The sequence below is a fragment of the Stenotrophomonas maltophilia genome, assembly GCF_900186865.1.
Taxonomy (GTDB): domain Bacteria; phylum Pseudomonadota; class Gammaproteobacteria; order Xanthomonadales; family Xanthomonadaceae; genus Stenotrophomonas; species Stenotrophomonas maltophilia.
In genome coordinates this window covers 334710-377500 of record NZ_LT906480.1, presented here as the reverse complement: position 1 = coordinate 377500, position 42791 = coordinate 334710, and the positions used below count along the sequence as shown (strand labels likewise).

Annotated in this window: 42 protein-coding genes (1 of these 42 only partly in view); 27 read left to right on the top strand and 15 right to left on the bottom strand. The window is 67.9% G+C overall.

What is annotated here, in order from left to right; translation table 11 throughout:
* Positions 1 to 911, top strand: the 3' portion of a protein-coding gene (locus CKW06_RS01825; protein WP_005407777.1) for a M23 family metallopeptidase. It extends 562 nt beyond the left edge of the window; only the last 911 of its 1473 coding nucleotides appear in the window; its start codon lies beyond the left edge, outside the window; the stop codon is at positions 909 to 911.
* 65 nt (positions 912 to 976) lie between these two features.
* Positions 977 to 2104, top strand: a complete 1128-nt coding sequence (locus CKW06_RS01820; protein WP_024956357.1) for an anhydro-N-acetylmuramic acid kinase — start codon at positions 977 to 979, stop codon at positions 2102 to 2104.
* Positions 2105 to 2183: 79 nt separating this feature from the next.
* Here CKW06_RS01820 and CKW06_RS01815 read toward each other — a convergent pair whose 3' ends face one another.
* The 3 genes from CKW06_RS01815 to CKW06_RS01805 form a co-directional block, all read right to left on the bottom strand.
* The gene (locus tag CKW06_RS01815) at positions 2184 to 2414 is read right to left on the bottom strand and encodes a hypothetical protein (protein ID WP_005407775.1); all 231 of its coding nucleotides are present in this window, start codon (positions 2412 to 2414) and stop codon (positions 2184 to 2186) included.
* A gap of 77 nt (positions 2415 to 2491) precedes the next feature.
* Positions 2492 to 3865 (bottom strand): AmpG family muropeptide MFS transporter, encoded by a 1374-nt coding sequence (locus CKW06_RS01810; RefSeq protein WP_005412009.1) that lies wholly within the window; start codon positions 3863 to 3865, stop codon positions 2492 to 2494.
* Positions 3862 to 4662 carry an exodeoxyribonuclease III gene (locus tag CKW06_RS01805; protein WP_024956358.1) on the bottom strand — a complete coding sequence of 267 codons (801 nt, stop codon included), beginning with the start codon at positions 4660 to 4662 and terminating at the stop codon, positions 3862 to 3864. The genes CKW06_RS01810 and CKW06_RS01805 overlap by 4 nt, the downstream gene beginning before the upstream one ends.
* Positions 4663 to 4824: 162 nt before the next feature.
* On the opposite strand from CKW06_RS01805, the gene pyrE reads away from it, so the two are divergent.
* The 8 genes from pyrE to CKW06_RS01765 all read left to right on the top strand — a co-directional run bounded on the left by pyrE (position 4825) and on the right by CKW06_RS01765 (position 14264).
* Positions 4825 to 5484 carry an orotate phosphoribosyltransferase gene (gene pyrE, locus CKW06_RS01800; protein WP_005407772.1) on the top strand — a complete coding sequence of 220 codons (660 nt, stop codon included), beginning with the start codon at positions 4825 to 4827 and terminating at the stop codon, positions 5482 to 5484.
* 19 nt (positions 5485 to 5503) lie between these two features.
* Positions 5504 to 6169 (top strand): hypothetical protein, encoded by a 666-nt coding sequence (locus CKW06_RS01795; RefSeq protein WP_005407771.1) that lies wholly within the window; start codon positions 5504 to 5506, stop codon positions 6167 to 6169.
* Between the two features lie 174 nt (positions 6170 to 6343).
* Positions 6344 to 6436 carry a potassium-transporting ATPase subunit F gene (locus tag CKW06_RS01790; protein ID WP_005407770.1) on the top strand — a complete coding sequence of 31 codons (93 nt, stop codon included), beginning with the start codon at positions 6344 to 6346 and terminating at the stop codon, positions 6434 to 6436.
* Between the two features lie 12 nt (positions 6437 to 6448).
* Positions 6449 to 8158, top strand: coding sequence for a potassium-transporting ATPase subunit KdpA (gene kdpA, locus CKW06_RS01785; RefSeq protein ID WP_024956360.1), 1710 nt, complete (start codon positions 6449 to 6451; stop codon positions 8156 to 8158).
* A 10-nt stretch (positions 8159 to 8168) separates the two neighbouring features.
* The gene (kdpB, locus tag CKW06_RS01780) at positions 8169 to 10226 is read left to right on the top strand and encodes a potassium-transporting ATPase subunit KdpB (protein WP_024956361.1); all 2058 of its coding nucleotides are present in this window, start codon (positions 8169 to 8171) and stop codon (positions 10224 to 10226) included.
* Positions 10223 to 10873, top strand: coding sequence for a potassium-transporting ATPase subunit KdpC (kdpC, locus tag CKW06_RS01775; RefSeq protein WP_024956362.1), 651 nt, complete (start codon positions 10223 to 10225; stop codon positions 10871 to 10873). The genes kdpB and kdpC overlap by 4 nt, the downstream gene beginning before the upstream one ends.
* A gap of 36 nt (positions 10874 to 10909) precedes the next feature.
* Positions 10910 to 13570, top strand: coding sequence for a sensor histidine kinase (locus tag CKW06_RS01770; protein WP_012478919.1), 2661 nt, complete (start codon positions 10910 to 10912; stop codon positions 13568 to 13570).
* A complete protein-coding gene (locus CKW06_RS01765) occupies positions 13551 to 14264 on the top strand; it encodes a response regulator transcription factor (protein ID WP_024956363.1) in 714 nt (237 codons plus the stop codon). The genes CKW06_RS01770 and CKW06_RS01765 overlap by 20 nt, the downstream gene beginning before the upstream one ends.
* Before the next feature lie 96 nt (positions 14265 to 14360).
* On the opposite strand, the gene CKW06_RS23885 is transcribed toward CKW06_RS01765, so the two are convergent.
* From CKW06_RS23885 to coaBC, 3 genes are read right to left on the bottom strand one after another with little or no spacing between them, the layout of a single operon-like run.
* Complete coding sequence (locus CKW06_RS23885; protein ID WP_005407764.1) at positions 14361 to 16703, bottom strand: phosphomannomutase/phosphoglucomutase; 2343 nt, start codon at positions 16701 to 16703, stop codon at positions 14361 to 14363.
* 12 nt (positions 16704 to 16715) lie between these two features.
* Positions 16716 to 17189, bottom strand: a complete 474-nt coding sequence (gene dut / locus CKW06_RS01755) for a dUTP diphosphatase (RefSeq protein ID WP_005407763.1) — start codon at positions 17187 to 17189, stop codon at positions 16716 to 16718.
* Entirely contained in the window at positions 17186 to 18448 is a 1263-nt protein-coding gene (gene coaBC / locus CKW06_RS01750) for a bifunctional phosphopantothenoylcysteine decarboxylase/phosphopantothenate--cysteine ligase CoaBC (protein ID WP_005407762.1), read from the bottom strand. Before coaBC ends, dut begins: the two co-directional genes overlap by 4 nt.
* 228 nt (positions 18449 to 18676) lie before the next feature.
* Here coaBC and CKW06_RS01745 point away from each other — a divergent pair, with 228 nt between their 5' ends.
* Complete coding sequence (locus CKW06_RS01745) at positions 18677 to 19303, top strand: response regulator (RefSeq protein WP_024956365.1); 627 nt, start codon at positions 18677 to 18679, stop codon at positions 19301 to 19303.
* An 11-nt stretch (positions 19304 to 19314) separates the two neighbouring features.
* On the opposite strand, the gene CKW06_RS01740 is transcribed toward CKW06_RS01745, so the two are convergent.
* Positions 19315 to 20370 carry a hypothetical protein gene (locus CKW06_RS01740; RefSeq protein WP_024956366.1) on the bottom strand — a complete coding sequence of 352 codons (1056 nt, stop codon included), beginning with the start codon at positions 20368 to 20370 and terminating at the stop codon, positions 19315 to 19317.
* Positions 20371 to 20521: 151 nt separating this feature from the next.
* Between CKW06_RS01740 and radC the strand changes: the two genes are divergently transcribed.
* The 3 genes from radC to CKW06_RS01725 all read left to right on the top strand — a co-directional run bounded on the left by radC (position 20522) and on the right by CKW06_RS01725 (position 23949).
* Positions 20522 to 21226, top strand: a complete 705-nt coding sequence (radC, locus tag CKW06_RS01735; RefSeq protein ID WP_005407759.1) for a RadC family protein — start codon at positions 20522 to 20524, stop codon at positions 21224 to 21226.
* Between the two features lie 113 nt (positions 21227 to 21339).
* A complete protein-coding gene (gene argS / locus CKW06_RS01730) occupies positions 21340 to 23028 on the top strand; it encodes an arginine--tRNA ligase (RefSeq protein WP_012478915.1) in 1689 nt (562 codons plus the stop codon).
* A 21-nt stretch (positions 23029 to 23049) separates the two neighbouring features.
* On the top strand, positions 23050 to 23949 hold the full coding sequence (locus CKW06_RS01725) for an SPOR domain-containing protein (protein ID WP_005407757.1): 900 nt from the start codon (positions 23050 to 23052) through the stop codon (positions 23947 to 23949).
* A gap of 89 nt (positions 23950 to 24038) precedes the next feature.
* Here the strand turns inward: CKW06_RS01725 and CKW06_RS01720 are convergent, their stop codons facing one another.
* Together CKW06_RS01720 and CKW06_RS01715 are read right to left on the bottom strand one after the other, a co-directional pair.
* A complete protein-coding gene (locus CKW06_RS01720) occupies positions 24039 to 24791 on the bottom strand; it encodes an SDR family NAD(P)-dependent oxidoreductase (RefSeq protein ID WP_005411994.1) in 753 nt (250 codons plus the stop codon).
* Between the two features lie 99 nt (positions 24792 to 24890).
* Positions 24891 to 25379: a hypothetical protein gene (locus tag CKW06_RS01715; RefSeq protein WP_024956367.1), complete on the bottom strand. Its 489-nt coding sequence runs from the start codon at positions 25377 to 25379 to the stop codon at positions 24891 to 24893.
* An 84-nt stretch (positions 25380 to 25463) separates the two neighbouring features.
* Here CKW06_RS01715 and CKW06_RS01710 point away from each other — a divergent pair, with 84 nt between their 5' ends.
* Complete coding sequence (locus tag CKW06_RS01710) at positions 25464 to 25931, top strand: YehS family protein (RefSeq protein WP_024956368.1); 468 nt, start codon at positions 25464 to 25466, stop codon at positions 25929 to 25931.
* Here the strand turns inward: CKW06_RS01710 and CKW06_RS01705 are convergent.
* The gene (locus CKW06_RS01705; RefSeq protein ID WP_024956369.1) at positions 25900 to 26787 is read right to left on the bottom strand and encodes a LysR family transcriptional regulator; all 888 of its coding nucleotides are present in this window, start codon (positions 26785 to 26787) and stop codon (positions 25900 to 25902) included. The genes CKW06_RS01710 and CKW06_RS01705 overlap by 32 nt on opposite strands.
* Positions 26788 to 26930: 143 nt before the next feature.
* Between CKW06_RS01705 and CKW06_RS01700 the strand changes: the two genes are divergently transcribed.
* Positions 26931 to 28079 carry an MFS transporter gene (locus CKW06_RS01700; protein WP_327083331.1) on the top strand — a complete coding sequence of 383 codons (1149 nt, stop codon included), beginning with the start codon at positions 26931 to 26933 and terminating at the stop codon, positions 28077 to 28079.
* On the opposite strand, the gene CKW06_RS01695 is transcribed toward CKW06_RS01700, so the two are convergent.
* Positions 28076 to 28774: a TorF family putative porin gene (locus CKW06_RS01695; protein WP_024956371.1), complete on the bottom strand. Its 699-nt coding sequence runs from the start codon at positions 28772 to 28774 to the stop codon at positions 28076 to 28078. The two genes, CKW06_RS01700 and CKW06_RS01695, sit on opposite strands and share 4 nt — an antisense overlap.
* 129 nt (positions 28775 to 28903) lie before the next feature.
* On the opposite strand from CKW06_RS01695, the gene CKW06_RS01690 reads away from it, so the two are divergent.
* On the top strand, positions 28904 to 29341 hold the full coding sequence (locus CKW06_RS01690) for a DUF6165 family protein (RefSeq protein WP_043035177.1): 438 nt from the start codon (positions 28904 to 28906) through the stop codon (positions 29339 to 29341).
* Positions 29342 to 29348: 7 nt separating this feature from the next.
* Here CKW06_RS01690 and CKW06_RS01685 read toward each other — a convergent pair whose 3' ends face one another.
* Together CKW06_RS01685 and CKW06_RS01680 are read right to left on the bottom strand one after the other, a co-directional pair.
* Positions 29349 to 30020 carry a response regulator transcription factor gene (locus tag CKW06_RS01685; protein WP_024956372.1) on the bottom strand — a complete coding sequence of 224 codons (672 nt, stop codon included), beginning with the start codon at positions 30018 to 30020 and terminating at the stop codon, positions 29349 to 29351.
* A gap of 190 nt (positions 30021 to 30210) precedes the next feature.
* Positions 30211 to 30783, bottom strand: a complete 573-nt coding sequence (locus CKW06_RS01680) for an OmpO family porin (RefSeq protein ID WP_005407747.1) — start codon at positions 30781 to 30783, stop codon at positions 30211 to 30213.
* A 210-nt stretch (positions 30784 to 30993) separates the two neighbouring features.
* On the opposite strand from CKW06_RS01680, the gene CKW06_RS01675 reads away from it, so the two are divergent.
* Positions 30994 to 33396 (top strand): S9 family peptidase, encoded by a 2403-nt coding sequence (locus tag CKW06_RS01675; RefSeq protein WP_024956373.1) that lies wholly within the window; start codon positions 30994 to 30996, stop codon positions 33394 to 33396.
* A 91-nt stretch (positions 33397 to 33487) separates the two neighbouring features.
* The gene (locus tag CKW06_RS01670) at positions 33488 to 33847 is read left to right on the top strand and encodes a DUF1428 domain-containing protein (RefSeq protein WP_005407745.1); all 360 of its coding nucleotides are present in this window, start codon (positions 33488 to 33490) and stop codon (positions 33845 to 33847) included.
* A 15-nt stretch (positions 33848 to 33862) separates the two neighbouring features.
* Here CKW06_RS01670 and CKW06_RS01665 read toward each other — a convergent pair whose 3' ends face one another.
* Positions 33863 to 34546 (bottom strand): hypothetical protein, encoded by a 684-nt coding sequence (locus tag CKW06_RS01665; RefSeq protein ID WP_005407744.1) that lies wholly within the window; start codon positions 34544 to 34546, stop codon positions 33863 to 33865.
* Positions 34547 to 34653: 107 nt separating this feature from the next.
* A complete protein-coding gene (locus CKW06_RS01660; protein ID WP_024956374.1) occupies positions 34654 to 35547 on the bottom strand; it encodes a hypothetical protein in 894 nt (297 codons plus the stop codon).
* Between the two features lie 491 nt (positions 35548 to 36038).
* On the opposite strand from CKW06_RS01660, the gene CKW06_RS01655 reads away from it, so the two are divergent.
* The 8 genes from CKW06_RS01655 to CKW06_RS01620 all read left to right on the top strand — a co-directional run bounded on the left by CKW06_RS01655 (position 36039) and on the right by CKW06_RS01620 (position 42777).
* A complete protein-coding gene (locus CKW06_RS01655; RefSeq protein WP_012478904.1) occupies positions 36039 to 37472 on the top strand; it encodes a Do family serine endopeptidase in 1434 nt (477 codons plus the stop codon).
* 101 nt (positions 37473 to 37573) lie between these two features.
* Positions 37574 to 37939 (top strand): hypothetical protein, encoded by a 366-nt coding sequence (locus CKW06_RS01650; protein WP_004153835.1) that lies wholly within the window; start codon positions 37574 to 37576, stop codon positions 37937 to 37939.
* An 8-nt stretch (positions 37940 to 37947) separates the two neighbouring features.
* Positions 37948 to 38418, top strand: a complete 471-nt coding sequence (locus CKW06_RS01645) for a phage holin family protein (protein WP_024956375.1) — start codon at positions 37948 to 37950, stop codon at positions 38416 to 38418.
* A complete protein-coding gene (locus CKW06_RS01640) occupies positions 38415 to 38876 on the top strand; it encodes a hypothetical protein (protein ID WP_005411983.1) in 462 nt (153 codons plus the stop codon). Before CKW06_RS01645 ends, CKW06_RS01640 begins: the two co-directional genes overlap by 4 nt.
* Before the next feature lie 67 nt (positions 38877 to 38943).
* Entirely contained in the window at positions 38944 to 40053 is a 1110-nt protein-coding gene (locus tag CKW06_RS01635) for an AI-2E family transporter (protein ID WP_038646216.1), read from the top strand.
* A gap of 91 nt (positions 40054 to 40144) precedes the next feature.
* Positions 40145 to 40612, top strand: coding sequence for a hypothetical protein (locus CKW06_RS01630; protein ID WP_005407738.1), 468 nt, complete (start codon positions 40145 to 40147; stop codon positions 40610 to 40612).
* Positions 40613 to 40686: 74 nt separating this feature from the next.
* Complete coding sequence (locus CKW06_RS01625; RefSeq protein ID WP_024956412.1) at positions 40687 to 41406, top strand: HAD family hydrolase; 720 nt, start codon at positions 40687 to 40689, stop codon at positions 41404 to 41406.
* 3 nt (positions 41407 to 41409) lie between these two features.
* Positions 41410 to 42777 carry a leucyl aminopeptidase family protein gene (locus tag CKW06_RS01620; protein ID WP_024956411.1) on the top strand — a complete coding sequence of 456 codons (1368 nt, stop codon included), beginning with the start codon at positions 41410 to 41412 and terminating at the stop codon, positions 42775 to 42777.
* Positions 42778 to 42791 lie beyond the last annotated feature (14 nt).

Here is a 42791-nt window from a genome sequence, read left to right as displayed (position 1 = left end):
GCGAGACCTCCACGCGCACGGTGGTCACCAGTGGCGAGATCACCAGCTCGCTGTATGCCGCGGCCCGCCGCGCCGGGCTGTCGCCGTCGGCGATCGCGACGATGACCGACGACATCTTCAAGTACGACATCGACTTCTCGAAGGACCTGCAGCCGGGCGACCGCTTCAGCGTGGTGATGGATGAAACCTGGCGCGAAGGCGAGAAGGTGGACACCAGCAAGATTCTGGCGGCGACTTTCACCACCGGTGGCAAGACCTATTCCGGCTTCCGCTTCGACCGCAACGGCAAGTCCGAGTACTACGACATCAACGGCCGTTCGCTGAAGAAGAGCTTCATCCGCATGCCGATCCCGTTCGCGCGGCTGAGCTCGACCTTCGGTGCGCGCAAGCACCCCGTGCTGGGCAAGATGCGCATGCACAAGGGCGTGGACTACGCCGCGCGCACCGGCACCCCGATCATGGCCGCCGGCGACGCCCGCGTGCAGTTCGCCGGCGTGCAGCGCGGTTACGGCAACGTGGTGATCCTCGACCACGGCCGTGGCCACACCACCCTGTATGGGCACATGTCGCGCTTTGCGAACATCAAGACCGGCCAGCGGGTGGCCCAGGGCACGGTGATCGGTTATGTCGGCTCGACCGGCCTGGCCACCGGCCCGCACCTGCACTACGAATTCCGCGTCAACGGCGAGCACCGCAACCCGCTGACCGTGACCATGCCGCCGCCGGAGCCGCTGAAGGGCGCCGAGCTGGTCGCCTTCCGCGCGCAGACCGCGCCGGCGATGGCCCGCATCCAGGGCATGGAGAAGCTGATCTACGCCGATGCCAGCCCGGCACCGACCAGCCGCGACGAGGCCGCCCCCGAGGTGGCCAGCGCCAAGGACAAGAGCAGCACCGGCCGCAAGCGCGGCTGAGCCCCTGCGTTGACGAAGAAGGACGCGGCAGCACAAGCTTGCCGCGTCCTTTTTTTATGCCCGCCATGAACACGACTGCCGACACTGACGCCCCCCTGTACCTTGGCCTGATGTCGGGCACCAGTGCCGACGGCATCGATGCCACGCTGGTGCAGTTTCCTGCCGGCGGAGGCTGCCGCTTCGTGCACGGCCTGACCGCCCGCTGGGAGCCGGTGCTGCGTGCACGGCTGGTGGCGCTGGGCGAAGGTGGTCCATTGGATTCGCTGGAGGAGCTGGGCGAGCTGGACGCCCGGATCGCGATCAGCTTCGCCGGGGCCGCCAACCAGCTGCTGGCCGAGGCTGGCGTGGACCGCAGCCAGGTGCGCGCGATCGGCTCGCATGGGCAGACCGTGCGTCACCGGCCGCTGGCCGACCCCGCCTTCACCGTGCAGCTGGGCGACGGCAACCGCATCGCCGAGTTGACCGGGATCACCACGGTCTCCGACTTCCGCCGCCGCGACGTGGCGGCCGGGGGCCATGGTGCGCCACTGATGCCGGCCTTCCACCTGACCATGCTGGGCACGGCCGACGAAGACCGCGCCGTGCTCAATCTGGGCGGTATCGCCAACCTGACCCTGATTCCGCGCGAAGGTGCGGTACGTGGCTTCGATACCGGCCCGGCCAATGCGCTGATGGATGCCTGGTGCCAGCGCCACACCGGCCGGACCTTTGATGCCGACGGCGCGTACGCCGCCAGCGGCGCGGTGGACGAGGGCCTGCTGGCGGGCTGGCGCTCGGACCCGTGGTTCGCGCTGCCGCCGCCGAAGAGCACCGGCCGTGAGCAGTTCCACCTGGCCTGGGCCGAGGCGCACATGGCCGAAGGCCAGTACGCGGCGGCCGACGTGCAGGCGACCCTGCTGGAGCTGACCGTGGCAACGGTGGCCGACGCGCTGCTGGCGCAGCAGCCGCAGACCCGCCGCCTGCTGGTCTGTGGCGGCGGGGTACGCAACCGGCAGCTGATGAAGCGCCTCGCGGCCCGGCTGCCGGACGTGCAGGTGGAATCCAGCGCCGTGCACGGGCTGGACCCGGAGTACGTGGAAGCGATGGGCTTTGCATGGCTGGCGCAGCGGACGATGGACGGGCTGGCCGGCAACCTGCCAAGCGTGACCGGAGCTAAGGGCCCGCGGATCCTGGGTGCGATCCACCTGGCGTGAGGTGGCGCCATCCACGCGTGGCGTGGATCTACCGGGCAGCCGGACGTGGGCTCGTCTCTACAGCATTGCGGCGCGGCCGCTAATCGAAGCCCTGCCCTGCGGGCAAGGCCTGCAGGGCGGCAATGGCATCGGACAGGGCATCCACTTCCGGATCGCCGAAGCCGGAGCGGACTTCCAGTTCACTGCTGAACAGGCCCTGCTCCAGCAAGGCGGCACAGGTCTGTTCGTGGGTCCAGCCGCGGGCGACCGCGACGCGTTTGATACGTTCCAGCAGCAGCGGGTCCAGGTCCCGCAGCACAACGTCGGCCATGCTCACTTCCCCGTTCGCAAGGCACCGCCCCCTCGGCGCGTCGGGGCGATGATCCCGCAGACCGGGCGGGCAGGCAATCAGGTCGAGCCGGCGGCCTGGCGACGGCGCTGCTGCAGGATCAGCAGGGCGCAGAGGATCACTACCGGGATCGCCACCAGCGCGGTACCGACGAAGAACAGCGCGTAGCCTTCCAGCAGCGTCCGGCCCTGTGCGAGCGTCTGTACCGACCACCCCGAGAGCCCCTTGAGCGCCTTGCCGGGCATCGCGTAGAACGAGCTCAGCAGTGCGTACTGGGTTGCGGTGTATCCAATGCTGGTCAGGCTCGACATGTAGGCGATCAGCGCCGTACCGGCGAAGCCGCTGGCGAAGTTGTCGATTGCCATGGCCACGGCGAAATGGGTTGTGTCCGGGCCGGAATAGGCCAGCCAGGCAAACGCCAGGTTGGAGGCCGGCCCCAGCACGGCGCCTACCATCAGCGCCGCCAGCACCCCCCAGCGGACCGAGACCAGGCCCGCTGCAGCAATGCCGACGAAGGTCGCGACCAGGCCCACCGAGCCTCGCACAGCGCCAACGGTGTCCTCGTCCAGGCCGAGATCGACGTAGAACGGGTTGGCCATCGGCCCCATGACGAAGTCGGCCATGCGATAGACGCTGATGGCCACCAGGATCAGGATCGCGCCGCTGCGATGCTCGCGGACAAAGGCGATGAACGGCCCCGCCACGGCGTCGAACAATCCGCGCGGCGTCCATAGGGAGGTCGCCTGTGCCTGCACGGCAGCCACTTCCCGCGCGGGTTCACGGGCCATGACCACGGCCACGACGCCAAGCGCCATCAGCACGGCCATGATCTCGTAGGAAACCTGCCAACCAACACGGGCTGCGATGATCAGGATCAGCGCATCGGTGACCAGCAATGCAGTGCGGTAGCCCAGTGCCGAGGATGAGGTCAGCAGTCCAAGCTGCTCGCTGTTGTCAGCACTTTCAATGCGCCAGGCATCGATGACGATGTCCTGGGTGGCCGAAGCAAACGCCACGATCACGGCCATCACGCCGAACACGACGATGTGCTGCCAGGCGATACCCAGGAACTGGATCTGGCCCCCCTTGGGCTGGACCAGCGCCATGCCGACCAGGCCCACCACCACAACCAGCTGCGACAGCAGCATCCAGCCACGGCGGCGGCCAAAGCGGCCGAACAGAGGCACGTCGGTCTTGTCGACGATCGGTGCCCACAGGAACTTCATGGTGTAGGCCAGCCCGACCCATGACAGGAAGCCGATCGTACTCAGCTCGATGCCTTCCTTGCGCATCCAGAAGCCGAGCGTGTTGCCCACCAGATAGATCGGCAGGCCGGAACTGAAGCCGAGCAGCAGCATCGCCAGCACCTTGCGCTGGCTCAGGTTGGACAACACCTGCTGCCACGGTCGGCGCGGCTTGGCAGCCTCGGTCACAGGTCGTAGTCCACGGTGAACGGGGCGTGGTCGGAGAAGCGCTCGTCGCGGTAGATCGAGCAGCTTCGCAGGCGGTCACGCAGGCCCGGGGTGATGAACTGGTAGTCGATGCGCCAACCGACATTGTTGGCACGGGCGGCGCCGCGGTTGCTCCACCAGGTGTAGTCCTCTCCGGTGGGGTTGAGCAGGCGGTAGGCATCGGCCCAGCCGCGACCGGCGGCGACATCGGTGGCCTGGCCGTGGTCGGCGCAGAGGGCGTTGAGCCAGTCGCGTTCCTCCGGCAGGCAGCCGGAATTCTTCTGGTTGGACTTCCAGTTCTTGATGTCCAGCGCCGAACGCACGATGTTCCAGTCGCCGCACAGCACGTAGTCGCGGCCGCTGCGCGCCCACTCCTCCAGGATCGGCCGCAGCCATTCCATCACTTCGAACTTGAAGCCCTGGCGCAGGTCGCCCGAGCTGCCGGACGGGATATAGAAGGAGACCACGCTGAGGTTGCCGTAGCGTGCCTCGATGTAGCGGCCTTCGTCGTCGAACGGGGCCCAGCCCAGCGACGTGATGACCTGGTCCGGCTCGCGCTTGCTGTAGATCGCCACGCCGCTGTAGCCCTTCTTGGTAATGGCGTCGCGGTAGAAGCAGTGGTGGCCGTCCGGGCGGAACATCGGGTCGCTCAGCTGGTCTTCCTGGGCCTTGGTTTCCTGGATGCACAGGACATCGGCATCCTGGGCACGGAACCAGTCGAGGAAGCCCTTGGTCGCGGCGGAACGGATGCCATTGGCGTTGAAACTGATGATGCGCATGCGGAAGACCTACGGCGGGAAACCGGGCAAGCATACCGGTTGACTGCAGGGCTGCGCAGTCCGCCGGGTGGGCCCGCCAGCGCCTTCACACGGGGCCGGACGAGCGCGAAACGCCCAGCTGGATTAGGATTTGTGCTCCAAATGAAGATGAATCGAGTTTTGATGAGCGACCACCGCCACCGTTTCCTGCAGCTGGCCCTGACCGCCGACGCCCTTCGCTTCGGCCAGTTCACCCTCAAGTCCGGCCGGCTGAGCCCCTATTTCTTCAACGCCGGGCGCTTCGACTCCGGCTCGCTGCTGTCCCAGCTCGGCGCGTGCTATGCCGATGCCATTGATGCCAGCGGGATCAAGTACGACGTGGTGTTCGGCCCAGCCTACAAGGGCATCCCGCTGGCCACCGCGATGGCCTGCGAGCTGGCCCAGCGCGGCCGCGACCTGCCGCTGTCGTTCAACCGCAAGGAAGCCAAGGACCATGGCGAGGGTGGCCAGCTGATCGGCGCCGACATGCAGGGCAAGCGCGTGCTGATCGTCGACGACGTGATCACCGCCGGTACGGCGATCCGCGAAGCGCTGGGCATCATCCGCGCCGCCGGTGGCACCCCGGCCGGCATCGTGGTGGCACTGGACCGCCAGGAGATCGCTTCGGAGACCGACCGCCGTTCTGCCGCGCAGTCGGTGGCCGAAGAAGCCGGTATCCCGGTGATCGCCGTGGCATCGCTGGCCGATCTGCTTGATTTCGCCTCCGGCAACCCGGAACTTGTGGGTTACCGGCAGCCGCTGGAAGCCTACCGGGCCCAGTACGGCGTTCGTTCGATCCGCTGACCGACCCAGGGGAAAGGTCATGTCCCGAGTTCCTGCTGTCCTCTTCGCCGGCCTGCTGCTGGTCGTGCCGTTCACCGTACCGGCGCAGTCGCGCGACAGCGGCAAGGCGGAAAAGAAGCTGTACTGCTGGAACGAGGGCAAGGAGCGGATCTGCAGTGATTCGCTGCCGGCCGACGCGGTCAACCATGCCCGCGAGGAATTCAATGCGAGCACGGGCCTGCGCAATGCGCAGGTCCAGCGCGCGTTGACCGACGAGGAGCGTGCCGCTGCCAGCACCGCTGCGCAGCAGCAACAGCTGGACCTGATGGCCGAGCAGACCCGCCAGCGCACCGAGCAGGCCATGTTGTCCACCTACGGCAGCGAGGCCGACCTGCGCCGGGTGTTTGCCGAGCGCCAGGAAGTGCTGGACAACAACCTGAAGACAGCCGAGTACAACGTCACCAGCCTGCGTGAGTCGCTGGTGGCGCTGCTGTCGGCGGCGGGAGACCGCGAGCTGGCCGGCGCCAAGGTGGCCGACAAGCAGGCCGAGGCGATCCGCAAGCGGCATGCGCAGCTGCAGGCGCAGCAGCGCCTGCAGGCCGGGCTGGTGCAGCAGCAACAGGCGTTGAAGGCCGAGATCGACAGCACCCTGCAGCGCTATCGCGAGCTGAAGGGGCTGGTGCCGGCGGACGCTCCGGCGGGCTGACGGCGCTGCCTCCGCCGGGCATGGCCCGGCGCTACCCCGGGCCTGGTTACGGGTTAGCCCACGGAATTTATGCACTCTTTACGCGTCGGCCCGGTCCGGCGCGTAGTGCGTTTATGGGGGGCAGGACGACGATGGCGGCCTGAGGTGGAGGGGTTCCACCAGGACGCTATTGCAATGTCCCCCTGGCTGTCGTTGTTGTGTGGCGTGCTGGTGCTGGTTGCCGCCGCCTATCTCCTTTATGTCGTGCTGCGGCCCGAGTCGTTCTGAGCGGAGCCGGCCATGACTGAGATGCTTGTGATTATTGCCGCCAGCCTGCTGCTGGCGTGGCCGCTGGGCCTGTACCTGGCGCGCGTGATGCGCGGCACGCCGATGAAGGTCGACGTGCTGTTCCACTGGATCGAGAAGCCGCTGTACAGGGTGTTCGGGGTCGATCCGTCGCGCGCCATGTCCTGGCGCGGCTACGTGCTGGCCTTCGTGCTGAGCAACGTGGTGGTCGCGGTGCTGACCCAGGCGGTGTTCATGACCCAGGCCTGGTTGCCGTTGAACCCGGACCAGATCCCGAACATGCGCTGGGACACCGCGCTGCACACGATGATCTCGTTCCTGACCAACACCAACCAGCAGCACTATTCGGGCCAGGCGCAGCTGTCCTACTTCTCGCAGATGGCCGGCATCACCGGCCTGCAGGTGGTGACGCCGATGATGGGCCTGGCGCTGGCGGTGGCGACGCTGCGCGCGTTGTTCTCGCGCGCGCCGCAGGCTGCGGCGACCACCGGGGCCGGCGATGACCGCCAGGTGGCGGTGGGCAACTACTACGTGGACGTGGTGCGCCTGTGCGTGCGCTTCCTGCTGCCGCTGTGCCTGGTGTGGACGCTGGTGCTGACCAGCCAGGGCGTGCCGTCTACGATGGCCGGTGGCCCACAGGCCACGCCGATCGATGCCAGCGCTGGCATGGCCGAACAGAAACTGCCGTTGGGACCGGTGGCGGCGATGGTCGCGGCCAAGCAGCTGGGCGCCAACGGCGGCGGCTGGTATGGCCCGAACAGCAGCTTCCCGCTGGAGAACCCGACCCCGCTGTCGAACGCGCTGGAGATCGTCGGCATCCTGCTGGTGCCGATGGCGGTGATCTTCATGATCGGCGCGTTCACCGGCCGGCGCCGCTTCGGCGCCCTGGTGTTCAGCTGCATGCTGGGCATGTCGCTGCTGTCCACCGGCGCGATGATGTGGAGCGAAGGGCATAGCGCCAGCGCCGCCACCCCGCTGCTGATGGAAGGCAAGGAAGTGCGCTTCGGCGCCGATGGCACTGCGCTGTGGGCGGCGGTGACCACCCAGGTCTCCAACGGCTCGGTCAACGGCATGCACGATTCGCTGGCGCCGCTGAGTGGCGGCATCGCGATGGTCAACATGCTGGTCAGCGCGATCTGGGGCGGCATCGGCTGCGGCCTGCAGCAGTTCATCGTGTACCTCCTGCTGGGCGTGTTCCTGGCCGGGTTGATGACCGGGCGTACGCCGGAACTGTTCGGCCGCAAGCTGGAGACGCCACAGGTACGCCTGCTGGCCCTGCTGGTGCTGCTGCAGCCGATCACCCTGCTGGTGTTCACCGCGATCACCCTGGCCGTGCCCGGCCTGGCCGGCACCTCCAATCCCGGCTTCCATGGCATCAGCCAGGTGTTCTACGAGTACGTCTCGGCCTATGCCAACAACGGTTCGGGCTTCGAGGGGCTGGGTGACGCCACGCTGTGGTGGAACCTGAGCTGCTCGCTGGTACTGCTGCTGGGCCGCTTCCCGCTGCTGATCATCCCGCTGGTGGTGGCCGCACAGCTGGCTGCCAAGCGCCAGGCGCCGGAGTCTGCCGGCAGCCTGCAGATCGAAACGCCGACCTTCGCCCTGACCCTGGTCTCGGTGATCGTCATCCTGACCGTGCTGCAGTTCATGCCGGCGCTGGTACTCGGCCCGATCGCCGACCACCTGAGCCTGGGACTGCACTGAGGACACCGCAATGAGTACCCATGCAAGTTCAACCCGTAGTTCCCTCGCACCGCGCCCTGCCCTGCTGGATGGCGCAGGCCTGCGCCGCGCACTGGTCGAGGCAGTGCGCAAGCTGTCGCCGATGCATCTGGTGCGCAGCCCGGTGATGGCGGTGGTGATGGCCGGCACGATCGTGGCCGCGATCGTCACCCTGACCGGCAATGCGCCGCTGGGCTTTGGCCTGGTGGTGACCGCGATCCTGCTGGTGACCGTGCTGTTCGGCAATTTCGCCGAAGCCGTGGCCGAGGCGCGTGGCCGTGGCCAGGCCGCGTCGCTGCGCCGTGCCCGCCAGGATCTGGTGGCACGCCGCCTGGCCGCACCGCAGCCGGGTGCCGCGGAAACCCAGCTGCCAGCCGCCGAGCTGCGCCCGGGCGACCATGTGATCGTCAGTGCCGGTGAACTGGTACCGGCCGATGGCGAGATCGTGCAGGGCCTGGCCACCATCAACGAAGCAGCGGTGACCGGCGAATCGGCACCGGTGCTGCGCGAGGCCGGTACCGACCGTTCCGGTGTGATCGGCGGAACCAAGGTGCTGTCCGACCAGATCATCGTGCGGGTGACCGCCGAGCCGGGCCACAGCTTCCTGGACCGGATGATCGCGCTGGTGGAAGGCGCCAACCGGCAGAAGACGCCGAACGAGATCGCACTGACCCTGCTGCTGGCGGCGATGACGCTGACCTTCCTGGTGGTGGTGGCGACGCTGCCGGCCATTGGCGCGGCGGTAGGCGTGCAGGTTGACCCGCTGCTGCTGATCGCGCTTCTGGTCTGCCTGATCCCGACCACCATCGGCGGCCTGCTGCCGGCCATCGGCATCGCCGGCATGAACCGCGCGCTGGCCGCCAACGTGCTGGCCAAGTCGGGCAAGGCGGTGGAAGTCGCGGGAGACGTGGACGTGCTGCTGCTGGACAAGACCGGCACCATCACCTACGGCGACCGCCAGGCCAGCCACTTCCATCCGTTGGCCGGTATCGATGCCAGCCAGCTGCGTGAAGCGGCGCTGTTGTCCTCGCTGGCCGACCCGACCCCGGAAGGCAAGTCGATCGTGCGTCTGGCGCGCGAACAGGGCTGCGCCACCGCTGAACCGGACCACGCCGAGTACCTGGCGTTCAGTGCGCAGACCCGCATGTCCGGCGTGGATCTTGAACATGGGCGGCAGATCCGCAAGGGTGCGGCCGATGCGATCCGTGCCCACGTGCAGGCACTGGGTGGCAGTGTGCCGGCTGAACTGGCCGGGCGTGTCGAGCAGGTCGCACGCAACGGTGCCACCCCCCTGGTGGTGGCCGAGGGCCGCCACGTGCTGGGCGTGATCGAGCTGTCGGACGTGGTCAAGCACGGCATGCGCGAGAAGTTCGCGCAGTTGCGGGCGATGGGCATCCGCACGGTGATGATCACCGGCGACAATCCGCTGACCGCCGCCGCGATCGCTGCCGAAGCCGGTGTCGACGACTACATCGCCGAGGCGCGACCGGAAGACAAGCTGGCGCGCATCCGCCAGGAGCAGGCCGGTGGCCGCCTGGTGGCGATGGTCGGTGACGGTACCAACGACGCCCCGGCACTGGCCCAGGCCGACATCGGCCTGGCGATGAACTCCGGTACGCAGGCGGCGAAAGAGGCCGGCAACATGGTCGACCTCGATTCGGACCCGGCCAAGCTGCTGGCAGTGGTGGAAGTAGGCAAGCAGCAACTGATCACCCGCGGCGCGCTGACCACCTTCTCGCTGGCAAACGACGTCTCCAAGTACTTCGCGATCCTGCCGGCGCTGTTCGCCGCGGCCGTTCCGACCATGGCCGCCTTGAACGTGATGCAGCTGTCGAGCCCGCGCAACGCGGTGCTGGCGGCGCTGATCTTCAACGCCCTGGTGATTCCCGCCCTGATCCCGCTCGCCCTGCGTGGCGTGCGCTTCCGCCCGGCCACCGCAACGGCGCTGCTGCGCCGGAACATGCTGGTGTACGGCCTCGGCGGCGTGCTGCTGCCGTTCGCAGCGATCAAGGCGATCGACCTCCTTCTTGTCCTGGTATTCGGCGCATGAACCGTTCTGCTCCCACCTCCACTTCCCTGTCCCGCGAACCGAAGGCCGAGGCCCGCGTGGCCAGCCTGCAGGACGGCGCCAGCTGGCGCCCGGCGATCGGCCTGGGCCTGGCCACCCTGCTGCTGGCCGGTGCGGTCTACGCCGGCATCGCCACCGGTTTCGCCGGCCTGGCCTACCCGACCCAGGCCGAGGGCAGCCTGCTGCGCGATGGCAATGGCCAGGTGCGCGGCTCGGCGTGGCTGTCGCAGCCGTTCACCGGTGATGGCTACTTCCAGGCACGGCCATCGGCGGCCAACTACGACCCGATGGCGGCAGCCGGTTCCAACATGGCGCGCAGCAACCCGGCGCTGGCCGAGCGTGTTGCCGCCAGCACCCCGGCGGTGGCCGCACGCGAAGGCGTTGCCCCGGCGCAGGTTCCTGCGGACCTGGTCACGCAGTCCGCCGGCGGCCTGGATCCGCAGCTGTCGCCGGCTGCAGCGCAGTTGCAGGTAGCCCGCGTGGCGCGTGCCCGTGGCCTGCCGGTGGAACGCGTGCAGGCACTGGTGCAGGCGCACACCGAAGGTCGCCAGTGGGGCCTGTTCGGCCAGCCGCGGGTGAACGTGGTGACGCTGAACTTCGCGCTGGACCACGCGGCCAAGGCACCGTGATGCCGGCCTGCACCGGCTGCGCGCACAATGGCACCCATGACTGATGCGCGTACCCGCCAGGCCGATGCCCTGGTCGAAGGCCTGCAACGCGAAGCCGGCGGCAAGCTGACCGTGTTCCTCGGCGCGGCGCCGGGCGTGGGCAAGACCTACGCCATGCTGACCCGCGCGCAGGAACAGCTGCGCCGCGGCGTCGACCTGGTGGTCGGGTTGGTGGAAACCCATGGCCGTGCCGATACCCAGGCGCTGCTGGAGGGGCTGCCACAGCTGCCGCTGAAGGACGTGGCCTACCACGGCCATGCCCTGCAGGAGATGGACCTGGATGCCGTGCTCGCACGGCATCCGGCGTTGGTGCTGGTGGACGAACTGGCCCATCGCAATGCACCCGGCAGCCGCCACGAGCGGCGCTGGCAGGATGTGATGGAGCTGCTGGACGCCGGCATCGACGTCTGGACCACGGTCAACATCCAGCATCTGGAAAGCCTCAATGACGTGGTGATGCGCATCACCGGCGTACGCGTGAGCGAGACCGTGCCGGATGGCGTGCTCGACCGCCTGCACGACATCGTGCTGGTCGACCTGCCGCCGCGCGAGCTGATCGCGCGCCTGCAGCAGGGCAAGGTCTATGTGCCCGAACAGGCCGCGCAGGCGCTGCAGGCGTTCTTCTCGCCGGCCAACCTCACCGCACTGCGCGAGCTGGCCATGCAGGAGGCCGCCGACCGCGTCGACAGCAGCCTGCGTGAAGCGCGCGCCGCGCGCGGCGAGAGCAACCTGCCACTGCGTCGTGGCGTGCTGGTGGCCATTGATGGCGGCGGTCAGAGCGAATACCTGGTGCGGGTGGCGCGGCGCATCGCCGAACGCCGCGATGCGCCGTGGACGGTGGTGACCGTGCAGGGCCGACGCCAGGACGAGGCGACCCGGCGCGAGATCGATGCGGCCTTCGCATTGGCACGGCGCCTCGGCGGCGACGCCGAACTGCTGCACGGATCAAGCATCGCCGATGCCCTGCTCGACCATGCCGCGCACAACGGCGTGTCGACCCTGGTGCTCGGCCGGACCCGCGAACGTCCACTGGCGCGGATGTTCAACCGCACCCTGACCCAGCAGCTGATCCAGCGCGGCGCGCATTACGAGATCACCATCATCAGCACCCCGCAGGCACGTGCGCGCTCGCGCCGCGAGGGCCTGCTGCCGCCGATGCGCGGCATCAGCTACGAACCGGTGCAGGCGCTGATCGCCACCGCGCTGGCCTGTGCGGTGGCATGGCTGGCCGAACGCTGGGTCGGCATGGCCGACCTGTCGATGGTGTTCATCGTGGCGGTGGTGCTGGTGGCCGCACGCACGCGCGCCAGCGTGGCGGTGATGGCGGCGATCCTGTGCTTCCTCGCCTACAACTTCCTGTTCATCGCACCGCGCTTCACCTTCGCCATCGGCGCGCGCCAGGGCGTGATCACCGTGTTCCTGTTCCTGGCCGCCGCGCTGGTGGCCGGACGCTTGGCCTCGCGCCTGCGCATGCAGGTGATCGCGCTGCGTGCGGCGAATCGACATGCGCGTGCGCGCCAGCAGCTGGGACGGCAGCTGGCCAGCGCGGCCGGCAACGGCGAGGTGGCGCAGGCGGGTCGGCATGCACTGGAACAGGCCATGGACGTTCCAGCGTGGCTACGGATCGGCGCCGATACCGCAACCGGTGGCCGCAGCCAGCCGGGCGATACCGACTTGGCCGCCGCCGATTGGGCACTGCGCCACGGCCAGCCCAGCGGGCGCTTCACCGACACCCTGGCCGGTGCGCAGTGGTGGTTCCTGCCGCTGCTGGATGGCGAAGACCGCGCCATCGGCGTGGCGGGCCTTTACCTGCCCGGCGCACAGGCGCGCCTGCTGCCCGAGCAGCGGCAGCTGGCCGAGGCGATGGTCGACGACATCGCCCAGGCCGCGCTGCGCACGCGGCTGGTGGCCGAACTGGAGCAGGCCCACGTCAGCAACGAGACCGAGCGGCTGCGCTCGGCGCTGCTCTCTTCGGTGTCGCACGACCTGCGCTCGCCGCTGGCGGCGATGATCGGTTCGGCCGACAGCCTGGCCAGCTACGGTGCGGCGATGGATACGGCTGATCGCCGTGCCCTGCTGGACACCATCCTGGTCGAAGGCGAGCGGCTGGACCGCTACATCCAGAACCTGCTGGACATGACCCGGCTCGGCCACGAAGGGTTGAAGATCAACCGCGACTGGATCGGCGTGGACGAGCTGATCGGCTCGGCGGCGCGGCGCCTGCAGCGCTACCAGCCCAAGGTGCGGCTGGAGCTGGATATTCCGGCCACGCTCGCGCCGATCTGGGTACACCCGGCGCTGGTTGAACAGGCGGTGTTCAACGTGATGGAAAACGCGGCCAAGTTCTCGCCACCCGATGCCGCCGTGCAGGTGCAGGCGCGCGAACTGGACGGACAGCTGCGCATCGATGTGATCGATGCCGGCCCCGGCATTCCCGATGACGAGCGCGCGCGCATCTTCGACATGTTCTACAGCGTCGAGCGCGGCGACCGTGGCCGCCACGGCACCGGCCTGGGCCTGACCATCTGCCAGGGCATGGTCGGTGCGCATGGCGGCAGCGTGCAGGCGCTGCCCGGACGCGACGGTCGCGGTACCCTGATCCGCATCACCCTGCCCCTGCTCAAGCCAGCCTCCCACGATGAGCCCGACTCCGATTGACGCCAGCGCGCCGGCCCCGCGCGTGCTGGTGATCGATGATGAAACCCAGATCCGCCGGTTCCTGGACATCAGCCTGCGCGCGCAGGGCTACCAGGTGCGGCAGGCGGCCACCGGCCAGGAAGGCCTGCAGCTGGCGGCCAGCGAGGACATGGACCTGGTGATCCTGGACATCGGCCTGCCGGACATGGAAGGCCATGAGGTGCTGGAGCAACTGCGGCAGTGGAGCCAGGTGCCGGTGATCATGCTGACCGTGCGTGCGGGTGAAGCCGAAAAGGTGCGCGCACTGGATACCGGCGCCAATGACTACGTGACCAAGCCGTTCGGCACCCAGGAGCTGATGGCGCGGGTGCGGGCGCTGCTGCGCACGCGCAGCGTGCCCAGCGACGGCACGCCACCGATGTTCGACGATGGCCATCTGCATGTGGATCTCGTACGCCGCGAAGTGGCGCTGGATGGCGAGCCGGTGGCGCTGACCCGCAAGGAGTACGCGCTGCTGTCGCTGCTGCTGCGCAATGCCGGGCGGGTGGTGACCCAGCCGCAGATCCTCCAGGAAATCTGGGGCCCGACCCACCAGCACGACACCCACTACCTGCGCATCCTGGTCGGCAAGCTACGGCACAAGCTGGGCGATTCAGCGCTGGATTCGCGCTACCTGTTCACCGAGCCGGGCGTGGGCTTGCGTTTCAAGGGGTAGTGCCGGCCGCTGGCCGGCAACTGCAGGGTGTGTGAGGTTCATGGGCTTGCCGGCCAGCGGCCGGCACTACCCATTCTGCTGCAGCTTCCAAAGGGGTCAGAACCCCAGCGGAGTGTCGCCCAGCACCGGCTGCAGCTGGCTGCGGAACAACGCCTGGATGCGTTCCAGTGCCGCCTCGTCGTTGCCCTCGAAGCGCAGCACCAGCACCGGCGTAGTATTGGAAGCACGCACCAGGCCCCAGCCATCGGGGAAGTCCACGCGCAGGCCGTCGATGGTCGACAGGCGGCCGCCCACATACGGGTTGTCCGGCGACTGTGCCGCCGCCACCAGCATCGCCACCAGCGCATGCGGCGTGCCTTCGGCCACCGGCACCTTCAGTTCCGGCGTGGCCACCATCTCCGGCAGCTCGGCCAGCACCTCGTCCGGGGTTTCCTCGCGCTGCGCCAGGATCTCCAGCAGTCGCGCGGCGGCATACAGGCCATCGTCGAAACCGAACCAGCGCTCCTTGAAGAAGAAGTGGCCGCTCATCTCGCCGGCCAGCTCGGCATCGGTCTCGCGCATCTTCGCCTTCATCAGCGAGTGCCCGGTCTTCCACATCAACGGGCTGCCACCATTGCGCAGCACGTGATCGGACAGCTTGCCGGTGCACTTCACGTCGTAGATCACCATCGCGCCGGGGTTGCGCATCAGCACGTCGGCGGCGAACAGCATCAGCAGGCGGTCGGCATAGATGATCCTGCCTTCGCCGGTGACCACGCCCAACCGGTCTCCGTCGCCATCGAAGGCGACGCCGAGGTCGGCGCCGAAGCGCTTGACCGTCTGCACCAGGTCTTCCAGGTTGGCCGGCTCGCTCGGGTCGGGATGATGGTTGGGGAAGGTACCGTCGACATCGCAGTACAGCGGGATGACTTCGGCGCCGATGGCTTCCAGCAGCTGTGGTGCAAGCGCACCGGCGACGCCGTTGCCGGCATCGGCCACGACCTTCAACGGGCGGTCCAGCTGCACGTCGTCGGCGATGCGCTGGATGTAGTCGGCACTGACATCGCGCTGCTGGTAATCGCCCGGCTCGGCCGCCTGCGCCAGGCGCCCCTCGACGATGCGCTGGTAGAGATCGGTGATGGCATCGCCTGACAGCGTCTCGCCGCCGATGACCACCTTGAAGCCGTTGTACTCGGGCGGGTTATGACTGCCGGTGACCGCCACGCAGGTGCCGGTGCGCAGGTGGAAGGCGGCGTAATAGACGACCGGGGTCGGTGCCAGGCCAATGTCGATCACCGCGCAACCGGTGCGACGCAAGCCTTCGGCCAATCCCGCAGCCAGTTCCGGGCCGGACAGGCGGCCATCACGGCCGATCACCACCTCGCGCAGACCCTGTTCCAGCGCCACGGTACCGATGGCCTGGCCGATCAGCGCGGCGGTCTTCGGCGTCAGTTCGCTGCCGACCACGCCACGGATGTCGTAGGCGCGGAAGATGCCGGCGGCCAGTTCCCCAGCAGGGACCGGTGGTGGCGGCGGCGCAGTGTCCGCGGCGCTGGCGGCGGCCACCGGTGGCGGCGCCATCTGCAGGCTCTCGCTCAGGGTCGGGCCATGATCCGCTTCCGCCACGGCCGCACGGCGCGGCAAAGGCAGCGACTTCGGCAGCCGGCCGCGACCCACCACCAGCAGCACGGCGATGAACGCCAGCAGCAGCGCGACGATGGCACTGGCCAGCGAACCCAGGCCCAGCGGACCCGCTTCGACATTCGGTACGGCGGCCACCAGCCGCAACGGCGTGCCCGGAACCGGGCGCGCCAGCGCTTCGGCGCTCTCGGCCAGGCCAGCGTCGCCCTGGGCAACGAGGTCATGCGTGCCTTGGCGCAGGCCCAGGAAACCGGTGGACGGGGCGCTCACCTGGTCCAGCGGCGAGGTCAGCCGCAGCAATGGCTGGCGCACGTAGAGCACTGCCGGGCCAAGGCTGCCCAGCTGCACCGGAGCCGCCAGACCCAGGCGATTGCCACCTGCATCGCGGACCACGCGCAGGCCAGGCTTGCCCTCGGCCAGCGCTTGTTCCAGCAGGGCCAGGCGTGCGTAGCCGAAGGTGGCCGGGTCGGCATAGGCCGTGGCCAGATCGGCGGTCAGCACGTCAGCCTGCTCCACGCCGGTCCAGCTCTCGCGCACGGCCAGCGCCGCTGCCGCGGCGTCGCCGGCCTGCAGTGCCTGCTGCACGCGTTCGTTCTTCAACTGCTGCTGCAGCTGCTTCAGCTGGCCGGCTGCGGCCTCCTGCAAGCCCTGCACGGCCTGGTCACGCGCTTCTTCCAGCGCCTGGCCGTTGGCCTCCTGCCGCCATTGCTGCACCGCGCTCCATCCGAACCAGCCGGCCAGCAGGACCAGCAGCACCCCCAGTAGTGGCGCACTGCGTCCCAACGACCGTTCCCGCTGCCCTTCCCCGATGCCGCTCATCGATGTCCCCCGTCAACGCACCCCGGTATGGCCGAATCCACCCGTTCCCCGCACGCTGTCGGTGAAAGTATCCACCACCTGCAGGCTGACGCGGGCAATCGGCACGACCACCAGCTGCGCGATGCGATCGCCCGGCTCGATGGTGAAGGCCTCGCGGCCACGGTTCCAGACGCTGATCAGCAACGGGCCCTGGTAATCGGCGTCGATCAGGCCGGTGCCGTTGCCGAGCACGATGCCGTGGCGATGGCCCAGCCCGGAACGCGGCAGGATCACCGCGCACAGGTGCGGATCAGCGATATGGATGGCCAGGCCGCTGGGCACCAGCGCGGTGTCGCCCGGCTGCAGGGTCAGCGCGGTATCCAGCGCCGCGCGCAGGTCCATGCCGGCGCTGGCTTCGGTGGCGTAGGCGGGCAGCGGCCAGCTGTCGCCGAAACGCGGATCAAGCAGCTTGACCTGCAGCGGTTGGGAAGTGGAAGCCTGGGTCATGCCTGGAGTCTCCGCGCGATCAGCGCCAGCAGTTGTTCGGCCAGCTCGCGCTTGGAGGTGGCCGGGAATATCTGTTCACCGTCCTGCCAGAAGGCCGTGGCGGCATTGTTGTCGCTCTCGAAACCGCCGCCACTGATGCCGACCTGGTTGGCGATCACCAGGTCCAGGCGCTTGTCGACCAGCTTGCCACGCGCATATTTCTCCACGTCGTGGGTCTCGGCGGCGAAGCCGACCACCAGCTTCAGCGACTGCGTCTGTGCAGCGACTTCGGCGAGGATGTCCGGCGTGCGCACCAGCTCGATCACCAGCGACTGGCTGTCGGCGGTCTTCTTCAGCTTCTGCGGCGCGACCTGGCGTGGCGTGTAGTCGGACACTGCGGCAGCACCGATATAGATGTCGGCCGGCAACGACTTCAGCACGGCATCGCGCATCTGCGCGGCCGAGCGCACGTCCACGCGCTGCACGCCGGCTGGCGTCGGCAGCTGTACCGGACCGCTGACCAGCACCACCTGGGCGCCCATCGTCGCGGCGGCCGCGGCCAGGGCAAAGCCCATCTTGCCGCTGCTGCGGTTGCCGACGTAACGCACCGGATCGATGTCTTCATAGGTCGGGCCGGCGCTGATCAGCAGGCGAAGGCCCTGCAGCGCGCGGGTTTCCGGTGCGACAACCGCCGCTGCAGCACTGCCATTGGCAGCCAGCGCGGCAACGATGTCGCCCGGTTCGGCCAGACGGCCGGGACCGGATTCGCCTTCGGCCAGCGGACCGTCGACCGGGCCGATCACCTGCGCGCCGCGCTGGCGCAGCAGGGCGATGTTGGCCTGGGTGGCCGGATGCAGCCACATGCGGTGGTTCATCGCCGGGCAGATCGTCAGCGGCGCGGTACTGGCCAGGCACACGGTGCTGACCAGATCATCGGCGTGGCCCTGGGCCAGCCGGGCCAGCAGATCGGCGGTACCCGGGGCGACCACGATGCGGTCGGCCCAGCGGGCCAGCTCGATGTGGCCCATGGCCTGTTCGGCGGCGCTGTCCCACAGCGTGGTGCGGGTGGGCTGCCCGGACAGGGCCTGGAAACTGAGCGGAGTGACGAACTGCTGTGCTCCGGCGGTCATCGCCACCTGCACCTGGGCACCGGCGTCGCGCAGGCGCCGCACCAGTTCCAGGGCCTTGTAGGCCGCGATCCCGCCTCCGACGCACAACAGCAGTTTCTGACCTTCCAGCGCGCGGGCCGGCGCGGGGGAAGCGTTGGGGGAGTCAGCCACCTGGAATTCCTGTGCAAACGAGGGCGCTAGCTTACCCGATGGTCGGTAATGTCCCGGTGCAGGGCGCACATAGCGGGCGGCTATCAGCAGATGGAGTCCGTCTCCGTTGACCCGGGATTCACCCGGTATCAGTTTCGGACCTTTCCTATACCTCTACGGGTCTGCGCTTTTGCAGAATCAGACATTGGCTGCCGCCCGCCGTGGCCTGTCCGACCTTCGAGGAGCCGCGTGCATCCGCGCATCATCATCGCCGACGACCATCCCGTGGTCCTGCATGGCATCCGTATCGTGCTGCAGACCTACCTGATGGACATCGTCGGCAGTGCGCGCGACGGCGCCCAGCTGCTGGAGCTGGTGGATCACCACGACTGCGATGCGGTGCTGACCGACCTGTCGATGCCGGGTGCCGGTCCGGACGGTCCGGAGCTGATCGACGCGCTGCGCATGCGCCGCCCTGGCCTGCCGGTGGTGGTGCTGACCGGCGCCCGCCATCCCGGCCTGCTGGACAGCCTGCTGCGGGAGGGTATCAGTGGCCTGGTCGACAAGTGCGCCGATTTCGCCGAACTGCCCCACGCGCTGAACGCCGCGCTGGCCGGGCAGGTATTCGTCTCCCAGCAGCTGCGCCACCACCTGCAGGCGCGCGACCTGCTGTTTCCGCGTCAGTCGGCGCCGTTGTCGGCACGCGAACAGGAAGTGCTGGAGCTGCTGGCAGCCGGCCTCAGCGTGAACGAAGTCGCCGAGCGCTGCGGGCGCAGCCCGAAGACCATCAGCCGGCAGAAGGCCGAAGCCAAGCGCAAGCTGGGCCTGCAGAACAACCAGGAACTGTTCGACTACCTGCAGACCCGGCGCGGTTAGGGCATTGGGACTCAGCCAGCTGGAGCGGCGCAACCAGGGGCAGAAAGGACAATGTCTGCCAAGGGCACCTCCGACGATACCCGCCAGGGAACCTGCTCCTCGCCTCCCTTGCGGTGCCCAAGGCCAACCAACACGCGTCCGTCCGGGCTGACCAGAGAGCCCTCCCAACGGGTATCTTCAGGGAGCTCCACAGGAAGTGCCTGCAGCCAGTCTTGCAGACGACACACGCCATTGCTGCGCGTCCAAATCAGTGCCTGATTCGAAAACGGCTCGCTTCCCAGCAGGATTCCGCCCTGCAGATCCATCCACACGATCGACATTGGCTCGTAGCGATCGATCCCTGCCGCCTGGAGCGACTGCGCCGAGGCGATCTGACCAATCTGGAGCGTGTCATCCGGCATGGGGACAAGCGAGGCAGGGTCGATTTCATCGTTTCGCCACCGGATCCGCATGGGCATCGCGGGATCGCCTGGTTCAGGCCCGTCGACAAAGAAAATGCCATGGATGACAGCCGGATCCGGGTCGAAATGGGTAGGACGTGTACCGTCGGCTCCTTCAGGCGCCGGAAGAATGCGATAGCCCCCTGCCTCGCTCCACAGGTAGGGCTGCTCGCTATCCGGTGAGTGGTAAAGGTACTGCGCTCCCCCGACGACTGTCCCATCAGCGTTCATCGCCAGGCCTTGGTGGGATTCACTGACCGGGGTAACCGCAACCCGTTCGCCCCCACGCAACCAGCGGAGAACCTGCATCGCGGTCGAGATTCGGGTCTCCACCAGGATGATCTGACCATCCCTGCTGATTGCCCGAGCCGAACTGTCCTCTGCCTCGTTCCGCGGTGACAGCCAACGGACGCCATCCTGACGGGACCATCGGAATGCCTGCGAGAAGCAGCATCCGCGACGCCCAGTCCCCGCCAGTACAGCGCCATCGAAGCTTGCCGCCACGACGGCAACTCCGCTGTTGGCCAACGAGGGCAGTTCCTCGTAGGTCGCCGCAGCGTCCCCAGCCCCCGCCGGACCAGGCAGCATCGAGGTTGAAAGAATCAGGATCAGGGAAAGTCGCTTCATCGGGTCTCCCAAGCACACCGTTGAAGTCTAGAGAAGGCGATCAGTGGATCCATTGAAGTTTGTTGCAAATCTGCCTGGTAGGCATCGACTGACCCCTCTCATCCCGGTTTCCTGATTTCGGTGGTGGGGCCAAACGTCCAAGATTGGGGCCATGCCCATCCACGACTGGCCCGAACAGGAACGCCCCCGCGAGAAGCTGATCGCGCGCGGGCCCACGGCACTTTCCGACGCCGAACTGCTGGCCCTGTTTCTCGGCTCCGGGTTCGGTGGCCGCGATGCCGTGCAGACCGCGCGCGACCTGCTGCAGGCGCACGGCCCATTGCGGGTACTGCTCGACCGCCCCGCCGCCGAGCTCGCCCGCCTGCCCGGGCTCGGCCCGGCACGCAGTTGCACGCTTGCTGCCGGGCTGGAACTGGCCCATCGCTACCTGGCGGCCGAGCTGGAGCACGGCGAGGCGGTTGGCAACAATCCGGCGGCGGTCGGCCGCTACCTGCAGCACCGGCTGCGTGGCCAGGCCCGCGAGGTCTTCATGGCCCTGTTCCTGGACAACCGCCACCGCCTGATCGCCTGTGAAGAGCTGTTCCACGGCACCATCAACGCCGCACCGGTCTACCCCCGCGAAGTGGTGCGGCGCGCCCTGCTGCACAACGCGGCGGCGGTGATCCTCAGCCACAACCACCCTTCCGGCGATCCGGAACCCTCCAGCGCCGATACCCGCATCACCGACGAACTGCAGCAGGCGCTGGCGATGGTGGACGTGCGCCTGCTGGACCACTTCGTGGTCGGCGAGGGTCGTCCCGTTTCATTTGCTGAACGGGGCCTGCTATCCCCGCCCCAGCCGCGGCTGTTCGGCTGAGCGCGGCCCTTCAGGCGCCATCGGCCGCCCCCACAGGCATGTTCTGGTCAGCGTGGGCGCGGGTATCTGCGCTAAAATGGGCGATTCCGCCGCTCATTCTCACAGCAGGCCTCGTGAAAAATCTCCTCCGCGCCCTGATCAGCCAAGGCATCGAAGCCTTGCGCGCCAATGGCACCCTGCCCGCCGACTCCCTGCCGCCGGACTTCGTGGTCGAGCGCCCGAAGACCCGCGACCACGGTGACTTCGCCACCAACGCCGCGATGCTGCTGGCCAAGGCCGCGCGCAGCAATCCGCGCGCACTGGCGCAGGCGCTGGTCGAGGCGCTGCCGCGCAGCGAGGACGTCAGCAAGGTCGAGATCGCCGGCCCCGGCTTCATCAACTTCCACCTGGCCCCGGCTGCGTACCAGCGCGAAGCCGCGTCGGTCATCAAGGAAGCCCACGACTACGGTCGCAACCTGTCCGGCAATGGCCGCACGGTGGGCGTGGAGTACGTGTCGGCCAACCCGACCGGCCCGCTGCATGTCGGCCATGGCCGCGCGGCGGCGATCGGCGACTGCGTGGCGCGCGTGCTCGATGCCAACGGCTGGAACGCCAAGCGTGAGTTCTACTACAACGACGCCGGCGTGCAGATCGAGAACCTGGCGCTGTCCACCCAGGCACGGATCAAGGGCATCGCGCCGGACCAGGACGGCTGGCCGGAAGGTGGCTACCGCGGCGAGTACATCGCCGACGTCGCACGCGCCTACATGGCCGGCGCCAGCGTCGACCTGGAAGGCAGCACCGTGGTCGGCGCCAAGGACCCGGACGACATGCAGGCGATCCGCCGCTTCGCCGTGGCCTACCTGCGCAACGAGCAGAACCTGGACCTGGCCGCGTTCGGCGTCGACTTCGACATCTATTTCCTGGAAAGCTCGCTGTACGCCGACGGCAAGGTAGCCGAAGCGGTGGCCAAGCTGCAGGCGTCGGGTCATACCTATGAAGAAGGTGGCGCGCTGTGGCTGCGCAGCACCGACTTCGGTGACGACAAGGACCGCGTGATGCGCAAGTCCGACGGCACCTTCACCTACTTCGTGCCCGACGTGGCCTACCACCTGTCCAAGTGGCAGCGCGGCTACGAGCGCGCGATCACCGAGCTTGGCGCCGACCACCACGGCTCGCTGGCCCGCGTGCGCGCCGGCCTGCAGGCGATGGAAGTGGGCATCCCGCAGGGCTGGCCGGAATACGTGCTGCACCAGATGGTCACCGTCATGCGTGGCGGCGAGGAAGTGAAGCTGTCCAAGCGTGCCGGCAGCTACTTCACCCTGCGCGACCTGATCGAGGAAGCCGGCCGCGATGCCACCCGCTGGTTCCTGATCGCGCGCAAGCCCGATTCGCAGCTGACCTTCGACATCGACCTGGCCCGCCAGCAGAGCAACGACAACCCGGTGTTCTACGTGCAGTACGCGCATGCCCGCGTCTGCAGCCTGCTGCGCCAGGCGCAGGAGAAGGGCCTGGTGTACGAGCAGGGCAACGGCCTGGCCAACCTCGGCCGCCTGGCCGACGACGCCTCGCTGCTGCTGATGAACGAGATCTCGCGCTATCCGGAAGTGGTGGAAGCGGCCGGCGTGGCGCTGGAACCGCATCTGGTGGCGCAGTACCTGCGTGAATTGGCGCACGCGTTCCACACGTGGTATCACGGAACGCCGGTGCTGGTGGAAGATGCCGCCGATCGCAACGCCAAACTGACCCTGGCCTGCGCGGCGCGCCAGGTACTGGCCAATGGCCTCGAACTCCTGGGCGTCAGCGCCCCGGAAAAAATGTAAGCATCAGGAGACGCAGTACACATGGCAGCACGACGCGGCAAAAGCCAGGCACGACGCAACAGCGGCAGCCAGGGCACCCCCGGATGGGTGTGGCTGGTGGCCGGTGTAGCGATCGCGGCCGTGGTGTTCCTGGCGGCGCCGAACCTGTTCAAGGGCGAGGGCGATGGCTTCCTGCGCGCCGGTCCGCAGCCGAACCCGAACGCGCAGCCGGCCCCGGTCGCCGATGCCGACAGCGATGTCGGTACCCAGCCGGCCGCGCAGCCGGCTGCGCCGAAGCCGGCCGAACCGGAAAAGCCGGCCGCCACCCAGTACGACTTCTACACCCTGCTGCCGGGCAAGGAAGTCGAGATGTCCGACGCCGAACTGGCCGCCAGCGCGCGTGCCGAAGACCAGCGCCGGGCCAAGGCGGAAGCGCAGCGCGCGCAGGCGGCACTGGAAGGCAAGCCGGTTCCGCCGGCGACCACGACCGCACCGGCACCGGCGGCCACCGCCAGCGTGTCCAGCACCGCGCAGGTGACCGCCACCAGCCGTCCGCTGCCGGCACCGCTGAGTGAACGTCCGGCTGCGGCAACGCCGCCGGCCAGCACGGCCTCGACCAGCACCGCCGCCGCCACGCCGGCAGCGCGCGCGGAAACCGCAACGGCAACGGCGGGTACCCCGGCCACTGCCGCACCCGCGGCCGCCGACAACGCCCGCTATATCCTGCAGGCAGGCGCCTTCGGCGCCTCCGGCGATGCCGAAGCAACCAAGGCCAAGCTGGCGATGATGGGACTTGCGGCACGCGTGGAGTCAGCACAGATCAACGGCAAGACCGTGTACCGCGTGCGCATGGGGCCGTATGGCAGTGCCGGTGAACTGTCCGAAGCCAAGCAGAAGCTGGATGGCACCGGCCTGCAGGCGATGGCGATCAAGGCCCAGTAAGCCTGCCGCTGTGAATGAAAAAGCCGGGCATTGCCCGGCTTTTTCTTGTTTCTGCAGAGTCGAGCCATGCTCGACTCTGCAATCGGCGGTCAGCCTTCGCGGGCGACCTGGAAACCGGCGAAGGACTGGCTGACCGGCATCAGTTCCAGGCGATTGATGTTCAGGTGCGGCGGCAGGCTGGCCACCCAGAAGATCTGTTCGGCGATGTCTTCGGCGGTCATCGGGTTGGCGCCGTTGTAGAGCTTGTCCGACGCCGCCTGGTCGCCGTGGGTACGCACCACGGTGAACTCGGTTTCAGCCATGCCTGGTTCGATCGTGGTCACGCGCACGCCGGTACCGTGCAGGTCCGAACGCAGGCCCAGCGAGAACTGGCTGACGAAAGCCTTGGTGCCACCGTAGGCGTTGCCACCCGGGTACGGGTAGACGCCGGCCACCGACGAAATATTGATGATCGCGCCCTTGCGCTCCACCAGCTGCGGCAGCAGGCGGTGGGTCAGGGTCACCAGCGCGGTGATGTTGGTGTCGATCATCGTGGTCCAGTCCGACAACTTGGCGCTCTGTGCCGGCGCGGTGCCCTGCGCCAGGCCGGCGTTGTTGACCAGCAGATCGATCTCGCCAAAGGCCGGCGGCAGTGCCAGCAGCGCCGCTTCCATCGCAACCGGATCGCGGATGTCGAAGGCGGCGGCATGCACCACGTCCTTGCCGTAGCGATCGACCAGCGGCTGCAGGCGTTCGCCGCGGCGGCCCGTGGCGATCACTTTCCAGCCGGCCTGGGCGAAGCGGTGGACGGCGGCGGCGCCGAAGCCGGACGTGGCGCCGGTAATCAGGACAGTGCGGGTCATCAGGCAACTCCAGGGGGAAAAACCGGACGCCCATTCTGGCACCGTCGGCCCGCCCTTGCGTTGTCGATGCCGCCTGACCACGCCCGAGGCGTGCACGGCTCAACGCACGCGAAACACCCTGGCCTTGGGCAGGTCTTCGTCGACCTGCAGGAACCAGCGCCCGGCAATTCCTGGAACAACGGCGATCTGCGGCGACTGCAGCACCTTGCGCAGCTTCATCTGCCCCTTCATCACCTGCCATTGCTGGCCGTTATCAAGGGTGAACAGCGTGCCGGGCTGCCAGCCTGCGACCTCTCCGACCACGCGTGCATTGACCGGTCCTTCTTCCAGGCCCAGATGCATTGCTGCCGGTGCCGGCACATTGGCAGGCAGCGGCGCAGCGGCGGGGGCCACCGCTGCCGTCGGCCCGGTGGCCGCGCGCTCTGCCTCGCGCAGTACCCGGTTCAGCGCCTGCAACTGCGCTTGACTGAGCCCGACCTCGGCCAGTTGGGATGCACTCAGGCGGCGCTCGACGGGTACGAAGCGGTCCTGGGCGAAGGCAGCGAAGCTGCTGGCGAGCAGCAGTGCGGAAAACAGATACCGGCGCATGCAAGGGTCTCAGCGAACGAGTGCCCACGATGCTGCAGTTCGATGACACTCCGGTGACACGCCAGGGGCCGCTACAATTGGACCATGATCAACAACGATGTCCTGCGCAGCGTGCGCTATTCCCTGGACCTGGGCGACCACCACGTGGTGACCCTGTGCCAGATGGCCGACCCGGCCTTCGCCGTGGATCCCGAACAGGTGAAGGCCTGGCTCCGCCGCGAGGACGAAGTCGGCTTCGAAGCGATGAGCGACAGCGCGCTGGCGCACTTCCTCGATGGCCTGATCGTGCACCTGCGCGGTCGCGACGAGAGCCAGCCGCAGCGCGCGGTGGAAACCCGCATCGACAACAACCTGGTGCTGAAGAAGCTGCGCGTGGCGTTCCAGCTGCGCGACGTCGATCTGATGGAGATCTTCGCCAGCGCCGGTTTCAACGTCTCCAAGTCGGAAGTCGGCGCGCTGTTCCGCCAGCCCGGGCACACCAATTACCGGCGTTGCCTGGACCAGATGCTGCGCAACTTCCTCAAGGGCCTGAGCCTGCGCCTGCGCGGCTGAGCACGGCCTCGACGAACGCCCGCGCCGCCGGTGTCGGCAGCCGCTGCCAGACCAGGTGCACGCGGCGGGTCGGGGTCGGCTGCAGCGGAATCCGCACTACGCCCTTGAAGCCTTCGGCGATCAGCGCCGGCACGATGCCAACCGCCAGACCATGGCGGACGAAGCGCTCCACCAGTTCCATCAGGTTGACCTCGAAACGCACCGTGTGCGGCAGGCCAGCGGCGACGAAAGCATCGTCGGTCTGCCGCCGCGCACCGGTGCCGCGCGGGAAGTCGACCAGCGCCTCGTCCTGCAATTCGGTCAATGGCAGCCGCTTGCGCCTAGCCAGCCGATGCGAGGGGGCCAGCACCGCCACCAGGTCTTCTTCCTGCAGCATCTGGTGGCAGACCCCGTCCAGGCCGGCCGAGGGCGCCAACCCCACCAGTGCAACATCCAGGTCACGCGACTGCACCTGCGCGATCAGGTCCTCGCTCTTGTCCACCCGCAACTGGAATTCCACCTGCGGGTGCGCCTGCTGGAACGCGGCCAGCATCGCCACCACATCGATATCGGTCAGCGAGGAGATCTGCCCGATCGCCAGCAGCCCGCGCACCTCGCCACTCACCGCAGCCACATCGGCGCGCAGGTGGCGCAGGCTGACCAGCACCTGGCGTGCGTGCACCAGCAGCGCCTCACCCGCTGCCGTCGCCCGCACCTGCCGCGGCAGGCGCTCGAACAGCGGCGTGCCCAGTTCCTGCTCCAGGTAGGCAATCTGGTGGCTCAACGCGGACTGCACCACATGGCAGCGTTCGGCGGCACGGGTGAAATTGCCCTCCTCGGCCAAGGCAACGGCAAACTCGAGCTGTTTGAGATTCATCCAATTATCTCGTTTCCAGATGGCATGGATGATGATGATTCATTTCCATCATGTCCGCAGCAGGTGGACACTGTGCCCCCCGCTTCCTGGAACACCGCGTGAGCCCGTCCCTCCCCCCCCTGCACCGCTGGCAGGTGCTGCTGATGTCCGTGGCTACCGGCGTGGCCGTGGCCAGCAACTACTATGCGCAGCCACTGCTGCACACCATCGCCGACGCCTTCGGTGTGCCGTTCGGCCAGGTCGGCATGGTCGTTACCGCCGCGCAGCTGAGCTATGCCGCCGGCTTGATCCTGCTGGTGCCGCTGGGAGACCTGTTCGAACGCCGCCGCCTGATCGTGGTGATGAGCCTGCTGTCGGCCGGCGGGCTGGTGATCAGCGCCTGTGCACCGTCGCTGACCTGGTTGCTGGTCGGCACCGCGATCACCGGCCTGTTCTCGGTGGTGGCACAGGTGCTGGTGCCGTTCGCCGCTACGCTGGCCGCGCCGGAACATCGCGGTCGCGTGGTCGGCACGCTGATGAGTGGCCTGCTGCTGGGCATCCTGCTGGCGCGCACCGTGGTCGGCCTGCTTTCCAGCCTGGGCGACTGGCGCCTGGTGTATGCGATCGCCGCTGCCACCCTGGTGCTGACCGCACTGGCATTGCAGCGCGGTCTGCCGCGATTCCACCACAGCGCCGGCTTGGGCTATTTCGCATTGCTGCGCTCGATCGGCGTGCTGTTCGTGCAGGAACCGGTGCTGCGCCAGCGTACGCTGCTGGGCGCCTGCAGCTTCGCCATGTTCGCGATCTTCTGGACCCCGCTCGCGTTCCTGCTGGCACAGCCGCCGTATGCCTACAGCGACGCCACCATCGGGCTGTTCGGGCTGGTCGGCGCGGCCGGCACGCTGGCGGCCGGCCTGGCTGGCCGCATGTCCGACCGTGGCCAGACCGGGCGCGCCACCGCCATTGCACTGCTGCTGTTGCTGCTGTCGTGGCTGCCATTGGGGCTGTCGGCACACTCGCTGCTGGCGCTGCTGGTGGGCGTGGTGGTGCTGGACCTGGCCGCACAGCTGTTGCACGTCAGCAACCAGAACCTGATCTACGCGCTGCAACCGGCGGCACGCAACCGCCTCAATGCCGGCTACATGACCGGCTATTTCATCGGCGGTTCGCTGGGTTCGCTGCTGTCTGCGCAGGTCTACCAGCGCTTCGGCTGGACCGGCGTCTGCGTGGCCGGCGCTGCCGTGGCTGCGCTGGCCCTGTTGCTGTGGCTGCCCGGCGCGCTGCGCGCGCGCCAGGCGTCGCTGGCCGACTAGAAGCTGCCCTGCAGCGCCAGCTCCCATCGCCCACCGGCGTTGCCGGGGAACAGGCGCTTGGCCGCACTGTCGGTGTCATGCACGGTGGCGCGCAGTTCCCATGCCGTGGCCAGCGAGGCGATGGCACTGAGCTGGCCATGCAGGTAATCCGGACCCTGCGCGGTGGCCAGCCAGTACTGGCCCACCGCCGCTTCCAGGCGGAGGCGTTCGTGCAACGGCACACGCACACCCAGCTGGGCATAGGTACCGCGATGGCCACCGGCCAACGCATCGTTGGAATGGGCGACCTGCAGCCAGGCGCGCTGCTTCCAGGTCACCGTGGTGTTGAGCTCGGTCCAGTCCAGCGCGCGGCCGGTGCCCGGGTACACGTAACGGGTCAGGTTGGCATCCAGGCTCCAGTCCGGTGCCAGTGCGCCGGACCAGCCCGCCACCAGGTCGAACTCGCTGCGCGCGCCATTGTCCGGCTTGAACGAAACGTTGGACCCCCACACGCTGGCGTACCAGCCCGCTGGGATCGAGACCTTCGCGCCGGCCTGCACCGCCGGGTCGCCGTCGCTCTGCGAGCTGCCGCGCCATACGTAGTCACTGGTCAACTCCGCACTGCCACTGACCTGCACCTGTGCCTGCGCGCTGCCGATCCCGAGCAGCCCTGCCAGGGCGGCCACCAGCGCCGCCATCATCCCCTTGCTGTTCACTGCACTGTGTTCCTCGTCGAAGGCGGTCACGCCGCCGGGAACGCAGTGTCGAGGCGAGGGCCGTAACGGATCGAGGGTGCTGCCGGGCCCGTGGCGCAAATTCGGCGTAAATCCCGTGGACTGCGGCCAATGCCAGCAGCGCGGTATCATGGCGCCCTGTTTCCAGGAACCAACCGCGTGGACGCCATCCTGACTCCGGTATCGATCGGCGAGCTGATCGACAAGATCACCATTCTCGAGATCAAGGCCGAGCGCATCGACGATGCCGCCAAGCTGGCCAACGTCCGCACCGAGCTGGACGGCCTGCTGCCGTTGCTGCAGCAGCTGCTGCACGCACAACCGGCACTGGCCGCGCTGAAGCAGCAGCTGAAGGTGATCAACGAGCGCATGTGGGACATCCAGGACCAGCTGCGCGACAAAGAAGCGGCCCAGGTGTTCGACGATGCCTTCATCCAGCTGGCACGCGGTGTCTATGGCACCAATGGCGAGCGCGTGCAGGTGAAGAACGAGATCAACCGCGTGGCCGGTTCGGCCCTGGTCGAAGAAAAGCAGTACCAGGGCGAGTAACCCCGCCTCAATCAGCGTCGATCAGATGGCGGAACCGGAACAGCTCGCCATCGTTGCGGATGCCCAGCTTGCGGTATGCCGCTCGTTTCTGCGTGCTGATGGTGCTGGCCGCACGCCCGCTGCGGCGTGCCATCTCGCCGGTGCTGCAGCCACGCAGCACCCACTGCAGGACAGCGCGCTCGCGCGTACTCAACCGTGGTGAACGCATGGACTGCTGGCGCTGCCGGCGGGACTGGTTCAACTGTGCACGCAGCTCCGGCGGCACGAAGCGCCCGCCGCGGGCGACCACGCTCACTGCGCGCAGCAGCATCTGCGGCGCGCAGGCCTTGGACAGGAATCCGCGCGCACCGGCCTGCAGGGCCAAGGACACGACACCCGCGTTGCAGTGTGCGGACAGCACCAGGATCGGCACTGCCGGCCAATGTCGTGACACGTGCCGCAGCAGTTCCAGGCCTTCCCCGCTGTCACCGATCGGCAAGGCGTCAACCAGCAGCAGATCGATCGCAGCTGCCTGCTGCTGCAGGCGCTGCAGCAGATCACCGCTGCGGCCATAGCTTCCATCGACCTGCAGGCCCGCCTGCCGGGCCAGCAGTTCCTGCACGCCATGCCGCAACAGTGGATGCGGATCCAGCAGCAACAAGCGGCAGGGAGAATCGCGGGGCGAGGGAAACGGGGGCATCGTTGCATTCCTGCAGGACAGGCCACTCACCCTAGGGCGCAGCCGACGCCTGCGGAATCCAATTCGTTGCAATGCCGCCCGTCCACCTCAACACGGTCAGGTAGCGTTTGCCCAGCCGGAAACGCAACAGGCCCGGCATGGGCCGGGCCTGTCGAGGCATCTTCAGCGCGCAGGCGCGCCGAGGAAGCAATTACCAGCTGAAGCGCGGGCCGACGGTGTATTCCTTGTCGCCGTGGCGGTTCATCTTCAACTCGCCGTTCAGGCCCCAGTTCTGGTTCAGCTTGACCTGACCACCCAGGCGACCGTACCACTGGCCGTCGATATCGACGCCGTGCTTCTTGGCGTAGTCTTCGTAGCCGACCATGCCGTAGACCTCGGCGTGGGCACCGAAGGCGGTGCGGATACCGGCTTCAGCGCTGTAGCCGTTGAAGTCCAGGCCGTGCTTGCGATCGAACTTCTGGTAGGCAACGCGGGCAACGAAGTCGGTCGACGGAGCGATTTCGACGTTGTAGCCGGCACCGACCTTCCACTGGTCAACCTTGATGTTGGTGTGGTCGACTTCCTGACGGCTGTATTCACCGAACGCGTGGAAGTTCGGCAGGAAGCCGTAGGAACCCTTGACGCCCCAGCCGTCAGCCTTGATGCCATCGACGTCGGTCTTGGCGTAGTCGGCTTCAGCGTAGTTGTACGACAGGTTCTCAGCAGCCGAAGCGGTGAACGGCAGGGCAGCGGCCAGGGCCAGAGCAATCAGCGAATTCTTCATGGGGGTACACCTTTACTTTCTTATGGTGTGCAGCAGCGCCAGGGCGCCATCGCATCGGGAATGTAAATTCTCCGTTATTCGCCACAACGCTCCCTGAAAACAGTGGTCTTCGCATTGCTGAATTTTTGGGCTTGATTCAGGCTCCGTCTGGCATACGCGCGCGGCGCGCGTGCATCTGTAATCCTTCGACGATTGCAACAGGAGGCTGCCTTGCTCGTTTCCGATCCGCTGCGGACGTGTGTCCGCGCCGCTGTCTTTGCTTGCATTGCCCTCTTGTCGCCACACACTGCACGTGCGCTGCAGGCGACCGACTACCAGCGCGCCGAACGCGTGCATGACAGTCATCTGCGCGGTGCGCTGCGCAATGCTTCGGTCCTGCCCCACTGGCTGGCCGATGGACGATTCTGGTATGAGCGCGAAGACACTCAGGGCCGGCGCCAGGCGGTACTGGTCGATCCGGTCCAGGCGACACGCCAGACCCTGTTCGAACCCACTGCGCTGGACGCTGCGGTTGCACCGCTCGGTGCCAGCGGGCCACGCCTGCGCCTGGCCAGCGTGCAGCAGGCGGACGATGGCCTGCGCCTGCGGTTCAGCGGAGAAGTGCCCGTCGATTGCCAATGGCCGCGCTGGCAATGCGCACCTTCGCCGGATGCGCGGCCGCCGGCCGATGCACTGCCTTCGCCCGTAGGCGATGCGTGGCTGCAGGTGCGCGACAACAACCTGTGGCTGCAGTCGCCTGGCACGGCGCCACGGGCACTGACCCACGGCGGAGAAGCCGGTAATGGCTATGGCGTGCTGCCGGACTTCGCCCTGCGCGGTATTCCACGCCGTCAGGGCCGGATGGCGGTGCGGCCGTTCGCGGTTGGCTGGTCTGCGGACGGGCGCTACGTGGCCGGCATCCGCTACGACGAACGCGCGCTGCAGGACTACCCCTATCTGGAAAGCAGCCCGACCCACAGCGCGCGGCCGCGCGTGCACACCGTGAAGCTGGGGGTGCTGGGCGATGCACAGCAGGTGCGCGACACCCTGTTTGTGGTGGATACCCGCAGCGGCAGGCAGCATGACATCGCGCTGCCCGAGGGCTGGAACACGCTCAGTGAGGCCGGCATCCTGGGTTGGGACGGCGATCGGTTGTATGCCGTGATCGCGCACTTCGGCACACCGCGCAGGCTGCGCCTGGTGGAGATCGATGCCAGCAGCGGTGCATTGCGCGCGGTTCTGGAAGAAGCCAGCGACACTCGCCTGCAGCTCAACGTGTATTCCTACAACCGGCCAGCGGTGGCCATCCTGCCCGGGCAGGACACCGCCGTGTGGTTCTCGCAGCGCGATGGCTGGGGTCACCTGTACCGGGTGCGCCTGTCCGACGGCAAAGTGCTGCGCCAGCTCACCCGCGGCCACTGGGCGGTGCGCGACCTGCTGGGTGTGGACGCTGTCGGTGGCTGGGCGTACTTCAGCGCCGGTGGCTTCGACGCGGGCGATCCTTACGTGCGCGGCCTGTACCGGGTATCGCTGCAGGGAGGGCCGGTCCAGCGCCTGGCCGCCGATGGCTACGACCACATGGCCGATGCCGGTACCGGCGCGCTGTTCGGCGGGCGCGCACCCCAGGCGCTGTCGCCCAATGGTGGCTATCTGGTGGATACCGTTTCCCGTCTCGACCAGCCACCACGCACCGTGCTGCGGGCCAGCGATGACGGTCGCGAGCTGCTGGTGCTGGAAGCGGCGGACAACCGGGCAGTGCTTGCTGCGGGGTGGCGCCCACCGCAGCGCGAACGTCTGCTGGCCGCCGACGGGCGCACGCCGATCTTCGCCACCGTCTACCTGCCCCGCGACTATCGCGATGACGGCAGCTTCCCGGTGATCGATGCGATGTACGGCGGCGCCTTCATCAGCAATGCCCCGGTGACCTACGCCGAGGCAGTGTCCGCGCTGAATCCGGTGTCACGGGCCAGCCTGGCCGAGCTTGGCTTCGTGGTGGTCAGCATCGATGCGCGCGGCACCGGCGGCCGCGACAAGGCCTTCCATGACAGCAGCTTCCTGCACGGCGCCGATGTGCAGCTGGATGACCATGTGGCCGCGCTGCGCCAGCTGGGCGAACGCTACCCGGGCATCGACCTGCAGCGGGTCGGCATCTACGGGCATTCGTTCGGCGGTTACAGCGCGGCGCGGGCATTGCTGCGCTACCCGGCGTTCTACAAGGTAGGCGTGGCCTCGGCCGGCAGTCACAATTTCCAGGGCATGTACGGCGGCGCCCTGCACGGCATGGACCGGCTGTTCGGTGGCGTGCTGCCAGCCACGGCCATGACCGATGGCGTGCCGGCGCCCTTTGCCGGGCTCGACAACGCAGCGCTGGCCGGCAACCTGCGCGGGCATCTGATGCTGGTCTATGGCGAGCTGGACGAAAACGCACCGCCGGCGCTGACCCTGCAGCTGGCCGCCGCCCTGAACAAGGCCCAGCGCAGCTACGACCTGCTGTACCTGGCCCGGCAGGACCACGAGCTGTTCCGCAACGACGCTACCTACACGCACCGCATGTGGGACTACTTCGTGCGCCACCTGGCCGGCCAGCAGCCACCGGATACGGTGCTGGCACCGCTGCCCGGTGGCCCGGGCTGAACGGGCGCCCAGAGGATGTCGATCCCCGACGCCCTGGTTCGTCGTGTACTTGAAGGCCGTGCATGCGGCACGGTCCATCCGGAGGCAGGCAATGAGCTACATCGATGGTTTCGTCCTGGCGGTGCCCACCGCCAACAAAGAGAAGTTCCTCGCCCATGCACGCACAGGGGATCCCGTTTTCATCGAGTACGGCGCGCTGCGCGTGGTCGAGTGCTGGGGTGACGACGTGCCGCACGGCAAGACCACCGACTTTTTCGGCGCGGTGAAAGCCACGCCGGACGAGACGGTGGTGTTTTCCTGGATCGAATGGCCGGACAAGCCGACCCGCGACGCCGGCATGAAGAAGATGATGGAAGACCCAAGGTTTGATCCGGCGACGAATCCGATGCCGTTCGACGGCGCGCGGATGATCTACGGTGGCTTCGTGCCGATCTACGAACTGACCCGCTGAACCGGGCGGACGTGCTCAGCGCGCGTCCGTTTCATCGCTGGCGGAGGCATGGCCGGCGCCCAGTGCGGCGCCGGCGCCGAGGCCCACACCGCCCATGCCGGCCCCCATTCCGCCACCGCCGCCTCCACCCGCACGACCGCCCTTGGCATCGCCGTCGTTGCGGCCCTTGCCACTGGCACCGCCCGGCCGGGTCGGCCCCTGCGGCGGTATCTGCAGGTCGGCCGGAATCGGCGCCAGGTCCAGCGCTTCGCGCACGAAGTCGCGCAGCGAGACCACCAGTTCGTGGGTATGCACCGGTCGCCCCTGTGCAAGATCGTTGGCAGCGCGCGCAGCCAACCGCACCTGTTCGTCGGTGCCCAGCAGCAGGATGTCCGACAGCGCCGCTTCAACGGCATCACGGATGCGGCGCGCGCGATCCGAGCGGGGTTCGGCGATGCCTTCGGCATCTTCGCGCTGGCGCAGGTCGCGGCGATGGCTGGGATCCACGCCCAGTTCGCCGGTGAACGAACCGCCCAGGGTCTTGTAGGCCGCCATCAGCGTGCGCAGCCGTTCGTTGATCTGCCGGTTCTCGCGCTCGCGGCGCTGTTGCAGGGTCTGCATCACCAGCAGGCGGATGCCCACGCCCAGCAGGGTGATCAGGACCAGGCCGGCCAAGGTGGACAGCACGCCCTGCCAGGAACTGAAGTCGATACCGCGCATGCCCGGGGCTCCAGCGGAAAGAACCTGCATCTTGGCCCGGACAGTGTCCCGGAAACGCGAAAGGCCCCACCACCCGGTGGGTGGCAGGGCCTTTGGTCACGGCGCGATTACTTGCGCTTGGCGGTCTTGCGCACGGCCTTCTTGGCCGGAGCCTTCTTGGCGGCGACCTTCTTCAGCGGGGCAGCCTTCTTGGCAACCGTCTTGCGGGTAGCGGCAACCTTCTTGCCAACTGCCTTCTTGGCAACGGCGGTCTTCTTGCCGACAACCTTCCTGGCAGCAGCGGTCTTCTTGCCGACGGCCTTCTTGGCGACGGCAGCCTTCTTGCCGACAACCTTCTTGGCGGCGGCGGTCTTCTTGGTGGCGACCTTCCTGGTGGCGGCAACCTTCTTGCCGACAACCTTCTTCGCAGCCACGGCCTTCTTGCCAGCAACCTTCTTGGCGGCGACGGTCTTCTTGGCCACAGCCTTCCTGGCGGTGGCGACCTTCTTGCCGACCACCTTCTTGGCGGCCGCGGTCTTCTTGGCAACGGTCTTCTTGGCGACGGCGGCCTTCTTGGTGGCAGCCTTCTTCACGGTGGCGACCTTCTTGCCGGCAGCCTTGGTGGCGGCCTTGGTGGTCTTCTTGGCAGCGGCGGCCTTCTTGGTCACAGCCTTGCCTGCAGCGGCCTTCTTCTTGGCCACTTCCTTCTTCAGGGCAGCGGCTTCGGCCTTGGCGTTCTTCTTGGCCGCTTCCAGCTTCTTCTTGGCGTTGGCAACAGTCTTGCCGACCGACTTGGCAGCCTTTTCGGCCTTCTTGGCAACGGTCTTCTCGACCTTGGCCACGGCCTTCTTGGCCTTGGCAACGCGGGTACCGGCAGCCTTGGTGGCGCGCTTGACGGTCTTCTTGACCGACTTCACTGCGTCTTCGGCAGCGTGGGCGATGGTCTCGCCAACGTTGGTGGCGGCTTCTTTGACGTTCTCGACAGCGTCGGTCACGACCGACACACCATTACCGTTGCTCATGTTGCCCTCCTGGGGGCCTTAAGTATCAAAACGGGGCGATGCTATACCGACATTGACGATCGTGGAACGGGGCATGCGCCACCAATCGCATCTGCTGCGACGGCGATGGTGTAGTCGACCATCCCTGCAGGCACACCGTGTTTACAGGAAACCCCTTTTTTTCAGTGCTGCGCCGCATGATCCGCGTCGTGACAGGCATTGGTTGTGTGCACCCGCCCGGATGCCGCGGAAGGCATGCAATATGGCGCATCGCGGCACCAGGATGCGCAGAACTGCGCAAGTATCGGCCTGTATCCACACGCGCTTCGGCCGACGTCGGCACGTTGAGAAGCACGCCCGATGTTGTCGCCACCGCCCCACAGAGGGCGATGCCGACCCGCGTTCCGGGCACCGGGTTTTCATGGCGCATTTATCCAGATCGCGACACACTCATTCAGCTTGTTTTACCGTAGAGCCGAACCGCCCCCATTCCCGCCAGCGAACCGACTCCCATGCGACCGCTACCTACCCTGCTCACGCTCGCAATCGCCGCCGCCTTCGGTGGCTTCGTTGCCACCGGCATCAACGCCCACCTGGACAACCGTGCCGATGCCGCTCCGCTTCCAGCGGTGGTGCCGACCATGGCGGCACTGCCAGCCGCAGTGGCCGGGCAGCAGGTTCCGTCACTGGCACCGATGCTGGAGAAGGCGATGCCGGCCGTGGTCAGCGTCAACACCAAGCAGGTGGTGCGCGTACGCAATCCCTTCTTCAACGACCCGTTCTTCCGCCGCCTGTTCCCGGACATCCCGCAGGAACGCATCAACGAATCGCTGGGCTCGGGCGTGATCATCGACGCCAGGGAGGGCCTGGTGCTGACCAACCACCATGTCATCGACAACGCCGATGACGTACAGGTGACACTGGCCGACGGGCGCACGGTCAAGGCCGAATTCCTCGGCTCGGACCGCGATACCGACATCGCGCTGATCCGCATTCCGGCGCAGAACCTGACCGACATCAAGCTCGGCAACAGCGACCAGCTGCGGGTGGGCGACTTCGTGGTAGCCATCGGCAATCCGTTCGGCTTCAGCCAGACGGTCACTTCGGGCATCGTCTCGGCGGTGGGCCGCAGCGGCATCCGCGGGCTGGGCTACCAGAACTTCATCCAGACCGACGCGTCGATCAACCCGGGCAACTCGGGTGGCGCGCTGGTCGACCTGCAGGGCCAACTGGTCGGCATCAACACTGCCAGCTTCAACCCGCAGGGCAGCATGGCCGGCAACATCGGCCTGGGCCTGGCGATTCCGTCGAACCTGGCGCGCAGCGTGGTCGACCAGCTGGTCAAGCACGGCGTGGTGGTGCGCGGCACGCTGGGCGTGGAAAGCCAGAACCTGACCGCGCAGATCGCGCAGGGCCTGGGCCTGGGCGAAACCCGCGGTGCGCTGATCACCCGCGTGCTGGCCGGTTCGGCGGCCGCCGCCGCCGGCCTGAAGCCGGGCGACGTGGTGGTGTCGGCCAATGGCCAGCGCGTGGACAGCGCCGAAGCCCTGCACAACGTGGAAGGCCTGGCGGCGGTCGGCAGCCCGATGACGCTGGACGTACGCCGCGAAGGCAAACCGCTGCAGATCAAGGCGACGCTGAAGGAACAGGCACGCGCGGTCACCGGCGACAGCCTGGACCCGCGCCTGGGCGGGGCCACCTTCGTCGACCTGCCCGAGTCGCTGCGCCAGTCAGGCGCCAGCGGCGTGCTGGTCAGCGAGGTCAAGCGCGGCAGCCGCGCCGCCAGCAACGGCCTGCAGCAGGGCGACATCATCACCGATGCCACCGTCGGTGAATTCGCCGACCTGGCCAGCTGGCGCGCCAACTTCCAGCAGCGCCCGCCGACGCTGGTGCTGCGCGTGCTGCGCAACAATGGCCAGCAGCAGGGCCAGCTCGTGATGCGCTGATCGCCCTGCCGTAACACCCCCTATACCCCGGCAATGCTATTGCTGTCAGTCCAGGTCGGCACCGCCGACTCCCGTTCCCCCATCGCAACAGGAGTGATTCGATGAGCCCCACCAATACCGAGAACCTGAAGGAACACCTGGGTGAAGCCGGTTCCCACCTGAAGCAGGCCGCTACGGCCGCCGGCGGTGCGATCAAGGGTGCAACCGGTGCAGCGACCGACGAGCTTCGCATCGGCAAGGCCAACGTCAAGGCTGAATTGTCCGACAGTGCACTGTCCGGCCTGGCCGCCGCCGAGTTCGGCGGTGCCGCCGCCAAGGAACAGGTCGATGCGCTGATGGACAAGGGCAAGGACCTGATCGACAGCGCCGCCGAACTGATCCGCGAACGTCCGCTGGCCTCGTTCGGCGTCGCCTTCGCAGCCGGCTGGATCATCGCCAAGCTGGCCCGCGGCAGCAGCGACAAGTAAGCCGCAGCGTGAGCGAAGACAACACGCAAGCGCCTGATCCGGCGGCCACCCCGCCGCTGGATGAGAGCATCCGCCAGGTCGGCGCGGCCGGTCGTGCCGCTGCCGATTCGGCCAAGCACACGCTGCGTTCACTGCGCCGGCTGGCCTCGGCCGACTTCGCGCTGGCGCGCAGCGCATTCGGTCGTGCGCTGGCCTGGGCCGGCGTGGCGATCGTGTTTGGTGCCTCGGCGTGGCTGCTGATGGCCGCCACCCTCATCGCGCTGCTGCAGAGCTGGGGCCTGAGTTGGCTGCAGGCCCTGCTGATCACCTCGCTGCTGGGCCTGGCCGTCACCGGCTATGCGATCTGGCGGGTGTCCTACTTCTTCCACCACACCGGCATGCACGCCACCCGGCGTCAGCTGTCACGCCTGGGCCTGTTTGACGAACCCAGCGAAGACGACCCTGATGCCGGCGTGCAGCTGCCCGAGGGCAAGCCATGAAGTTCGGCGCGCTGCAGCGGCGGGTAAAACGCTGCGAACAGGTGGTGACCGTGCGCCTGGGCGAGACACAGGACCACTGGTCCACCCTCGGCCAGGTATGGCGACAGGGCTGGTCGCCGTTGCGCATCGTGGTGGTCGGCCTGGCCGGTGGCTTCATCGCCGGCAAGCTGGAGGTGCCGGGCAAGGTCAACGGTGCCCGCTGGCTGCAGATGGTCGGTTCGGTCTCGAACCTGTTCGCCAGTGCGCAGGCGGCGTTCGCCACGGCGATGGCGGCGCAGGCTGCGGCCACCGCCGACGATGCGGCCGAAGAAGCCGACGATGCCAGCGAGCAGGCACAGGCAGCGGCCTCCGCTGCCGGAGCACGGCCGGCACCGGCACCACGCTCCGTGCCGGAGCCAGAACCGGACCTGCGCGGACCGCGTCCGGCCGAAGCGGCCACCGAGCTGTCCGAACGTTGATCCATGGAATCCGCCGCGCCGATCGCGGCCGGCGGATAATGCGCTCCCCTTTCCGGTTGATGCGTCGATGAGCGAGTCCCTCCTGTCCCCGCCACCGGCCGGCCCCGACGAGCCAGAGGCAGCGCTGCCACCACCGTCGCGCCCGCGCGGGCCGATGTCGCTGGTGGTGCTGGCGACCCTGGCGGTGGGCTACACGCTGTGGGCCGCGCAGGACATCATCCTGCCGGTGCTGCTGGCGATGTTCTTCGCCCTGGTCGGCAACCCGATCCTGCGCCTGCTGCAGAAGCTGTGGATTCCGCGCGCGCTGGGCGCACTGTTGATCCTCGGCGCCGGCCTGGGCGTGACCGGTTCGCTGGCCGTGCAGCTGATCGGCCCGGCGATGGAATGGGCGCAGGAAGCCCCACAGCAGCTGCGCAAGGTCGCCCGCCAGGTGCAGGACCTGACCAAGCCGGTGCAGCAGGCCAACCAGGCGGCGGAAAACTTCGCCCGCGTGGCCGGTGGTGACAGCAACCACAAGGTGCAGGTGATCCGCACCCAGCTGGACGACCCCTACCGCATGCTGACCCGTGCGCCGCGGCTGGCTGCCTCGGTGTTGGCCGTGGTGCTGCTGACGCTGTTCTTCATGATCTACGGGCAGAGCCTGCAGCGCGCGGCGATCGCCCTGTTCCCCAACCGCCAGCAGCAGCGCTTCACCACGGACATCCTGCGTTCGATCGAACGCGAGGTCTCGCGTTACGTGCTGACCATCAGCGTCATCAACACTCTGGTCGGGCTGGTGTTCGCCGGCGTGCTGATGCTGCTCGGTATCGGCCTGCAGGAAGCGCTGCTGTGGGGCACGGTGGCCGCGCTGCTGAATTTTGCGCCGTATGTGGGTCCGTTGATCGGCGTGGCGCTGATGCTGTTGATGGGCTTCGTCGAGTTCCGCGAACCGCTGCAGGCCCTGCTGCCAGCGGCCGCCTACCTGGGCCTGCACACACTGGAAGGGCAGATGGTGACCCCGATCGTGCTGGGCCGTCGGATGAAGCTGTCGCCGCTGGTGCTGATCCTGGCGCTGATGGTGTTCGGCTGGGCCTGGGGCATGATCGGGCTGCTGCTGGCGGTGCCGCTGCTGGTGTGCATCAAGCTGGTGCTGGCACGCCTGGACGGCATGCAGGGCTGGGCACGCCTGCTGGAGTGACGGCATCAACAACGGATGGACGCAGGTGGCGGAACCAGAAACAGGGACGAAGTGGCAGACTATGGCGCCCTACCCGGATGGATCCGCTCGGATGAACTCTCTCGCCACGCGTTGCCTTGCCTTGGCCTGCATTGCCGCTCCCGCGTTCGCCGCGACACCGCCGACTGCCGATCAGGCGCGCACCCAGCTTGCTGAGGCGGTTACCTGCAAGCGGCACCTCACGCCCATACAGTTCGACGCCATGGCCCGGATGCTGACACCGGCCCCGGCAAGGGTGCAGGACGGCGAATCCAGCGGCGAGTTCCGGCTGACCACGCCCTTGATGGTGCTGGGCCAGCCCGTGAACCGGCTGCAGTCCTATGACGGCGACAGCGGCGAGGATGGCATCGACAGTTTCACCGCGTACTTCAGCTCGGCCAGTGTGGAACAGGTCGCGGCACTGGCGAAGATGTCCGACCCGGTAGCAGGCACCTACACGAAGGAAGTTGGGCGGCACAACCTGGACGTGCAGCAGTTCGACGGCCAGACCACCATCGCCTGCTCGTACAACCTGCGCTGACCCGGCCCAGCCACAGTGCCCACCCGCCCGCCGCGTCGCATGAAAGCCCGCGCGGGCAGGGGTAGAATGGCGGGGTGAATTTCCCCGTCCAAGCCATCACCCTCGACCTTGACGACACGCTGTGGCCGTTCGCTCCGATCGGCGCCCGCATCGAACAGGTTCTGCACGCCTGGATGTGCGAACACAGCCCCGCTACCGCCGCGATGTATCCGGTGGAGGCGATGCGCGAACTGCGCGAGCGGCTGTACCACGCCCATCCGCACCTCCACCACGACCTGAGTGCGCTGCGCCGGCTGACCCTGCACGAAGCACTGCACACCAGCGGTGCCAGCCTCGATCTGCTGGAGCCTGCGTATGAAGTGTTCTACGCCGCGCGCAACCAGGTGGAGTGCTATCCCGATGCGATCGACGCGCTGGCGCGCATTGCCGCACGGGTACCGGTGGCGGCGCTGAGCAACGGCAACGCCGACCTGGAGCGGATCGGCCTGGCCCATCATTTCGCCTTCCAGCTGGGTTCGCGCGAACACGGCGCGGCCAAGCCCGAAGCCAGCATCTTCCATGCCGCGTGCACCCGCCTGGGTGCGGCACCGGCACAGGTGCTGCACGTCGGCGATCATGTCGACATGGACGTGGCCGGGGCGATTGCCGCCGGCCTGCGCGGCTGCTGGATCAACCGCGACGCAGCCACCTGGACCCATCCGCAGCTGCAGCCGGACCTGCAGTTCGACACCCTTACCGGCCTGGCCGACTGGTTGGATGCCAACCTCGACGCCGCCGCACCCCGGAGTACCTGACGCATGAGCGAGATCACTGGTTTCACCGCCGACACCGCTGCGGCGCTGCCGTTGTACGTGCTGGACCGCGAGCAGTTCGCCGCCTGGAAGGACAGCCAGCCGGCTGCCACGCAGGCGTGGCTGGCATCGCAGGGCTTCAACGCCGGCGCCCACAGCGTGGCACTGCTGCCGGGCGCCGACGGCCTGGCCGGTGCCGTGATGGGCGTGGGTGATCGTGCCGATGCCTACAGCTATGCGCATGCGCCGCACGCGCTGCCGGAAGGCAGCGTCTGGCAGCTGGCCAATGAACTGCCGGCCGCCGAACTGGCGCTGCTGCAGCTGGGCTGGGGCCTGGGCAGCTACCGCTTTGACCGCTATCGCAGGCGCAACCGCGCACCGGCGCAGCTGGTGGCCTCGCCGACCGGCGAAGTGGCCGACCTGATCGCCGCCAGCCTGCGCGTGCGCGACTGGGTCAACACCCCGACCGAAGACATGGGCCCGCAGCAGCTGGAAGACGCCGCGCGCGCGCTGGCCGATGCACATGGTGCGCAGGTCGAGGCGATTACCGGCGACGAACTGCTGAAGCAGAATTTCCCGGCCATCCACGCCGTGGGCCGCGCTTCGCATCGTGCGCCGCGCCTGGTCGTGCTGCGCTGGGGCAGGGAGACCGACCCGGCACTGGTGCTGGTGGGCAAGGGCGTGTGCTTCGATACCGGCGGGCTGGACATCAAGCCGGCCGACGGCATGCGCAACATGAAGAAGGACATGGGCGGCGCCGCGCACGCACTGGCCCTGGCCGGCCTGGTGATGGCGCGCGGGCTGCCGGTGCGCCTGACCCTGCTGGTGCCCGCTGTGGAAAACGCGATCGGCCCCGATGCGTTCCGTCCGGGCGAGGTCATCGCCACCCGCAAGGGCCTGAGCGTGGAGATCGACAACACCGACGCCGAGGGCCGCGTGATCCTGTGCGACGCATTGACCTTCGCCGGTGAGCAGAAACCGGACCTGGTGCTGGACTTCGCCACCCTCACCGGTGCCGCGCGCATCGCCCTGGGCCCGGACCTGCCGGCACTGTTCAGCAACGACGACACGGTGGCCCAGCAGTGGCTGCAGGCCGGTGACGCGACCCGCGACCCGGTCTGGCGCATGCCGCTGTGGCGCCCCTACCTGCGCTACCTGAGCAGCGGCATCGCCGACCTGGCCAACGCCGGTTCGCGCATGGCCGGCTCGGTTACCGCCGCGCTGTACCTGGAACGCTTCCTGGAAGACGGCCAGCGCTGGGCGCACCTGGACGTGTATGCCTGGAACGACGGCGAGCGCCCGGGCCGTCCGGCCGGTGGCGAAGCGCTGGCGCTGCGCTCGGCGTGGACGATGCTGAAGCAGCGCTACAGCTGATCGGTTGGGTGCCG

What these genes read in the sequence shown, in the direction of transcription:
- CKW06_RS01620 (WP_024956411.1), top strand. Translation starts at nt 41,410, where the DNA reads ATGAGCGAGATCACTGGTTTCACCGCCGACACCGCTGCGGCGCTGCCG.
- CKW06_RS01700 (WP_327083331.1), top strand. Translation starts at nt 26,931, where the DNA reads ATGTCCGTGGCTACCGGCGTGGCCGTGGCCAGCAACTACTATGCGCAG.
- CKW06_RS01650 (WP_004153835.1), top strand. Translation starts at nt 37,574, where the DNA reads ATGAGCCCCACCAATACCGAGAACCTGAAGGAACACCTGGGTGAAGCC.
- kdpC (WP_024956362.1), top strand. Translation starts at nt 10,223, where the DNA reads ATGAACCGTTCTGCTCCCACCTCCACTTCCCTGTCCCGCGAACCGAAG.
- dut (WP_005407763.1), bottom strand. Translation starts at nt 17,189, where the DNA reads ATGACCCAGGCTTCCACTTCCCAACCGCTGCAGGTCAAGCTGCTTGAT.
- CKW06_RS23885 (WP_005407764.1), bottom strand. Translation starts at nt 16,703, where the DNA reads ATGAGCGGCATCGGGGAAGGGCAGCGGGAACGGTCGTTGGGACGCAGT.
- CKW06_RS01680 (WP_005407747.1), bottom strand. Translation starts at nt 30,783, where the DNA reads ATGAAGAATTCGCTGATTGCTCTGGCCCTGGCCGCTGCCCTGCCGTTC.
- CKW06_RS01640 (WP_005411983.1), top strand. Translation starts at nt 38,415, where the DNA reads ATGAAGTTCGGCGCGCTGCAGCGGCGGGTAAAACGCTGCGAACAGGTG.
- CKW06_RS01715 (WP_024956367.1), bottom strand. Translation starts at nt 25,379, where the DNA reads ATGCGCCGGTATCTGTTTTCCGCACTGCTGCTCGCCAGCAGCTTCGCT.
- CKW06_RS01635 (WP_038646216.1), top strand. Translation starts at nt 38,944, where the DNA reads ATGAGCGAGTCCCTCCTGTCCCCGCCACCGGCCGGCCCCGACGAGCCA.
- pyrE (WP_005407772.1), top strand. Translation starts at nt 4,825, where the DNA reads ATGAGCGACCACCGCCACCGTTTCCTGCAGCTGGCCCTGACCGCCGAC.
- radC (WP_005407759.1), top strand. Translation starts at nt 20,522, where the DNA reads ATGCCCATCCACGACTGGCCCGAACAGGAACGCCCCCGCGAGAAGCTG.
- CKW06_RS01815 (WP_005407775.1), bottom strand. Translation starts at nt 2,414, where the DNA reads ATGGCCGACGTTGTGCTGCGGGACCTGGACCCGCTGCTGCTGGAACGT.
- CKW06_RS01660 (WP_024956374.1), bottom strand. Translation starts at nt 35,547, where the DNA reads ATGAGCAACGGTAATGGTGTGTCGGTCGTGACCGACGCTGTCGAGAAC.
- CKW06_RS01705 (WP_024956369.1), bottom strand. Translation starts at nt 26,787, where the DNA reads ATGAATCTCAAACAGCTCGAGTTTGCCGTTGCCTTGGCCGAGGAGGGC.
- CKW06_RS01720 (WP_005411994.1), bottom strand. Translation starts at nt 24,791, where the DNA reads ATGACCCGCACTGTCCTGATTACCGGCGCCACGTCCGGCTTCGGCGCC.
- CKW06_RS01665 (WP_005407744.1), bottom strand. Translation starts at nt 34,546, where the DNA reads ATGCGCGGTATCGACTTCAGTTCCTGGCAGGGCGTGCTGTCCACCTTG.
- CKW06_RS01655 (WP_012478904.1), top strand. Translation starts at nt 36,039, where the DNA reads ATGCGACCGCTACCTACCCTGCTCACGCTCGCAATCGCCGCCGCCTTC.
- CKW06_RS01685 (WP_024956372.1), bottom strand. Translation starts at nt 30,020, where the DNA reads ATGCCCCCGTTTCCCTCGCCCCGCGATTCTCCCTGCCGCTTGTTGCTG.
- kdpB (WP_024956361.1), top strand. Translation starts at nt 8,169, where the DNA reads ATGAGTACCCATGCAAGTTCAACCCGTAGTTCCCTCGCACCGCGCCCT.
- CKW06_RS01740 (WP_024956366.1), bottom strand. Translation starts at nt 20,370, where the DNA reads ATGAAGCGACTTTCCCTGATCCTGATTCTTTCAACCTCGATGCTGCCT.
- CKW06_RS01725 (WP_005407757.1), top strand. Translation starts at nt 23,050, where the DNA reads ATGGCAGCACGACGCGGCAAAAGCCAGGCACGACGCAACAGCGGCAGC.
- CKW06_RS01670 (WP_005407745.1), top strand. Translation starts at nt 33,488, where the DNA reads ATGAGCTACATCGATGGTTTCGTCCTGGCGGTGCCCACCGCCAACAAA.
- CKW06_RS01805 (WP_024956358.1), bottom strand. Translation starts at nt 4,662, where the DNA reads ATGCGCATCATCAGTTTCAACGCCAATGGCATCCGTTCCGCCGCGACC.
- CKW06_RS01765 (WP_024956363.1), top strand. Translation starts at nt 13,551, where the DNA reads ATGAGCCCGACTCCGATTGACGCCAGCGCGCCGGCCCCGCGCGTGCTG.
- CKW06_RS01690 (WP_043035177.1), top strand. Translation starts at nt 28,904, where the DNA reads ATGCCAGCAGCGCGGTATCATGGCGCCCTGTTTCCAGGAACCAACCGC.
- CKW06_RS01795 (WP_005407771.1), top strand. Translation starts at nt 5,504, where the DNA reads ATGTCCCGAGTTCCTGCTGTCCTCTTCGCCGGCCTGCTGCTGGTCGTG.
- CKW06_RS01630 (WP_005407738.1), top strand. Translation starts at nt 40,145, where the DNA reads ATGAACTCTCTCGCCACGCGTTGCCTTGCCTTGGCCTGCATTGCCGCT.
- kdpA (WP_024956360.1), top strand. Translation starts at nt 6,449, where the DNA reads ATGACTGAGATGCTTGTGATTATTGCCGCCAGCCTGCTGCTGGCGTGG.
- CKW06_RS01820 (WP_024956357.1), top strand. Translation starts at nt 977, where the DNA reads ATGAACACGACTGCCGACACTGACGCCCCCCTGTACCTTGGCCTGATG.
- CKW06_RS01710 (WP_024956368.1), top strand. Translation starts at nt 25,464, where the DNA reads ATGATCAACAACGATGTCCTGCGCAGCGTGCGCTATTCCCTGGACCTG.
- CKW06_RS01770 (WP_012478919.1), top strand. Translation starts at nt 10,910, where the DNA reads ATGACTGATGCGCGTACCCGCCAGGCCGATGCCCTGGTCGAAGGCCTG.
- CKW06_RS01790 (WP_005407770.1), top strand. Translation starts at nt 6,344, where the DNA reads ATGTCCCCCTGGCTGTCGTTGTTGTGTGGCGTGCTGGTGCTGGTTGCC.